At 69.3% G+C, this 54,023-nt stretch carries 49 protein-coding genes and 1 pseudogene (1 of these 50 cut by a window edge); 17 read left to right on the top strand and 33 right to left on the bottom strand.

Features of this window, described 5'->3' with window-relative positions:
• Positions 1-101, top strand: a pseudogene (locus ACWPOC_RS20455) (NrdH-redoxin); the annotation flags it as partial.
• Between the two features lie 78 nt (positions 102-179).
• Here the strand turns inward: ACWPOC_RS20455 and nudC are convergent.
• Positions 180-1,079, bottom strand: coding sequence for an NAD(+) diphosphatase (gene nudC / locus ACWPOC_RS20450; RefSeq protein ID WP_120279827.1), 900 nt, complete (start codon positions 1,077-1,079; stop codon positions 180-182).
• 9 nt (positions 1,080-1,088) lie between these two features.
• Complete coding sequence (locus ACWPOC_RS20445; protein ID WP_120279828.1) at positions 1,089-2,177, bottom strand: potassium channel family protein; 1,089 nt, start codon at positions 2,175-2,177, stop codon at positions 1,089-1,091.
• Positions 2,178-2,298: 121 nt separating this feature from the next.
• Between ACWPOC_RS20445 and ACWPOC_RS20440 the strand changes: the two genes are divergently transcribed.
• Both ACWPOC_RS20440 and ACWPOC_RS20435 read left to right on the top strand, forming a co-directional pair.
• Positions 2,299-2,688 (top strand): DoxX family protein, encoded by a 390-nt coding sequence (locus ACWPOC_RS20440; RefSeq protein WP_120279829.1) that lies wholly within the window; start codon positions 2,299-2,301, stop codon positions 2,686-2,688.
• A 49-nt stretch (positions 2,689-2,737) separates the two neighbouring features.
• Entirely contained in the window at positions 2,738-3,802 is a 1,065-nt protein-coding gene (locus ACWPOC_RS20435; protein WP_120279830.1) for an NAD-dependent epimerase/dehydratase family protein, read from the top strand.
• Between the two features lie 7 nt (positions 3,803-3,809).
• Here the strand turns inward: ACWPOC_RS20435 and ACWPOC_RS20430 are convergent, their stop codons facing one another.
• Complete coding sequence (locus ACWPOC_RS20430) at positions 3,810-7,166, bottom strand: ATP-dependent helicase (RefSeq protein WP_455409238.1); 3,357 nt, start codon at positions 7,164-7,166, stop codon at positions 3,810-3,812.
• The gene (locus tag ACWPOC_RS20425) at positions 7,163-10,489 is read right to left on the bottom strand and encodes an ATP-dependent helicase (RefSeq protein ID WP_455409242.1); all 3,327 of its coding nucleotides are present in this window, start codon (positions 10,487-10,489) and stop codon (positions 7,163-7,165) included. Before ACWPOC_RS20425 ends, ACWPOC_RS20430 begins: the two co-directional genes overlap by 4 nt.
• 155 nt (positions 10,490-10,644) lie before the next feature.
• Between ACWPOC_RS20425 and ACWPOC_RS20420 the strand changes: the two genes are divergently transcribed.
• The 3 genes from ACWPOC_RS20420 to ACWPOC_RS20410 are packed head-to-tail and all read left to right on the top strand — an operon-like array spanning position 10,645 to position 13,511.
• Positions 10,645-11,430, top strand: a complete 786-nt coding sequence (locus ACWPOC_RS20420; RefSeq protein WP_174247010.1) for an alpha/beta fold hydrolase — start codon at positions 10,645-10,647, stop codon at positions 11,428-11,430.
• A 3-nt stretch (positions 11,431-11,433) separates the two neighbouring features.
• A complete protein-coding gene (locus ACWPOC_RS20415; protein WP_120279834.1) occupies positions 11,434-11,760 on the top strand; it encodes an MGMT family protein in 327 nt (108 codons plus the stop codon).
• A 14-nt stretch (positions 11,761-11,774) separates the two neighbouring features.
• Positions 11,775-13,511, top strand: a complete 1,737-nt coding sequence (locus tag ACWPOC_RS20410; protein WP_120279835.1) for an NTP transferase domain-containing protein — start codon at positions 11,775-11,777, stop codon at positions 13,509-13,511.
• A 1-nt stretch (position 13,512) separates the two neighbouring features.
• On the opposite strand, the gene ACWPOC_RS20405 is transcribed toward ACWPOC_RS20410, so the two are convergent.
• The 8 genes from ACWPOC_RS20405 to ACWPOC_RS20370 form a co-directional block, all read right to left on the bottom strand.
• On the bottom strand, positions 13,513-14,241 hold the full coding sequence (locus ACWPOC_RS20405; RefSeq protein WP_455409237.1) for a sirohydrochlorin chelatase: 729 nt from the start codon (positions 14,239-14,241) through the stop codon (positions 13,513-13,515).
• Positions 14,238-15,377, bottom strand: a complete 1,140-nt coding sequence (locus ACWPOC_RS20400) for a uroporphyrinogen-III synthase (protein WP_120279837.1) — start codon at positions 15,375-15,377, stop codon at positions 14,238-14,240. The genes ACWPOC_RS20405 and ACWPOC_RS20400 overlap by 4 nt, the downstream gene beginning before the upstream one ends.
• Entirely contained in the window at positions 15,374-15,808 is a 435-nt protein-coding gene (nirD, locus tag ACWPOC_RS20395; RefSeq protein WP_060651360.1) for a nitrite reductase small subunit NirD, read from the bottom strand. The genes ACWPOC_RS20400 and nirD overlap by 4 nt, the downstream gene beginning before the upstream one ends.
• A gap of 89 nt (positions 15,809-15,897) precedes the next feature.
• A complete protein-coding gene (nirB, locus tag ACWPOC_RS20390; protein WP_120279838.1) occupies positions 15,898-18,414 on the bottom strand; it encodes a nitrite reductase large subunit NirB in 2,517 nt (838 codons plus the stop codon).
• 30 nt (positions 18,415-18,444) lie between these two features.
• Positions 18,445-19,899, bottom strand: coding sequence for a nitrate/nitrite transporter (locus ACWPOC_RS20385; protein WP_120279839.1), 1,455 nt, complete (start codon positions 19,897-19,899; stop codon positions 18,445-18,447).
• 122 nt (positions 19,900-20,021) lie between these two features.
• Entirely contained in the window at positions 20,022-20,876 is an 855-nt protein-coding gene (locus ACWPOC_RS20380) for a TIGR02569 family protein (protein WP_026061392.1), read from the bottom strand.
• Between the two features lie 75 nt (positions 20,877-20,951).
• Complete coding sequence (moeZ, locus tag ACWPOC_RS20375) at positions 20,952-22,184, bottom strand: adenylyltransferase/sulfurtransferase MoeZ (protein ID WP_455409236.1); 1,233 nt, start codon at positions 22,182-22,184, stop codon at positions 20,952-20,954.
• 77 nt (positions 22,185-22,261) lie between these two features.
• Positions 22,262-23,248 (bottom strand): DUF3152 domain-containing protein, encoded by a 987-nt coding sequence (locus tag ACWPOC_RS20370; RefSeq protein ID WP_455409241.1) that lies wholly within the window; start codon positions 23,246-23,248, stop codon positions 22,262-22,264.
• Positions 23,249-23,513: 265 nt separating this feature from the next.
• Between ACWPOC_RS20370 and ACWPOC_RS20365 the strand changes: the two genes are divergently transcribed.
• Positions 23,514-24,170, top strand: a complete 657-nt coding sequence (locus tag ACWPOC_RS20365; protein ID WP_120279840.1) for a TetR/AcrR family transcriptional regulator — start codon at positions 23,514-23,516, stop codon at positions 24,168-24,170.
• Positions 24,171-24,288: 118 nt separating this feature from the next.
• Here ACWPOC_RS20365 and ACWPOC_RS20360 read toward each other — a convergent pair whose 3' ends face one another.
• Positions 24,289-24,519, bottom strand: a complete 231-nt coding sequence (locus ACWPOC_RS20360; protein WP_006550244.1) for a DUF3107 domain-containing protein — start codon at positions 24,517-24,519, stop codon at positions 24,289-24,291.
• Positions 24,520-24,576: 57 nt separating this feature from the next.
• On the bottom strand, positions 24,577-25,281 hold the full coding sequence (locus ACWPOC_RS20355) for a ferritin-like fold-containing protein (RefSeq protein ID WP_060651355.1): 705 nt from the start codon (positions 25,279-25,281) through the stop codon (positions 24,577-24,579).
• Between the two features lie 206 nt (positions 25,282-25,487).
• Between ACWPOC_RS20355 and ACWPOC_RS20350 the strand changes: the two genes are divergently transcribed.
• Entirely contained in the window at positions 25,488-27,152 is a 1,665-nt protein-coding gene (locus ACWPOC_RS20350; protein WP_455409235.1) for a DEAD/DEAH box helicase, read from the top strand.
• Between the two features lie 4 nt (positions 27,153-27,156).
• The gene (locus tag ACWPOC_RS20345) at positions 27,157-28,362 is read left to right on the top strand and encodes an Rv3212 family protein (RefSeq protein ID WP_455409234.1); all 1,206 of its coding nucleotides are present in this window, start codon (positions 27,157-27,159) and stop codon (positions 28,360-28,362) included.
• Positions 28,363-28,366: 4 nt separating this feature from the next.
• Here ACWPOC_RS20345 and ACWPOC_RS20340 read toward each other — a convergent pair whose 3' ends face one another.
• Complete coding sequence (locus tag ACWPOC_RS20340) at positions 28,367-29,167, bottom strand: ParA family protein (RefSeq protein WP_455409233.1); 801 nt, start codon at positions 29,165-29,167, stop codon at positions 28,367-28,369.
• Positions 29,168-29,241: 74 nt separating this feature from the next.
• Here ACWPOC_RS20340 and ACWPOC_RS20335 point away from each other — a divergent pair, with 74 nt between their 5' ends.
• On the top strand, positions 29,242-29,727 hold the full coding sequence (locus tag ACWPOC_RS20335; RefSeq protein WP_455409232.1) for an N-acetyltransferase family protein: 486 nt from the start codon (positions 29,242-29,244) through the stop codon (positions 29,725-29,727).
• A gap of 7 nt (positions 29,728-29,734) precedes the next feature.
• On the opposite strand, the gene ACWPOC_RS20330 is transcribed toward ACWPOC_RS20335, so the two are convergent.
• Entirely contained in the window at positions 29,735-30,157 is a 423-nt protein-coding gene (locus ACWPOC_RS20330; protein WP_372473337.1) for a hypothetical protein, read from the bottom strand.
• Positions 30,158-30,204: 47 nt separating this feature from the next.
• Between ACWPOC_RS20330 and ACWPOC_RS20325 the strand changes: the two genes are divergently transcribed.
• Positions 30,205-31,143, top strand: a complete 939-nt coding sequence (locus ACWPOC_RS20325) for a diacylglycerol/lipid kinase family protein (RefSeq protein WP_455409231.1) — start codon at positions 30,205-30,207, stop codon at positions 31,141-31,143.
• A 272-nt stretch (positions 31,144-31,415) separates the two neighbouring features.
• Positions 31,416-31,670, top strand: a complete 255-nt coding sequence (locus ACWPOC_RS20320; RefSeq protein WP_006550236.1) for a WhiB family transcriptional regulator — start codon at positions 31,416-31,418, stop codon at positions 31,668-31,670.
• A gap of 75 nt (positions 31,671-31,745) precedes the next feature.
• Here ACWPOC_RS20320 and ACWPOC_RS20315 read toward each other — a convergent pair whose 3' ends face one another.
• Both ACWPOC_RS20315 and ACWPOC_RS20310 read right to left on the bottom strand, forming a co-directional pair.
• Complete coding sequence (locus tag ACWPOC_RS20315) at positions 31,746-33,221, bottom strand: sensor histidine kinase (protein WP_120279845.1); 1,476 nt, start codon at positions 33,219-33,221, stop codon at positions 31,746-31,748.
• 34 nt (positions 33,222-33,255) lie between these two features.
• Positions 33,256-33,471 (bottom strand): biotin/lipoyl-binding carrier protein, encoded by a 216-nt coding sequence (locus ACWPOC_RS20310; RefSeq protein ID WP_006550234.1) that lies wholly within the window; start codon positions 33,469-33,471, stop codon positions 33,256-33,258.
• Between the two features lie 95 nt (positions 33,472-33,566).
• On the opposite strand from ACWPOC_RS20310, the gene ACWPOC_RS20305 reads away from it, so the two are divergent.
• Entirely contained in the window at positions 33,567-33,641 is a 75-nt protein-coding gene (locus tag ACWPOC_RS20305) for a 50S ribosomal protein bL37 (protein WP_022597109.1), read from the top strand.
• Between the two features lie 142 nt (positions 33,642-33,783).
• Here ACWPOC_RS20305 and rsrA read toward each other — a convergent pair whose 3' ends face one another.
• Positions 33,784-34,065, bottom strand: coding sequence for a mycothiol system anti-sigma-R factor (gene rsrA, locus ACWPOC_RS20300; RefSeq protein ID WP_088897715.1), 282 nt, complete (start codon positions 34,063-34,065; stop codon positions 33,784-33,786).
• Positions 34,062-34,706, bottom strand: coding sequence for a sigma-70 family RNA polymerase sigma factor (locus tag ACWPOC_RS20295; protein WP_413767195.1), 645 nt, complete (start codon positions 34,704-34,706; stop codon positions 34,062-34,064). The genes rsrA and ACWPOC_RS20295 overlap by 4 nt, the downstream gene beginning before the upstream one ends.
• Before the next feature lie 204 nt (positions 34,707-34,910).
• Here ACWPOC_RS20295 and ybaK point away from each other — a divergent pair, with 204 nt between their 5' ends.
• Entirely contained in the window at positions 34,911-35,408 is a 498-nt protein-coding gene (ybaK, locus tag ACWPOC_RS20290) for a Cys-tRNA(Pro) deacylase (RefSeq protein ID WP_120279846.1), read from the top strand.
• A 10-nt stretch (positions 35,409-35,418) separates the two neighbouring features.
• Here the strand turns inward: ybaK and ACWPOC_RS20285 are convergent, their stop codons facing one another.
• Positions 35,419-36,180: an SOS response-associated peptidase gene (locus tag ACWPOC_RS20285; protein ID WP_120279847.1), complete on the bottom strand. Its 762-nt coding sequence runs from the start codon at positions 36,178-36,180 to the stop codon at positions 35,419-35,421.
• A gap of 80 nt (positions 36,181-36,260) precedes the next feature.
• On the opposite strand from ACWPOC_RS20285, the gene aroA reads away from it, so the two are divergent.
• A complete protein-coding gene (gene aroA, locus ACWPOC_RS20280) occupies positions 36,261-37,547 on the top strand; it encodes a 3-phosphoshikimate 1-carboxyvinyltransferase (RefSeq protein WP_183070746.1) in 1,287 nt (428 codons plus the stop codon).
• Entirely contained in the window at positions 37,514-38,533 is a 1,020-nt protein-coding gene (gene rsgA / locus ACWPOC_RS20275) for a ribosome small subunit-dependent GTPase A (protein WP_120279849.1), read from the top strand. The genes aroA and rsgA overlap by 34 nt, the downstream gene beginning before the upstream one ends.
• A 74-nt stretch (positions 38,534-38,607) precedes the next feature.
• Here the strand turns inward: rsgA and ACWPOC_RS20270 are convergent, their stop codons facing one another.
• The 6 genes from ACWPOC_RS20270 to ACWPOC_RS20245 form a co-directional block, all read right to left on the bottom strand.
• Positions 38,608-39,843 carry a fatty acid desaturase family protein gene (locus ACWPOC_RS20270; RefSeq protein WP_059382247.1) on the bottom strand — a complete coding sequence of 412 codons (1,236 nt, stop codon included), beginning with the start codon at positions 39,841-39,843 and terminating at the stop codon, positions 38,608-38,610.
• A gap of 63 nt (positions 39,844-39,906) precedes the next feature.
• A complete protein-coding gene (locus ACWPOC_RS20265) occupies positions 39,907-41,193 on the bottom strand; it encodes a fatty acid desaturase family protein (RefSeq protein ID WP_120279850.1) in 1,287 nt (428 codons plus the stop codon).
• 31 nt (positions 41,194-41,224) lie between these two features.
• Complete coding sequence (locus tag ACWPOC_RS20260; protein WP_120279851.1) at positions 41,225-42,355, bottom strand: ferredoxin reductase; 1,131 nt, start codon at positions 42,353-42,355, stop codon at positions 41,225-41,227.
• Positions 42,356-42,465: 110 nt separating this feature from the next.
• Positions 42,466-42,975, bottom strand: coding sequence for a DUF6912 family protein (locus tag ACWPOC_RS20255; RefSeq protein WP_120279852.1), 510 nt, complete (start codon positions 42,973-42,975; stop codon positions 42,466-42,468).
• Positions 42,976-42,978: 3 nt separating this feature from the next.
• On the bottom strand, positions 42,979-44,388 hold the full coding sequence (locus ACWPOC_RS20250; RefSeq protein ID WP_120279853.1) for a WS/DGAT/MGAT family O-acyltransferase: 1,410 nt from the start codon (positions 44,386-44,388) through the stop codon (positions 42,979-42,981).
• The gene (locus ACWPOC_RS20245) at positions 44,385-44,873 is read right to left on the bottom strand and encodes an HAD-IA family hydrolase (RefSeq protein ID WP_268655767.1); all 489 of its coding nucleotides are present in this window, start codon (positions 44,871-44,873) and stop codon (positions 44,385-44,387) included. The genes ACWPOC_RS20250 and ACWPOC_RS20245 overlap by 4 nt, the downstream gene beginning before the upstream one ends.
• 173 nt (positions 44,874-45,046) lie before the next feature.
• Between ACWPOC_RS20245 and ACWPOC_RS20240 the strand changes: the two genes are divergently transcribed.
• The gene (locus ACWPOC_RS20240) at positions 45,047-45,598 is read left to right on the top strand and encodes an Rv3235 family protein (protein WP_455409230.1); all 552 of its coding nucleotides are present in this window, start codon (positions 45,047-45,049) and stop codon (positions 45,596-45,598) included.
• 92 nt (positions 45,599-45,690) lie between these two features.
• Here the strand turns inward: ACWPOC_RS20240 and secA are convergent, their stop codons facing one another.
• The 6 genes from secA to mtrA form a co-directional block, all read right to left on the bottom strand.
• Entirely contained in the window at positions 45,691-48,495 is a 2,805-nt protein-coding gene (secA, locus tag ACWPOC_RS20235) for a preprotein translocase subunit SecA (RefSeq protein WP_455409240.1), read from the bottom strand.
• Positions 48,496-48,679: 184 nt separating this feature from the next.
• A complete protein-coding gene (gene hpf, locus ACWPOC_RS20230) occupies positions 48,680-49,348 on the bottom strand; it encodes a ribosome hibernation-promoting factor, HPF/YfiA family (protein WP_060651341.1) in 669 nt (222 codons plus the stop codon).
• Positions 49,349-49,583: 235 nt separating this feature from the next.
• Positions 49,584-50,228, bottom strand: a complete 645-nt coding sequence (locus ACWPOC_RS20225) for a ComF family protein (RefSeq protein ID WP_120279856.1) — start codon at positions 50,226-50,228, stop codon at positions 49,584-49,586.
• 130 nt (positions 50,229-50,358) lie between these two features.
• On the bottom strand, positions 50,359-52,143 hold the full coding sequence (gene lpqB / locus ACWPOC_RS20220; RefSeq protein WP_120279857.1) for an MtrAB system accessory lipoprotein LpqB: 1,785 nt from the start codon (positions 52,141-52,143) through the stop codon (positions 50,359-50,361).
• Positions 52,140-53,789, bottom strand: coding sequence for an MtrAB system histidine kinase MtrB (mtrB, locus tag ACWPOC_RS20215; RefSeq protein ID WP_225623585.1), 1,650 nt, complete (start codon positions 53,787-53,789; stop codon positions 52,140-52,142). The genes lpqB and mtrB overlap by 4 nt, the downstream gene beginning before the upstream one ends.
• Positions 53,790-53,857: 68 nt before the next feature.
• Positions 53,858-54,023 carry the 3' end of an MtrAB system response regulator MtrA gene (mtrA, locus tag ACWPOC_RS20210; protein WP_455409229.1) on the bottom strand. Its footprint extends 512 nt past the window's final position, so only the last 166 of its 678 coding nucleotides appear in the window; its start codon lies beyond the right edge, outside the window — the gene reads right to left on this strand; its stop codon occupies positions 53,858-53,860.

The following is a 54,023-nucleotide window of genomic DNA, read 5'->3' as shown; positions in this document are numbered from 1 at the left end:
TCAACAACGGCAACCACGTGGTGCCCACCGTCAAGTTCGCCGACGGCAGCACCGCCACCAACCCGTCGCTCGCCGAGGTCCAGCGCGCTCTGGGTCTGTAGTTCCTGCTCGTTCGGAAAGGCCGGTCGCGTCCGCCGCGGCCGGCCTCTCTCGTGCCCGGACCCTCGATTTCGGGCCTTCTAGTCCTTGGCCCAGCCCTCGAGCATCCCGCGCGCGATGGAGATCGAGCCGGGCAGCAGCAGCGGGGCGTCCTCGGCGGAGGCCCAGTCGCCCGTCGCCAGCGCCGCACGGACCTCCTCGCGGGTGAACCACCGCGCCTCGGTGATCTCCCCGTCGCGGAAGTCCAGCGCCTGCTCGGGATCGGCAATCGCCGCGAATCCCAGCATGAGCGACCGGGGGAACGGCCAGGGCTGACTGCCGAGATACCGCACGTCGCGCACCTCGACACCGACTTCCTCGCGGATCTCCCGCACCACGCACGATTCGAGCGACTCACCGGCTTCGACGAAGCCCGCGAGAACGGAGAAGCGCCGCTCGGGCCACACCGGCTGCCGGGCGAGCAGGACCCGATCGTGTCCGTCGTGCACGAGACAGATGATCGCCGGGTCGGTGCGCGGGAACTCCTCGTGCCCGGTCTCGGTGCTGATCCGCGACCAGCCGGACATCGTCGGGCGGGTGGGCGAGCCGTCGACCGCGCTGTAGCCGGCGTTGTCGTGCCAGTTCAGCAATGCGACCGCGCTGACCATCAGGTCGGCGTCGGCATCGTCGAGACGCTCGCCGACGCGTCGCAGATCGGCCACCGTGCCCGTCTGCGCCAGGACGCGGGTCGCCCAGACGTGATGTCCGTCGCGGACACCCAGGAAGATCGCGCCCTCGACCGGTTCGGGACCGAGTTCCGACGCCTCACCGAGCACGAGCGCGCTGTCGGAGACGCGGACCTGGTTGCGTCGATCGACCCGCAGGAGTTTCGCGTCGGCCCAGCCGGCGCGCAGGGCGTCCTCGTCCGAACGCAGCTCCTCCGCCCGGTCGACGACGGTACGTGAGAGCAGCGGGGTACCCGACAGAGCGAAACCGGTCACATCAGCACCCTAGCCACGCATGGCGCCCGGCGGCGAACCCACCAGCCGGATGTAGAGCAGTTTGTCGCTCGCCTCGAGTGCGTCGACCTCGGGCGAACCGATCCGCCACATCCGCCCGTCGCGGACGACGGCGAGGACGATGTCCTTCAGATGCCGGGGAGATCCCCCGACCTCGCCGGGCTCGACGTCGCGTTCGGTGATGGCGAATCCGGCTTCCGGTGTGAGCAGGTCCTCGATCATCTCGACGACGTTCGGAGTGGTCGTGGCGATGCCGAGCAGGCGCCCCGCCGTCTCCGACGAGATGACCACCGAGTCGGCACCGGACTGACGCAGCAGGTGGGTGTTCTCCGACTCGCGGATGGCAGCGACGATCTTCGCGCGCGGGGCGATCTCGCGGGCGCTGAGGGTCACGAGCACCGCGGTGTCGTCGCGGTTCGCGGCGACGATCACCGCCGACGCGTGCTGCACCCCGGCGAGCCTGAGCACATCGGACTTCGTCGCCGAACCCTGAACCGTCACGAGGCCCTGGCCGGCCGCGGACTCGAGAACCACCGGATCGGTGTCGACCACGACGATCTCGGACGGGGGTACCCCGTCGCCGAGCATCGCGTCGACTGCGGTACGGCCCTTGGTGCCGTAACCGATGACGACGGTGTGATTACGCACGCGGCGCCTCCAACGCTGGATCTTGAATGCTTGCCGGGAACTCTCGGTCAGTGCCGACAGAGTGGTACCGACGAGCACGATGAGGAAGAACACCCGGAGCGGGGTGATCAGCAGGATGTTGATCAGGCGCGCTTCGGGTGTGAACGGGGTGATGTCGCCGTAGCCGGTGGTCGAGAGCGAGACCGTGGCGTAGTAGACGCAGTCCAGCAGCGACAGTTCGTCGCCCTGGGCGTCGCGGTATCCATCGCGATCGAGGTAGACCACGACGACCGCGAGGAACAGCGCAGCGAACGCGTAGCCGATGCGACGCGCGATCGCGAGTCCGGGACTCGTCTGTTCCTGGGGGACGCGCAGCACACCGACGAGCGCGAAGTCGGGGCGCTCGGTGAGCTGATCGGAGCGGCTGAACCGCGCACGCAACCTCCCGGGCATCGCGGTGTCCCACCTTCCTGCTGTCGGCCTCCACTGGCGGCCACCCTCGGTCGTCGCGGTACCGAACGGACTGCGCCCGATACCGGATCGCAGCGTACCGCCGCGCGTTAGTGTGGCACGCATGTCCACGAAAGCGGCACAGCGCTCTGCGATCCGGCTGTCAGGTCTTCTTCTCGGCGTCGGAATCCTGCACTTCGTGCGACCGGAACCCTTCGACGGCATCGTGCCGCGCGCCCTGCCGGGTGATGCCCGCACCTACACCTACGCCTCGGGGGTCGCGGAGATCGCCGTCGCCGGCGCGCTCGCCGTGCCCCGCACCCGGCGCCTCGGCGGTTCCCTGGCCGCGGCGCTGTTCCTGGCGGTCTTCCCCGCCAACGTGCAGATGGCCGTGACGTGGCTGCGCAGCCCGAAACTCTCCCCCGCCGCCAAGGCGGTGTCGCTCGCCCGGCTCCCGCTGCAGATCCCGCTCGTCACCGAGGCACTGAAGGTCCGCCGCACATCCTCCCGCTGAGCTACCCACACGCGGTGATTGAGGTCACAGCGAGCGGGTATGCGTCGGTATGGACACCGGACGTGGTCTGAAGGTGGTCGTCGTCGGCGCGACCGGCAATCTGGGAACCGGGATCGTCGAGGCGCTCGGACGCGAACCCGACGTCGCCGAGATCGTCGGCGTCGCGCGACGACCGACGGAGTGGACGTCCCCCAAGGCGACCTTCACGGTCGCCGACACCACCACCGACGACTTCCGCCCGATCGTGCGGGGCGCCGACGCGGTGATCCACCTGTCCTGGCTGTTCCAGCCAACTCACCGTCCTGAGGTGACCTGGAAGAACAATGTGCTCGGCGCGATCTCTGTCTTCGAGGCGGCTGCCGCGGAGAAGGTTCCCGCCCTGATCTACTCGTCGTCGGTCGCGGCCTATTCGCCCGGAAGCTCGACGGATCGCGTCACCGAGGACTGGCCCACACACGGGTGGCCGGGTGCCGCCTATCCCCGCGAGAAGTCGTATCTGGAACGTTTTCTCGACACCCTCGAATTACGGGCGCCGGAGATGCGCATCGTGCGGATGCGGCCCTACTTCATCTTCAAGCGCGAATCGGCGACCTCGCAGCGACGCCTGTTCGTCGGCCCCCTGCTCCCGGGAAACCTGCTGCGCAGCGGACTGCTCCCCGTGATGCCGTTGGTCGAGGATCTGCGTGCCCAGGTACTGCACACGAGCGACGTGGCCGACGCCTTCGTCCGTGCGACCGTCCGGCCCGTCCGCGGCGCGTTCAACCTCGCCACGGAACCACCCGTGGACGGCGCGTTCCTGGCAGAGATGTTCTCCGCCAGGAAGATCCCCGTACCGCGTGCAGCACTCCGCGAGGCCGTGAGGGCGGCGTGGCACGCGCATCTCGTTCCTGCCTCCCCCGGCCTGCTCGACACCGTTCTGCAACTTCCGCTGCTCGACAGCACGCGCGCCCGCACAGAACTGGGCTGGGAACCGCAGTATTCGCCGCCCGAGATCCTCGAGGAATTCCTGTCGGGACTGCGGGAGGGAGCCGGGATGCCCACCGCTCCCCTGGCACCCGACACCGCCGGGCGCCGGGCACACGAAGTGGCCACCGGTATCGGGCAGCGCCCCTGAGTCGGTGTCACTCGCCGTCGGCACGCCCTCGCAGATTCCCCGCCTCGAGCACGAGGCGTTCGAGCATCGCCGCATTCGGCAGTTCCTCGGGTGCGACGGTGCGTCCGGTGCGGACGTAGTGGAAAGCCGCTCGAACCTTGTGTAGCGGTAGTTCGGCCGGCCGGCCGGTGAGCCGCTCGGTCCGCGCCGCCATCAACTGCGCCCAGGCGAGACGGTAGGCGGCGAGCTGCACACCCACCGCGGCGAGCTTCTCGCCTTCCGGTTCGGCGCCGGTCTTCCAGTCGATGACCGTCCAGCCCCCGTCCGGATCCTCGAAGACGGCGTCGATGCGTCCACGGATCACGGTGCCGCCCAGTGCCGTTTCGAACGGCACCTCGACCTCGACGGGGTTGCGCGACGCCCACTTCGACCGCAGGAACGCCTCCTGGAGCCGGTCGAAGTGCGAATCGTCGCCGTCCTCGTCGTCGGCACCGGGAAGCTCGTCGAGGTCGAGCAGACGTGTCGCGCCGAATCTGCGCTCGAGCCACGCATGGAAGGCGGTGCCGCGACGCGCGAGCGGATTGGGCCGGAACGGCAACGGACGACGCAGACGGGCAGCGAGGGCGTCGGGATCGGTGGCGAGATCGACGAGCTGACTGACGGACAGCTGTGCGGGCAGCACCACCTCGGCGCTCTGCTCGGCGCGCTGTTCGCGTTCGGCCAGGAGCGCATCGACGTCGGTGGCCCACTCGTCGGGATCGTCGTCGTACTCGGTCGGGAGGTCGGTCCGGTCGAACTCGGCAAGAACCAGTGCCGCGCCGCGTTCGACCTCGGTGCGCCGGGCACCGAGCGGGTCGCGCGGCCACAGTGCGCTGCGGGGTGAGGCCGTGAGCGGATTCTCCTCCTCCGGTTCGGGTTCCGGAGCCCAGTGGTCGACCGCACCGAGTCCGGGCCGGGCCGTGACGATCTCGTGCAGTTCCCGGAGGAACGGCGAGGGCCCCTTCGGTTCGGATCCGGTGTCGGCCCAGTGGTGGGCGGAGACGAACAGTGCCCGCTCGGTGCGGGTGAGAGCGACGTAGAACAACCGGCGGTCCTCGTCGAGCTTGCGGCGCTTGAGCGCGTCCTTGTGGGCGTCGATGGCCCGCTCGAGCATCTTGCGATCGGAGACGTCGTCGAGGTCGAGCACGGGCACACCGTCGGTGCTGCCCGGATCGTCGTCGGGCAGCACCCGGTCGCCCCGCAGATGCGGAGGCAGTTCGGTCGTCGAACCGAGCCAGTTCGCGGCGGCCGTGGACGACGGGAAGACCCCGGCGGCCACGTGCGGCACTGCGACGACCTCCCATTCGAGGCCCTTCGCCGAGTGGACGGTGAGGACCTGCACGCGGTCGGGGTCGACCTCCACCTCACCGGGTGCGAGTCCCTGCTCGATCTCCTCCGCCGCCGCGAGGTAGGACAGCAGACCGGGAAGCGTCGCGTTGGTGCGTCCCGCGTAGGACGCGACGACGGAGGCGAAGGCGTCGAGATGCTCGCGGCCGGCGACACCGCGCCTGCTGCCCACGCGGGCCTCGGTCTCGATGCCGATACCGAGCACACGCTCGACCTCGGCGACGAGTTCGGTGAGCGGCTGACCGAGCCGCTCACGCAGGGAGGTCAGCTCGCGGCCCAGCGCGACGATGCGCGCGTAGCCGAACTCGGAATAGCGGCTGCTGTCGCCGGGATCGGAGATCGCGTCCGCGAGACCGGCCTGATCGGCGTACTCACCGGGCAGCGCCGAATCGAGGGCGTCCTCGAGCGCATCGGGATCGGTCACCGCGCCGGCGACACCCCAGCGTCCCGCGATGGCCAGTTCCTGGGCGCGTTCCCACAACGCCTTCAGGTCGGCGGCACCGAGCTGCCAGCGGGCACCGGTGAGCACCCGCACGGCCGCGCTTCCGGCCAGCGGATCCGCCGCGAGACGCAGCATCGCGAGCACGTCGGCGACCTCCGGCGTGTGCAGCAACCCACCGATGCCCACGACCTCGACCGGAAGGTCGCGGGCGCGCAGCGCTTCGGCGATCGGCGCGGCGTCGGCGTTGCGCCGGACGAGGACCGCAGCGGTCGGCGGTGTGCGTCCGGCCTCGCGGGCGGCGGCGTACTCGGCGGCGATCCGGTCGGCGACCCAGTCGCGTTCGACCGCGACGTCGGAGTGCAGTGCAAGGCGGACGTCGCCGGCGGTCGCGTCGGGGCGGGGACGCAACCGGCTGACCGACACCCCGCGATCGCGCAGGGGCTCGGACGAGACGTTCGCCAGTTCGAGGGCCTGCGGCGGATTGCGCCAGCTGGTGAGCAGTTCGCGGGTGGGTGCCGGCTCGCCGTCGGCCGCCGGGAAGTCGGTCGCGAACCGCGGCAGGTTGGCGGCCGACGCACCGCGCCAGCCGTAGATGGACTGCATGGGATCGCCGACCGCGGTGACCGCGAGACCGGGATCGGCGCCACCGCCGAACAGGGCAGCGAGCAACACGCGCTGGGCGTGCCCGGTGTCCTGGTACTCGTCGAGCAGCACAGCCCGGAATCGTTCCCGCTCACCGGCTCCCACCTCGCGGTGATCGCGGGCGACCCGCGCGGCGAGCGACATCTGGCTGCCGAAGTCGAGGGCGCCTTCGCGGCGCAGTGTCTCGGACAGCCGTTCGACGAGCGGAAGCAACTGCAACCGCGCGTGCTGGGTCTCGAGGTAGCCGAGCAGCGTCTTCGACGGTGCTCCGCGCTGCCCCGGACCGGGCGGGAGGGTGTGCACGAGCTGTTCGAGTTCGACGTGGGCGTCGCGCAGCAGATCCGGCTCGACGAGGTGCTCGGCGAGCTGGCCGGACAGGGCGAGCACGGCCTCGGTCACCGATGCAGGATTGCGGTCGGTGTCGAGTTCGCCGTCCCACGAGCTGACCACGCGGTGCGCGACCTGCCACAGCTCGGTCTCGGACAGCAGGGTCGCCGACGGTTCGATGGGCAGCAACAGACCGTGCTCGGTGAGCAGGCGACCGGCGTACGCGTGGTACGTGCTCACTTCGGGTTCGCTGCCGAGGATCCGCGCGCGCAACCCACCGCTCGGGTCGAGGTCGCGCAGGAGCGCCGATCCGGCGAGCTTGGCCAGGCGCGCCCGGATACGGGCCGTGAGCTGCTGCGCGGCCTTACGCGTGAAGGTCAGGCCCAGCACCTGCTCTGGTTCGACGAGACCGTTGGCGACGAGCCACACCACCCGCGCAGCCATGGTCTCGGTCTTGCCGGCACCGGCTCCGGCGACGACCAGCATCGGGCCGGGCGGGGCCTCGATGACGGCGGCCTGCTCGGTCGTCGGCGGCAACTGTCCCAGTGCCTCCGCGAGGCGCTTCGCGCTCACCCGTGGAGCACTCATTCCCCTGTCACCTGCCTGCCTTCGTCGTGTGCCGGGCAGCTCGACAGCACCGGGCAGTGCCGGCACCCGTCGTTGACCCTCGCGACGAAACGGGGGCCGCGGGTCGCGGCCGCTGCGTCGTGGATGATCTCCCGCCACTGGGCGAGACCGTCCTCGTCGAGGGGCGGCTGCACGCGCTGCGTCGCGCCTTCCTTGTTGTGGGGTTTGGCCACGAAGACCAGGCGCGCGCCACCGGGCTCCGAGGCCGGTTCACCCTCGATCGCGCCGGCCGCCGCGGCGACCTGGTAGGCGGCGAGCTGGGCATGATCGCGCGCGGCGTCCTTCGACACCGGGTTCTTCGCGGTCTTGACGTCGATGACGACCGGGCGGCCCTCGGCGTCGCGTTCGAGCCGATCGATGCGACCGCGGAGCCGCACGCGGGGCTTGTCGTCGGAATCGGGTTCGAGGATGCCGTCGACCTTGATCTCGACGCCGATCTCGGTGAGCTCTCCGCGCGTGCCCTGCAGCCACGTCGAGAAGGTGTCGAGCATGCGACGGGTGCGTTCGAGCTCGCGGCGGGCATACCATTCGGCGCCCAGATCGACCGAGTCCCATGCCTTCTCGAGGGCCTGATCGATGCGGTCGGGCGGGATCCGTCCGGCGAGCGCCTGGACGAGGGTATGGACGAGCGTGCCGGTGACGGCGTGGCTGTTCTCGCCGTCGGAACCGCCGTGCCGCTCGAACATCCACCGCAGCGGGCAGGTCGTGAGCTGCTCGACCGTGGACGGCGACAACCGCACCGCGTCGTCGTCGGGATCCCACAGCGGGTCGGCCGTGCTGGGATCGGCCGTGCCGTACCAGTCGTCGGGGTGGGCGCCGCGGACCCCGGCCCGCGCGAGCCGCGCGAGTTGCTGAGCGGCGCGCTGCTGTCGTTCGGGTTCGGTCTCGGCGATCTCCGGATCGCACACCACGCTGCGCAGTTCGGCGACGAGCGCGGGCAGGGCCAGCACGCGGGTGCGCACCTCGTCGGGCACGGGTTCGGCGAGGAGATCGTCGGACGCATCGAGCTCGTCGGTGTCGACACCGCGCAGTTCGTCGACGAAACGGGAACGGACCAGTTCGCTGTCGCCGCTCACCGAGTCGACGGCCGTCACCAGGAGGTGGGTGCGGGCGCGACTGCACGCCACGAGGAACAGGCGCCGCTCCTCGGCGAGCAGCGGTGCGGTGCGCGAGAGCCGCGCACCGGCCTCGTCACCGCCGTCGGCGCCGGAGACGGCATCGATCAGAGCTTCGATGCCGAGCAGGGTGCCGCGTGCTCGCAGGCTCGGCCACAGGCCCTCCTGGACACCGGCGACCACCACGACGTCCCATTCGCGACCGGCGGCGGAGTGCGCGCTGACGACCGTGACCGCTTCGGATTCGGCGGCGACGCGAGTGCGGGCCGTGGCGGGGATCTCCTGCTCGGTGAGGTAGTCGACGAACCCGGCGATGTGTGCGCGGGGCAGACGGTCGACGTAGTCGGCTGCGGCGTCGAACAGGGCCACGACGCCATCGAGATCGCGGTCGGCCTGCGCACCGATCGGCCCACCCCAGGCCGACGCGGCGGCCCATCGCCGTTCGAGTCCGGTGGCCTGCCATGCCTCCCACAGCACATCCTCGAGACCGCCCCCGCGCAGCGCCGCCGAGCGGGCCTTGCGCAGCACACCGAGCACCTTCTTCAGCGGGGCGGCCTCGACGTCGGTCAGTCCACGGATCAGGTGCGCGTTCTCGGTGGTGTCGTCACCCTCGGTGAGCAGGATGCGCAGCAGTTCGGCGGAGTCGCGGTCGTTGCCCGACGCGAGTTCGACCCGTCGCAGGCCACGCCGCACTCTGCGCAGCGCGACCGGTTCGGCACCGCCGATGGGCCCGGACAGCAGGGCGAGCGCTTCGTCGCCGCCGAAGCCGCTGTCGGACACCGCGCGCAGCACGAGCAGCAGTCCCGCGACGCTGTGCTGACGGGCCAGCGGGAGTTCGGAGGCGGCGGTCGTCATCGGGACGCCCGCCGCGAGCAGCGCGCGGCGCAGCGGAGCGAGCACCCGCGGCACGGACCGGACCACGATCGCCATGCGCGACCACGGCACACCGTCGACGAGGTGGGACCGGCGCAGGGTGTCGGCGACCAGTGCCGCCTCCTTGGCCTGCGACGAGCACACCGCCACGCGGACCCGCCCGGGATCGTTTTCCTCGACGCTGTGCCCGGCCATACCGCGGTGCGGCGGCAGGCCCGGCAGTCTGCGAGCGATCCCGTCGGCGAGCGACGCCACCTCGGGAGCGGCACGATGATTGACACCCAATACGACCCGGCGCGATCCGTCGGCCTCGCCGAGGCTCTCCAGGAAGGAAGTGTCGGCGCCGCGGAAACCGAAGACGGCCTGATCGGGGTCGCCGGCGATCGTGCTCGTGCGAGTGCCGGTACCGATCACGCGGACCAGGTCGGCGGCCTGCGGATCGAGATGCTGGGCGTCGTCGACGAGCAGGTGGCGGATCCGGCCGCGCTCGGCGGCCAGCAGATCGGGATCGGTCGCGAACGCCGCGAGCGCCGCACCGACCAGTTCGGCCGCGTCGAGTGCCGGAGCGGTGGCCTCCGGAGCTTCGAGACCGACGGCACCTCGCAGCAGCATCACCTGCTCGTAGCGCTCCGCGAAACGCCCGGCCGCGACCCACTCCGGTCGATTGCGGCGCTCCCCGAGTGCCACCAGATCCTCCGGACCGAGACCGCGCTCGTTCGCGCGCAGCATCAGGTCGCGCAGTTCGACGGCGAAGCCCGTCATGCCCAGTGCCGGACGCAACCGCTCGGGCCACATCCCGGCGCCGTCGTCGATGTCGCCGCGCAGCAGTTCGCGCAGCACGGCGTCCTGTTCGGCGCCGGTGATCAGGCGCGGCGGCGGATTACCGTGCGCCGAGGCCTGCAACCGCAGCACCGCGAAGGCGTAGGAGTGGACGGTACGGACGAGCGGCTCGCGCGTCGCGCGGGGCACGGCGCCGTCGCCGAGCGCGATCAGACCGGCCGTGATCGCCTCGCGCACGGCGGTGGCGGCCCGCCGCGAATGCGTGAGGATCAGCACCGACTCGGGATCGGCGCCGCGTGCGATGCGGTGGACCGCGAGATCGACCAGCAGGGACGTCTTGCCCGTGCCGGGACCGCCGAGGACCTGCCACGGCCGCCAGCGGAGGGAAGGCGGGGCGTCGTCGAACAGCACGCGCACGTCGTCGGGCCACTCGCGGGCCACCGGCGCCTCGGCGGACCTGCGTACCAGGCGCGCGGCCGGGCGACGGACGCGATCGGGGATCTGCGGTTCGGACATGCGCGAGACGGTGGCAGGCAGGTCGGTGACCTGCGCCCGTGGTGGGTGCAGGTGGGGGGTGCCGGTATCGACGTCGAGCATGACCCCATCCCACCAGACGGGTACGACAGCGTCCGGGAGCACACCGCGTGGTCCCGACTGGGATAGTGGTCGGCGTGAGTGCCACGGAGCTTCTGCACACCCATCTGTTCGGGCCGGACGACGGGCCGGAGGTCCTCGCCCTGCACGGACTCACCGGTCACGGTCGACGCTGGCGGAACCTCGCCGAACGGCACCTGCCCCACCTGCGGTTCGTCGCTCCGGACCTGCGGGGACACGGCCGGTCGCCGTGGACTCCCCCGTGGTCGTTCGAGGCGCACGTCGCCGATCTGACGGCGGTGCTGGACGCGCACACCACCGGTCCCGTCACCGTGGTGGGCCATTCCTTCGGGGGTGCCCTCGCGCTGCATCTCGCCGCCGCGGTGCCCGACCGGGTGCGGGCGCTGGTGCTCCTCGATCCGGCGATCGGTCTCCCGGCCGACCGGATGCTCGAGATCGCCGACCTCACCCTCCACAATCCCGACTACACGGACGAGGCCGAGGCCCGGGCCGAGAAGGTCCACGGCGACTGGGGCGAGGTGGCACCCGAACTGCTCGACGAGGAGATCGCCGAGCACCTCGTCGAACTCGACTCGGGGCGCGTCAACTGGCGGATCTGCGTACCGGCGCTGGTGACCTCGTGGGGCGAACTGGCCCGCGGACCCGTCCTGCCGCCGGCCGGTATCCCGACGATCTTCGTACGGGCCGGGAAGGTACAGCCCCCGTACACCACGGCGAATTTCCGTCGCGACCTCGCGGAACGACTCGGCGACGACCTGACCCTGCTCGAATTCGACTGCGACCACATGATCGACCAGGCGCGTCCCGCCGAGACCGCCGAACTCGTGGCCCGGATGGTGTAGCCGGTGGTCACCACGGACGAGCAGATCGAGCGGGTCCGCGAACTCGTGGCCTCCGTGCCCGCGGGCCGAGTCGTGACCTACGGCGACATCGCCGGCGCCGCGGGCCTGTCGAGTGCACGCACCGTCGGCTGGATCATGCGGACCGATTCCGCGGACCTGCCGTGGCACCGCGTGGTCCCCGCCTCCGGGCGACCGGCCGCGCACCTCGCACGCCGGCAACTCGCACGCCTCGAACTCGAAGGTGTCCCGATCTCCGGCGACCGGATCGATCTCACCCGGGCACGGCACCGGTTCCCGCCGGACTCAGGCGATCACGAGCGGAGCGGATGAGGCAGCATGAAGACATGAGCACGCTCACCCACGTCGAAGCCGTGATCGTCGCGGGAGGCCGCGCGACCCGCATGGGAGGCGTCGACAAGCCCGCTCTGACCGTCGGCGGCCGCACGATGCTGGACACCGCCCTCGACGCGGTCGAGGGGTGCGCGCGGGTGACGGTGGTGGGTCCGCACCGCGACGATCTCGACCCCCACGTGCTGCAGATCCAGGAGACACCGCCCGGCGCGGGTCCGGTCGCGGCACTGGCAGCGGCGGATCCGGTCGCCGATCTCGTGGTCACTCTCGCCGCCGACCTTCCGTTCGTCACCCCGAAGACCGTCGCGGCCCTGTTGGAGTCCCTGAACGAGGATGTGGCGGCCGAGGCCGCCTTCGCGGTGGACGACACCGGACGGGTGCAGTTCCTGCTCGCCGCGTGGCGGACACCGGCGCTGGCCGCGCGTCTGGACTCACTCGGTGGAGACGTCGCGAACCGGCCCATGAAAGCGTTGTTGCCCGAGCGGTACGTCACCGTCCCGGTCTCCGAAGCGACCGACTGCGACACCCCCGCCGATCTGGAGGCGGCGCGCGCCGGATCCGCGACCGCCCGTGTGGCCCCCGACCCCGACCACGCGCGGAGAATCCTACGAGAAGCATTGTCACCGTTGCCTTCCCGCACCGTTCCGGTCGAGGAGGCGCAAGGCGCCACGTTGGCGGCACCGCTCGTCGCGGCGGAGGCGCTGCCTCGCGTCCGGACCTCGGCCATGGACGGTTACGCGGTGGCGGGCGACGGACCGTGGTTGCTGCGCAACGAGATCCGCTACGCCGGTGACGGGGGCTCGCTCACGCTCGGCGACGGAGAGGCCGCCCGGATCGCGACGGGCGCCCACCTGCCGGCCGGCGCGACCGCTGTCGTGCGCGACGAGTTCGTCCGTGTGGAGGGCGGTTTCGTCACCCGTCTGCCCGATGCACCCGTGCGCGACGACGCGCGTCGCCGCGGGGAGGACTGGGAGTCGGGGACGGTCCTTGCCGAGGCCGGCACCGCCGTGAGCCCGGCGGTCGTCTCCGCAGCCGCCAGCGGTGAGGTCACCGAGCTTCGGGTGCGCGGTCCGCTGCGTGTGCACATCGCGCTTACCGGCGACGAGATCCGTCGCACCGGTCCTCTCCGCGAGGGGCAGACGCGCGACTCGCTGGGTCCGATACTTCCCGACTTCGTCCGCTGGTGCGGCGCTACGGTGGTCGGCGAAGGACATCTCCGTGACACCGCGGACGGATTCGACGCGTTGTTCACGGGCACCGACGCCGATGCGATCGTCATCGTCGGCGCGACGGGTGGTGGCGCCGCCGACCAGTTGCGCGGTGCGCTGGCGCGGGCCCGCGCGCAGGTGGTCGTCGAACGCGTCCGGTGCAAGCCCGGCGGATCGCAGGTCGCGGCGACGCTGCCGGACGGCCGTGCAGTGCTGGGACTGCCCGGGAATCCGGTGGCGGCGGTGGCGACGCTGCTGGTGATGCTGCCTGCGATCGCCGACGGCCGCACCCTCCGTACCCCGGCGACTCCTGTGACCGCTCCACTGGCGAATGCCTCGGAGGTCGTCGGCGACATCACGCGGTTGCTGCCCGCCCGTCAGGACGGGCAGGGACGATGGTTGTGCGACAACACGATTCGCACGGCGCATCTCGCCGGTCTCATCGGACGCAGCGCGATCGCCGTGGTGCCGCCGGGAGCGGTGGACGGCGATCGCGTCGAATTGTTGCCGCTCCCCCGCTGATTCAGTCGCAGTGGCGAGCCGCTCCCACAGGAGCGAGGCGCAACGCGTCGACTGCGGAGCGGTAGCGCCGGGCCACGAGGTCGACGACGGGTTCGGCGACACCGATCGGCGCGGCGACGCCGTCGGCGCCGACCTCCGACAGGCGACGGTGGAAAAGGCCGTCGGCGAGAAGATAGGACGCGACGAACACCCGACGCGCGCCGCCGGCACGGACCTCGTCCACGACTGTCGCGACCCGCGGTTCGCCGGTGGCGATCCACCCGACCCGCACCGGGGTCCGCACGAGCGACGAAACCATGCGGGCCGTCACGTGGACGTCGCGGCGGGCGCGAGGGTCGGAGGAGCCGGCTGCCGCAAGCACGACGTCGTCGCCCTCGACCCAGCCTGCCTGCCGCAACCGCTCGACGAGAACACGGGCGAGAGCAGGGTCGGGACCGAGCGCGGGGGTGATCGTCACCGCGTCGTTCCCACCGGCCGCGACCTCGCGCGGAACGTCGGTGTGCACGTGATAGCCGGAGGCGAGGAAGGCGGGGACGAGCACGGTCGGACGGTCGGTGTCGCGCAGGACCTCCGAGGGCGACGGGCCGAGGACGTCGACGAAGGCGACACGGGTGGGGCCGATGCGGGAGGAGACGGCATCGGCGAGCGCCGCGATCATGTCGACACCGCGCGGATTGCGGGTGCCGTGCGCGACGAGCAGCAATGCCGGGTCGGTGTGTGTACCGGTCATGGATGCATTCCTTCCGGGTCGACGGCGAGGCGGTAGCCACGCTTGACGACGGTCTGCACGATCGCCGGTGCGCCGAGAGCCGAGCGCACCCGGGCGACCGCGGTTTCGACGGCGTGGGTGTCGCCACCCCCACCGGGCAGGGCAGCGAGGAGTTCCTCGCGGGAGACGACGAGACCGGCGCGCGCGACGAGCGTGCGCATCAGGGCCATCCCGGCAGGGGGAAGGCACCGCACGGTGCCGTCGACGATCACGCAGCGCCCTCGCGGGCTGAGCACGTGACCGCCGGCCTCGATGCGCACGGCCCGCCGGGGAAGTTCCTCGGCGATGTGCCGGGCGAGCGAACCCAACCGGGATCGGTGGGGCATGCTGACGGGCACGTCGAGTTCGGTGAGCGGTGCCGCGGTGACGGGACCGACGCACACGGCGGTGACGCCGGTGCGCAGCGACCGCAGCATCGGCTCGAGCCAGCCGGTCTCCTTGGCCCGCATGAGCATCGACGCGACGGCCGGTGCGCTGGTGAAGCTCACGGCGTCGAGTCCGCGTTCGACGATCTGCTCGATCATCCGGTCGAGCGCGGTGAGATCCTCGGGGGGCGTCCACCGGTAGACCGGGACGGGCACGACGTCGGCGCCCGCAGCGCGCAGCGCCTCGCACACGTCGGTCCCGGGTTCCCATTCGGTGCGCTCACCGTGCAGCTGCACCGCGATGCGGCGGCCGGCGACACCCTCGTTCAGCAGGAGTTCGAGCACCTCGGCGGACGATTCCGAGGAAGGGGACCACTCCTCGCGGAGTTCGGCGGCCCGGATCGCGCCTGTGACCTTCGGGCCACGGGCGAGGATCCGGCTCGCGCCGAGTGCCTGTGCGAGGTCGTCGGCGAGTCCCCAGCCTTCCGCTGCGCCCATCCACCCACGGAACCCGATCGCTGTGGTGGCGATCGTGATGTCCGGGGGCTGCGCGACGATGCAGCGGGTGACACGCTCGAGTTCGTCGTCGTCGGACAGCGGGATGATGCGGATGGCAGGGGCGTGCACGACCTCGGCCCCACGCCTGGTGAGGAGCGTGGCGAACTCGTCGGCACGCCGAGCTGCCGTCACGCCGATGGTGAATCCCCGCAGCGGCACGTTGTCGTCGCTCACGAACCCTCTCCGGTCGCATCCTCGTGCCGCCGGTCGCGCGGGACGAGGCTGTGGATCTGGACGACTCCCGCCCACACACGCACCTCATAGACGGGCAGACGCACCGACGGATCGTCGAGGCACCGGCCGTCGTCGAGGGAGAAGACCTGCTTGAGCAGCGGCGAGGCCACGGTGGGCTCTCCGCCCCGGTCGCCCACGATGCCGCGGGACATCACCGCGGCGCGGCCGAACGGATCGAAGTTGCCCACTGCGCGCAGGGTTCCGTCGTCGAGCAGGAACAGGGCCACCTGCTCGCCGCCGCGCAGCAGCACGGCCACGCCGCGGCCCGGAATGAGATGGCTGAGCGGACAGGCCGAGGTCCATTCCAGCCGCCCGTCGAACACGCTGTCGCGCGTCGATCCCCCTACGGTATGCGTCTCGATGACGGTCATCGCTGTCCTCCTTGAAACTGCTGTCCTGAAGTTTGGGTGCCCGGTGTTTCGGGCGCGTTACCCGCTCGTTCCCTCGGGGTAAGCGGTCGTCACGCCCCGGTTCCGGGTCCGATGCCCGGCATACCCACGAGGACGGGGACCTTGCGGGGGCCGCTGTCGTCGAAGCGGACGGTGGGGTCGGGCTGCTCGGGCGCGTTGACGAACGAGACGAACCGCGCCAGCTTCTCCGGATCCTCGAGGACGCCGGCCCACTCGTCCTTGTAGCCGTCGACGTGCTTGGCCATCGCAGCCTCGAGATCGTCGGCGATACCGAGGGCATCGTCGCACACGACCTCCTTGAGGTGCTCGAGACCACCCTCGAGTGCGTCGAGCCACGGAGCGGTGCGCTGGAGCCGGTCGGCGGTGCGGATGTAGAACATCAGGAACCGGTCGATGTACCGGACGAGGGTCTCGTCGTCGAGACCACCGGCGAGGAGCTGTGCGTGCTTGGGCGACTGGCCGCCGTTGCCGCACACGTACAGGTTCCAGCCGTTCTCCGTCGCGATGACACCGACATCCTTGCCGCGTGCCTCGGCGCACTCACGGGCGCATCCCGACACCCCCATCTTGAGCTTGTGGGGTGATCGCAGTCCGCGGTAACGCAATTCGAGAGCGACGGCCATCCCGACCGAGTCCTGCACGCCGTAGCGGCACCAGGTGGAACCGACACAGCTCTTGACGGTGCGCAGCGACTTGCCGTACGCCTGCCCGGATTCCATGCCGGCGTCGACGAGACGCTTCCAGATCTGCGGGAGCTGTTCGACGCGGGCACCGAACAGGTCGATGCGTTGACCGCCGGTCATCTTCACGTAGAGACCGAAATCGCGTGCCACCTCACCGATCACGATGAGCTGCTCGGGGGTGCACTCGCCAGCGGGCATGCGCGGCACGACCGAGTAGGTGCCGTTCTTCTGGATGTTGGCGAGGAAGTGGTCGTTCGTGTCCTGCAGACCGGCCTGCTTGGGGTGCAGGATGTGGTCGGAGTCGGTGGACGCGAGAATCGAGGCCACCACCGGCTTGCAGATGTCGCAGCCGTGTCCGGTGCCGTACTGGGCGATGAGCGCGGAGAAGGTGCGGATGCCGGTGGCCTGGACGATCTCGAACAGCTCGGCGCGCGACTGCTCGAAGTGCTCGCACAGGGCCTTCGACATCTGCACACCCGACTGGGCGAGCAGCTGCTTGATGCTCGGGAGACAACCGCCGCAGGTGGTGCCGGCGCTCGTGCACGACTTGACCTGCGCGATGTCGCAGGCACCTTCGGAGATCGCGCCGCAGATCGCGCCCTTGGTGACACCGTTGCACGAGCACACCTCGGCGTCGTCGGGTAGCGCACCGGCGCCCGGCTTCTCCCCCACCGGGGAGATCAGCGTGGCCGGATCCCCTGGCAGTTCGCGGCCCACGAGCGGTCGCAGGTTGCCGTAGGCGGAGGCGTCGCCGACGAGGATGCCGCCGAGCAGGGTCCTGGCGTCGTCGGAGACGACGAGCTTGGCGTAGGTGCCCTTCGCGGAGTCGGAGAGCACGACCTCGAGGGCGCCGGGCGTCGTCGCGTGGGCGTCACCGAAGCTCGCGACGTCCACGCCGAGCAGCTTGAGCTTCGTCGACAGGTCGGCGCCGGGGAACTCGGCGGTACCGCCGACGAGCCGGTCGGCGACGACCTCGGCGGTGCTGTAACCGGGGGCGACGAGTCCGTAGCAGGTGCCCTCGACGGCGGCGCATTCGCCGATGGCGTAGACGGCCTCGTCCGAGGTGCTCCGGCAGGTACGGTCGGTGAGCACACCGCCGCGGCCGCCGAGTTCGAGTCCGGCCTCCCGGGCGAGCTCGTCCTGGGGACGGACGCCGGCGGAGAAGATCACGAGTCCGGCCTCGAGGACGGTCCCGTCGGACAGGGTCACCTGCAGCGCCTCCGGTCCGGACTCGATCTTCTCGGTGCCCACCCCGGTGTGGGTGACGAGACCGAGGTCGGTGACGAGACGCTCGAGGACACGGCCGCCGCCCTCGTCGACCTGAGCGGGCATGAGCCGGTTGTTGTACTCGATGACGTGCGGCGTCACTCCCAGCAGGCGCAGCGCGTTGGCGGCCTCGAGTCCGAGCAGGCCGCCACCGATGACGATGCCCGCGAGGCCGGCGGCCTTGGTGCGTTCGGCGGCGGCGCGGATGCCGTCGAGATCGTCGAGCGTGCGGTAGACGAAGCAGCCGGGCAGATCGTGGCCGGGCACCGGCGGCACGAAGGGGTACGAGCCGGTCGCGAGGACGAGGCTGTCGTAGGGCAGAACGTCGCCGCCGGCGGTGGTGACGGTGCGGGCCGCGCGGTCGATTCCCACCGCGCGGGTGCCGACACGCAGGTCGACGAGATCGTCTGCCGCGTAGTCGTTCCCGGCGAGGGCGAGTTCCTTGCGGTCCCAGGCTCCGACGTAGGACGACAGTCCCACGCGATCGTAGGCGGCGTCGGTCTCCTCGCCGAGCACGGTCACCGACCAGCTGTTCTGCTCGTCGCGGACGCGCAGGGCTTCGACGAAGCGGTGGGCGACCATTCCGTGTCCGACGACGACGACGTTCTTGCGGCTCATGATGTTCTCTTTCTTCGTGCCGGGGATCGGTCAGACTGCGACGCGGGCCGGGGCGGAAGCCTCGGTGGACGGTTCGCTCGCGGGGGTGGTGTTCGGGCGGCGGAGGAAGACGAACCAGGTCACCGCGATGCACACGAGGTAGAAGATCGCGAAGACCCAGAAGGCCATCGTCGCGGACTGCGCCTCGCCGCCGTAGGAGGCGCGGAAGACCAGGTTGATGCCGACACCACCGAGTCCGCCGATGGCACCGGCGAAGCCGATGAGGGCACCGGACATGCTCCGCGACCAGGCGGCCTTCTCGTCGCGATCCAGTTCGTCGAGGTCCTGCGCACGGGCCTCGAAGATGGACGGGATCATCTTGTAGACCGAGCCGTTGCCGAGCCCGGAGAGCAGGAACAGGGCGATGAAGCCGAGCACCATGGCGGTCAGTACACCGCCGGTCGCGGCGCCGGTGGTGCGGTCGTCGAGGCTGCCGGCGACGATGAGCACCGCGGCGGCCAGGGCCATCGCGACGAAGGTGTAGAGAGTGATCTTCCCGCCGCCGATGCGGTCGGCGAGCTTTCCGCCGAGCGGACGGGAGATGGATCCGAGGAGCGGGCCGATGAAGGCGATCTGCGCGGCGTGCAGCGCGGCCTCGGCGGGGGTGTCGCCGCCGGCGAGGAAGTTGATCTGCAAGACCTGACCGAAGGCGAAGCTGAAGCCGATGAACGAACCGAAGGTGCCGATGTAGAGAAAGGAGATGATCCACGAGTCGCGGAATTTCAGTGCGGCGCCCATGGCCCGCAGGTCGGCCTTCTGATCACTGAGGTTGTCCATGAACAGGGCGGCGCCGAGCGCGGCGACGGCGCACAGGACCAGGTAGACCGCACACACGATCCAGGGCTCGGTGTTGCCGATGGTGGCGATGACGAGCAGGCCGATCAGCTGGACCGCCGGGACACCGATGTTCCCGCCGCCGGCGTTGAGTCCGAGGGCCCAGCCCTTCAGGCGCTGGGGGTAGAAGGCATTGATGTTGGTCATCGACGAGGCGAAGTTGCCGCCGCCGACACCGGCCAGTGCCGCGACCAGCATGAACGTGGTGTAGGAGTGGCCCGGGTTCAGCATCAGGTACAGCGCCCCGAGGGTGGGGATCAGCAGTACGAGGGCACTGAAGATGGTCCAGTTGCGGCCACCGAAGCGGGCGGTGGCGACGGTATAGGGGATACGGAGGATCGCGCCGACGAGCGTGGGGACGGCGACCAGGAAGAACTTGCCGGCGGCGTCGATGCCGTACACCTCGGTGGGCATGAACAACACCATGACCGACCAGATCGACCAGACGGAGAAGCCGACGTGCTCGGCGATCACCGACCAGATCAGGTTGCGCTTGGCGACCTGCTTGCCGCCGGCCTCCCACGCCTCCACATCCTCGGCGTCCCACCGCTCGATCTTGTGACTGCGTGCGAATTTGTCTCTGAGACTTTCATTTTCGATGAAGGTCGTCATCGCCGTTCCTCCTCGGGTCCGTGTTGACCCCAAAGGTAGGAAACGGGTGTTGCTACGGTGCTGCCCGCGGTGACCGTCGCGTCAAGAGTTGCTCACCCCGACCCCGGCCGCCCTGTGAGGTGTTACAGGAGGAACCGCACGAGGTCGGCGGTGTGCGCCAGGCCGGGGAAGGCGTCCTCGGTCGAGCGCGGGTGCAGCGCGTGCACGGCCAGCCGGAAGATGACCGCGCGCAGCAGCATCTGCGGCCATTCCGGCAGGTCCTCCCAGCGGCCGATGAGTCCTTCGTCGGCACCGCCCCACGACAGTGCGTCGACGACGGCGACGGCGGCCGCCCACGAGGCCGGACGCCAGTAGGGGGTGATGTCGGTCAGCCCGGGTGCAGCGCGCCCGGCGAAAAGGACGGTGCCGAACAGGTCTCCGTGGACGAGCTGGTCGGGCAGGTGCACGGGCTTGCGGAAGGTCGCGAGCTGGTTGATCAGGTCGAGGCTCTTACGGCCGTCGGGGGTCACCGTCTCGGGCGCACCCGCCGCACGGGCGCTGCGCAGGGGTACGGTCTCCCAGGCCGCGCGGTCGGCGGCGACGAAGACGTCGACGTCCTCCCAGGGTGCGACGGGTGGCTGCATGAGGAAACGGGGACGTTCGAGCTGCGCGGTGGCGGTGTGCAGCCGTAGCGACAGCGAGACCACTTCGTCGTGCCGGGGCTCGGACGTGCCGACGATGTAGGTGTCGGCGCGCCATCCGGAGACCACGTAGCGACCATCGGTGGACCGCACCGGGCGGGCCAGCCGCACGCCGTCGACGGTCAGGGTCTCCCGCACTTTGGCGGACCAGGCCGCGCGAGCATGATCGGCGACTCGGGACAGCACGACGTCCCCACACCGGAAACCTCCGTCCCAGTCGGGCCCGAGCGGGACCGGTTCGACATCGCGGAGACCGAATGTGGAGCACACGTGCTGAGGCGGTTCGGGTGAGCTCACGACGCTCAACCTACCTTCGCAGACCGCCCGGATCGGGAAGGCACTCCGCTGTTTCAGGTCACAACGAGGTCACCGTCAGTAGACCGGCAGCGAGGTGTCGACCTGCTGCGCCCACGCGATCACGCCACCGTGCAGATGTGTCGCATCCGAGAAACCCGCTCGCGCAAGGACTTCGAGCGCTTCGGCCGAGCGGATACCGGTCTTGCAGTACAGCACGATCGGGGTGTTCTGCGGCAGGTCGGCGAGGGCCTCGCCGGAGAGGATGCGGTCCTTCGGCACGAGCCGTGCACCGTCGATACGGACGATCTCCCACTCGACGGGTTCGCGCACGTCGATCAGCGCGAGGTCGCGGCCCTCGTCGAGCATGCGGCGCAGTTCGGTGGGGGTGACTGCCGATCGCGCCGACGCAGCGGCGTCGGGAACGATCCCGCAGAAGGCCTCGTAGTCGACGAGTTCGGTGACCGGCACCCGTCCCGGATCGCGGCGCAGGGTCACCGTGCGGAACGACATCGCGAGCGCGTCGTAGATCATGAGCCGGCCGAGCAAGGGCTCACCGATCCCCGTGATGAGCTTGATCGCCTCGGTGGCCATGACGGTGCCGATCGTGCCGGGCAGGACACCGAGCACACCGCCCTCGGCGCACGAGGGAACCATGCCCGGCGGCGGCGCCTCGGGGTAGAGGTCGCGGTAGTTCAGGCCGCGCCCGTCGGGAGCGTCCTCCCAGAACACCGACACCTGACCTTCGAACCGGAAGATCGAGCCCCACACGTACGGCCTGCCGGCGAGGACAGCGGCGTCGTTGACGAGATAGCGGGTCGCGAAGTTGTCGGTGCCGTCGAGGATCAGGTCGTACTGCTCGAACAACTGCACGGCGTTGCTCGACTCCAGCCTCGTCTCGTGCAGACGCACGGTGACACCGTCGTTGATCGCCAGGATGCTGTCGCGGGCGCTCTCCCCCTTGGGCCGTCCGACGTCGGAGCGGCCGTGGATCACCTGCCGCTGCAGGTTCGACGTCTCCACGTCGTCGAACTCGACGATGCCGATCGTGCCGACGCCCGCCGCCGCGAGATACAGCAGCGCGGGCGAACCGAGTCCGCCGGCGCCGATGCACAGCACCCGCGCGTTCTTCAACCGTCGCTGACCGGTGACCCCGACGTTCGGGATGATCAGGTGACGGCTGTACCGGGCGACCTCCTCGCGACCGAGCTCCGGGCCGGGTTCCACCAGCGGCGGAAGGGATCGGCGCGTCGACGGTGTCGTTGCGGTCACGGGTTCTCCTGTCGCGATGCGTCCTGCGTCACCGTCCATGGTGCCATTCGGTGCTGCAACCCCACCCCGCCCCGCCCGTCGACCCCGCCCGGCCCGGCGACGACCGTGCTCGGCGTCTACGCCCGCGGGTACGGCCAGGGGTTGAACCGGCAGCGCAGCCCGTCGGCGGGGACCGCGCCGTCCGGGTCCAGGCGCGCGATGTCGTCGTTGGCGGTGCCGAAGGTCTGCTGCATCATGATCGGTGCGAGACCGCCGTCGGTGGTGCAGGCGTCGTGTTGCGCCAGGCCGATGGCGTGGCCGACCTCGTGGTTGACGACGTACTGGCGATACGACCCGATGTCGCCCTGGAAGGCGACGGCCCCGCGCACCCACCGCGCTTCGTTGAGGAACACCCGCTCCATCGAGGGGTTGAAGCACGATCCCTCGAGCGGGATGTCGTAGCCGCATCCTTCGCGGATGGTCATCTGCGAGGTGAGGGAGATCCGGAAGTCCGGCTCGCCGGTGTCGATGCGGCGGAAGGCGACCGCCTGGTCGCCGATCCAGCTCCGCGGATCGGCGAGGGTGCGGTCCACCATCGTCGCGAAGGCCGCGTCGCCGCCGTAACCGGTGGTGTCGATGCCCTCCTCGAGTTCCACCGTGTAGGTGAACACGCGGGTCTGCCCCGCACCGACCTGCCCGGTGGTGCCGGGCACGACCCGCCACTGCCGCGCACCGACTTCCGTGAACGGCCCGCCCTCCGGCAGGGCACCGGACTCGAGCGACTCGGGGAAGACCCCATCGGGCTGCGGGGCCTCGACGATGATCTCGGTGACCTCGCTCGCGACGACCGGATCGGCGGGCTCCTCCGCTCCTCCCCCACGCGCGGCGTCCCACAGCACGACCAGGGTCACGACGGCGAGGATCGGGACGGCATAGGCGCGCCAGCCGTAGGTGGCGACGAATCTGCCCACGCGGGTCTGCTTGCGGACGTCGCGTTCGGGTCGCGGTCGGCGAGGCGGCCGGTCCGGCCGTCCCACCGGGTCCCACACGGCACGTAGAGGCTGGTGCGACCGGCGACCCGGCTCGGATCGTTCCGTTCCTCGCGACCGGGACGAACCGGACAACGTCGGGGAAGGATCTGTCTGCGAGGAGCCCTGCGGCCCCCTGCTCTCGCGCACTCCTCCACGCTCGATCACGGATGTCAGGATGTCATATCGAGACCATTTCGATATCCGAAGCGTCGAAGGCGTGCCCCCATCCGTGCGCCGGGAACGGATACTGGTCGGTAGGCCGGTCCGTTCGATACGCAGGTTCACCTGTAACCTGCAAAGACGAGGAGCGCCGAGGTGGCACACGCCACTATCGGAGTAGTGCAGATTGGGAGCAAGCATGACCGACGTCACCGAACGAGCATCCGGCCGGGGTAACAACGGCAAACGGGGCGCCCGGATGCCGCGTGACGAACGTCGTGCACAGCTGCTCGAGGCTGCCAGTGAGGTCTTCGTCACACGCGGTTACCACTCGGCCGGCATGGACGAGATCGCCGAATGCGCCGGAGTGAGCAAGCCGGTGCTGTACCAGCACTTCCCCGGCAAGCTCGAGCTCTACTGCGCCGTGCTGCAGAACTATGTGGACACCCTCATCAACGGCGTCCGCCAGGCCCTGCGGTCCACGACCGACAACCGTCAGCGTGTGCGTGCCGCGGTGCAGGCCTTCTTCGATTTCGTCGACAACGACAGCCAGGGATTCCGTCTCGTCTTCGAATCGGACCTCATGGGCGAGCCGCAGGTGTCGCGGCGGGTCGAGCAGGCCACCGAGGCGTGCGTCGACGCCGTCTTCGACCTCGTGAGCCACGATTCGGGCCTCGATCCGTACCGGGCCCGCATCCTCGCGGTCGGCCTGGTGGGAACGAGCCAGTTCACGGCTCGTTACTGGCTCGACGCCGCGCGCCCCATCCCCAAGGAGGACGCCGTGGACACCACGGTCGCGCTGGCCTGGGGCGGTCTGAAGCACGTGCCGCTGCAGCCGGAGCTCCGTCGTCGCTGACGACACAGGAGCTCCGTCGTCGCTGACGACACAGGGGCGCCGTCGTCGCTGACGACACATACCGAGAACGACGAACGGGCCGGGGCGACATGCCCCGGCCCGTTCTCGTCGGTCGCTCTCAGTTGGCGGCGAAGCCGACCTTGCCCAGCGTGGCAGGACCGATGTCCACGTAGCTGATCTTGGCGGCCTGCACGAGAACCTTGCGGCCCTTCTCGTCGACAAGTGCGAGCACCCCGTCGTCGGCGCCGTTCAACGCGGCCCGGACGAGCTTCTCCACCTCGTCGGGCGTCTGGTCGCTGACGACGACAACTTCGCGCGGGCTGTCCGCGACGCCGATCTTGACCTCCACGGTGGACCTCCGATTCTCATGCGTTGAAACCGAGCTGGTACTGCTGTCAGCCCCAGGCTAATGCAGTCCGAGCACCGACATCCGCTCGGCGTGCTCGACCTGCATGCGATCGAACAGTGCGGCGATGTTCGTCAGGTCGCCGGACGCGAGAATCACCAGCTCGGCGAGTTCCTCGTTCTGCGCGAGGACGTACTGTGCCTGGGTGATGGCCTCGCCGAGCAGTCGGCGTCCCCACAGCATCAGGCGGTCCTTCTGCAGCGGGCTGCGCTCGACGACCTCGCGGACCTCCTGCACCACGAACTCCGAGTGGCCGGTCTCGGCGAGGACCTCCCGGACCACTGTGGAGACCTCGGGAGCGAGCATGTCGGCGATCTCACAGTAGAAATCTGCGGCGATCCCGTCACCCACGTAGGCCTTGACGAGGACCTCGAGCCAGGTCGAGGGAGCGGTCGAGGCGTGGTAGGCGTCGAGCGCCTTGCGATAGGGCTCCATCGCCGCGTAGATCTCGACGCCGCGATCGGTGAGCGCGGTTCGGAGCGTCTCGAAATGGCTCATCTCCGCAGCTGCCATGCTTGCGAGCGCGACCCGCCCGCGCAGGGACGGGGAGAACCGGGCGTCCTCGGCGAGACGGTAGAACGCCGAGATCTCGCCGTACGCGAGCACTGCGAAGAGCTCTGCGACACCGGGGTGATCGGCGGGGACTGCGGGTCCGCCCGGCGTCGCGCCGGACTCGGAGGTGGACTGCGGCGTATCGGCTCCCATGACGACGAAGCGTAGTACTACCTCGTGGAATGCGCCGGAACCGGTACAATGGATCGGGAAGCCCGCGCTTCGAGCCGCCGACCGTGGCCCGCGAGCTTCCCAGATAATGTGCGCGCACCCGAACTGCGGATCGCTGCCGCGCTTCGCCGAGCCTGGTGGATACCGCTCGCGCTGAGGTGCAGGCCGGTCGCCTTTCCCCCTCGTGCGTGCGTGCCGAGACCAGGAAGGCCGGACCCCTGAGCAAGATCACCATCGACCACGAAGACGACGCGAGCGAAACGACCGTCTCCGCACAACTCGATTCCACCCACGTACCCCCCACCTTCGGCGAACTCGGTGTCCGCGACGAGATCGTCCGCGCCCTCGCCGAGGTCGGCATCGAACGCACCTTCGCGATCCAGGAACTCACCCTGCCGCTCGCCCTCGCCGGCGACGACCTCATCGGTCAGGCCCGTACGGGTATGGGCAAGACCTTCGGCTTCGGCGTTCCGCTCCTGCACCGCATCGCCACCGAGGGTTCCGGCACGACCACGCTCGACGGCACTCCGCGTGCCCTCGTGATCGTCCCGACCCGCGAACTGTGCATCCAGGTCACCAACGACCTCGTGAACGCCTCCAAGTACCTGCCCGGCAGCCGCAAGTCGGGCCTCGAGGTCCTGTCGATCTACGGTGGCCGCCCCTACGAGCAGCAGATCGACGAACTGAAGAAGGGTGTCGACGTCGTCGTCGGTACTCCCGGTCGTCTGCTCGACCTCGCCAACCAGGGTCATCTGATCCTCGGCAAGATCGGCGTGCTCGTCATGGACGAGGCCGACGAGATGCTCGACCTCGGCTTCCTGCCCGACATCGAGCGCATCCTCACGATGGTCCCCGACCGTCGTCAGACGATGCTCTTCTCGGCCACGATGCCCGGCCCGATCATCACTCTCGCCCGCACGTTCCTGAATCGCCCGACGCACATCCGCGCCGAGGAAGCCGAATCGTCGGCCGTGCACGAGCGCACCCAGCAGTTCGTCTACCGGGCGCACGCGCTCGACAAGGCCGAGCTCGTCGCCCGCGTGCTGCAGGCCGAGGGACGTGGCGCCACCATGATCTTCACCCGCACCAAGCGCACGGCGCAGAAGGTGGCCGACGACCTCGTCGAGCGCGGTTTCGCGTGCGGCGCGGTGCACGGCGACCTCGGTCAGATCGCACGCGAGAAGGCACTCGACAAGTTCCGCAGCGGCAAGATCGACGTCCTCGTCGCGACGGACGTCGCCGCCCGCGGCATCGACATCGACGACGTCACCCACGTCATCAACTACCAGTGCCCCGAGGACGAGAAGACCTACGTCCACCGCATCGGCCGTACCGGTCGCGCCGGACGCACCGGTATCGCGATCACCCTCGTCGACTGGGACGACGTGCCGCGCTGGCAGCTCATCGACAAGGCTCTCGATCTCGGTATCCCGGATCCGATCGAGACCTACTCGAGCTCCCCGCACCTGTTCGAGGAGCTGAACATCCCGGCCGACGCCACCGGACGCGTCCGCAAGACCGCTCCCGCCGCCCCCGAGAACGGTGAGAAGCGCGAGCGCGTCGAGCGCGAAGGCGGATCCCGACCGAAGCGCAACCGGGTCCGCCGCCGCACCGTCCGCGGAAAGTCGGCCGACGGCTCCGCAACGGATGCCGCCGCGACCGGTTCGGACGACTCGGCGAAGGCCGAGAACGGGCCTGCCGCACCGGAGACGGGTGAGGACACCGGGGCGGCCGCTCCGGCACGTCGTCGCCGTCGTCGCCGTCGCACCCGCTCGGGCGAGGGCCCGGCCGGCCGCGCAGAGCAGCAGGACACGTCGAACGTGGAAGCGGTCTCGACGTCGTCTGCCCGATAGCCACGTGCTCGCGCCCGAGCGCCGCACCCGCACCGACCTTCTCGTCGCAGCCGCACTCGTCGTCACCGCTCTGGTGGCGGCGAGTGTCGTCTGGCTGAACTCGGATGCGCGGGGCACCACGTCGACCACCTGGGACGGACCCGTCCCCACTCCTGCTGCCGCGCAGGCGCTTCCGCGCACTCTCGCCGAACTGTGGCGTGCTCCGAGTACGGCGACGACCGCGCCGGTGGTGTCCGGGGGCACGATCGCCACGGCCGACAGTGGTGCGGTGGTCGGCCGCGACCCGCAGTCGGGCGAGGAACGCTGGCGGTACGACCGCGACCGGGCGTTGTGCGCGGTCACCGAGGCCTGGGGCGACGTGGTCTCGGCCTACCGCGGCCCGCGGGGATGCGGTCAGGTCACCGCGCTCGACTCCGGCAGTGGCGCTCGCGGCGCGCAACGGTCGAGCGACGCCGACGATCCGATCCGGCTCGTCGACGCCGGTTCGCACCTGATCGCCTTCGGCGAGTCGCGTCTCGAGATGTGGCGCTCCGATCTGGTGCGCACGGTCGAGTACGGGCGCGTCGACGCACCGGTGAACCCGAACGCCCAGCCCCGATCGGGTTGCGAACTGCGCTCGGCGGATTCGGGCGCCGAAGTGCTGGCAGTGCTCGAGCAGTGCGCGAACGAGCCGACCAATCGGCTCACCCTTCTCGATCCCACCCCCGACGACAGCACGAAGCCCGAGGAGTTCGCCTCGTCGGTGCTGCCGGAAGCGGGCGGGGACTCCCGCATCGTCGCGGTGGTCGGCGACCGCACGGCGGTCTACCTGGCCCCGGACGACAACGACGGGCCACGTATCGAGGTCTTCGACAGCGAGGGCGTCCTCGTCGACACGCACACCCTGCCGCGTCCTGCCGGCGAATCGGACGACCCCGCCCTCGAGCGCGGCGGCGTGCTCGTGTGGTGGACGGGCCGCGACACCGTCGCACTGTCCACCACCGATTTCGCTCCGCAGTGGACCGTCGAGGACACCCTCGGCAACGGCGACATCATGGCCGGTTCGCTGCTCCTTCCCGTCGAGGACGCCCTCGTGGGAGTCGACTCACGGACCGGCGAACCCGGCCCGCGCATCGACGTCGAGCGCGGGACGGTCTCCACGGTGAACGTCGCCGTCGCCGGGGACGTCGTGGTCGAGCAACGCGACGACGAACTCGTGGTGTTGGGCTGACGTCTCAGTCCGCGACGGCGGTTTCGAAGGTCTCGAGTTCCGCCTCCCCCGACCAGTAGCGCAGCAGGTTCTCGGAGAGCGCCCGGTACGCCTCGGCGCCCTTGTTCTTGCGTCCCGCCAGCACCGTCGCGCCCGAGGCGGAAGCCTCCGCGAAGCGGACCGTGCGGGGTACGGGCGGGGCCAGCACCGGCAGGTCGTACCGGTCCGAGACATCGGCGAGCACGTCGCGACTGTGTGTGGTCCGCGAGTCGTACAGGGTCGGCAGCGCGCCGAGCAGCTCGAGATCCGGATTGGTGATCTGCCTGACCTCGTCGACGGTGCGCAACAACTGCCCCACTCCACGGTGGGCGAGCGTCTCGCACTGCAGTGGAACGAGCACCGACCGCGCCGCGGTGAGGCCGTTGAGCGTGAGAACGCCGAGGGAGGGCGGGCAGTCGATCACGACGACGTCGTAGTCGTCCTCGACCGACGCCAGGGCCCGCTTGAGGGTGTATTCGCGTCCCGGCTTCATGAGCAGCATCGCCTCCGCACCCGCGAGATCGATGGTCGCCGGCAGCAGCGACATCCCCTCCGCGGTGTCGAGCAGGATGTCCTTCGTCTCGACACCGCCCACGAGCACGTCGTGCACGGATTGTTCGAGCTTGTCGGGGTTGTGCCCGAGGGAGAAGGTCAGGCACCCCTGGGGGTCGAGATCGACGACGAGCACCCGCCGGCCCAGCGCCGACAGCGCGGCCCCCAACGACGCGACGGTGGTCGTCTTGGCGACGCCACCCTTCTGATTTGCCACTGCAAGTACCGTTGCCACGACCCCGATCCTCGCGCACTCGGCGGCGCAGCGCGAGGTGAATCCGCCCACGAGACCGCAGGAGGCAGCCCGTCGTGATCCGCAGAGCCACACCCGAGGACGTCCCCGCGATCACCGGACTGATCTACGACCTCGCCGAATACGAGAAGGCCCGGCACGAGTGCACCGTGGTGCCCGCGCAGATCCACGAGGCTCTGTTCGGGCCGCAACCCTCGGTGTACGCGCACGTCGCCGAGGAATTTGGTGAGGACGGAGCCGCAGGGCAGGTCGTCGGGGTGGCGCTGTGGTTCCGGAACTTCTCCACCTGGGACGGCGTGCACGGCATCTACCTCGAGGATCTGTTCGTCCGTCCCGAACACCGTGGCAAGGGACACGGACGCGCACTGCTCGCGGCGCTCGCCCACGAATGCGTGGAGCGCGGTTACACCCGCCTGAGTTGGTCGGTGCTGGACTGGAACGAGCCGTCCATCGGTTTCTACCGCTCGCTCGGCGCCGTCGCGCAGGACGAGTGGACGACCTTCAGGCTCAGCGGCCCCGCGCTGCAGGCTCTCGGCAGCTGAGCCCGGATCACTCGTCGACGTCGGGCGCGTACTCGTGCGCAAGCCACCGCGTCGTGGGCGGGCTGAACAGCAGCACGAGCGTGGGGACCACGACGAGCCCCAGCACGGTACCGATGGCCGGCTGGTGCGAGTCGGTCAGCAGCGACCACACCACGGGCAGCAACAGCAACTGCGCCAGTACCGCCACGGCACGTCCCCAGCGCACCCCGCGCACGAGCGCGATCCCACCGGCCAGTACCCCGCCGAACAGGACGAACAGCCACAGCGCGAAGCCGTAGCCGTTGGTGACCGACTGATCGTGTTCGCCCGAGGCTGCGCGGATGATCGAGTACACCGCGAACCCCATCGCGACGACACCCTCGAGGACGACGAGCCAGCCGGCGGCACGCACGGTCGACGGAACGCTGCTGCGAGGTGTTTCGAGAGGCACCCGTCCAGCGTAGTGGACCCGCCGGGCACCACTTAGGCTGATGTTCCGTGCGCGCCCTGCTGATCGTGAATCCGAATGCGACGACGACCACCCCGGCCGGTCGCGACCGCCTCGCTCACGCCCTGAGAGGCCGGCTCGCACTGACCGTCGCGCACACCACCCACCGCGGGCACGCCGCAGAACTCGCGCGTTCGGCGCACGCCGACGGGATGGACGTCGTCGTCGCGCACGGGGGCGACGGCACCGTCAACGAGATCGTCAACGGTCTGCTCGGCCCCTCCCCCGACCGATCCGCCGATCCGTCACTCCCGCGACTCGCGGTGGTGCCCGGCGGCTCGGCGAACGTCTTCGCGCGGTCCCTGGGGTTGTCCGCCGATCCGCTCGAGGCCACCGAGCAGGTGCTCGAGTCGTTGCAGGAGGGCAGGACCAGCCGGATCGGCCTCGGCCACTGCGACGGACGGTGGTTCACCTTCAACGCGGGCCTCGGCCTCGACGCCCAGGTGTGCGAGGCCATCGACCTGAGCCGCGCCGAGGGCAAGAAGGTGACGACGGCGCGCTACGTGCGGCATGCGGTGGCCCGGTTCTTCGCGTCGAAGCGGGACGAGCCGACGCTCACGCTCGAGATGCCCGGATCCGAACCCGTATCGGGGGTGCACTACGCGTTCGTGTCGAACTCGAGTCCCTGGACCTATCTCGAGTCCCGGCCGGTGCACACGAATCCCGGCACATCGTTCGACACCGGGTTGGGTGTGTTTGCCATGACGACGACCCGGGTATTTCCGAGCTTGCGGGTGGTGAGGCAACTCCTGGCCGCCCGTGGCGAGCCGGCGTCGCCGCATCTGGTGCGTGCAGACGATGTCGCGCACGTGCGCGCCCGGGCCTCGCGCCCGATCGGACTTCAGGTCGACGGCGACTATCTCGGACTCCGCACCGAGGTCGAGTTCGTGGCCGTGCCGTCGATCCTCGATGTCGTCGCGCCCCGCTGACGATCCCCTCTAGCGGGACAGCGACAGAAAGAAAAGCACGAATTCTGTGATTACCACTACCTTCTCGGCCCGAGTGGAGTAGAAAGAGGGATTGGCGAACTCGTAGCTCACAACAGCGTGAGCTTCCCCACGATCGTGGTCGATTCTATTGACTCCACGCTCGTTCGTGAAAGCATTCACAAGTAACCGCGCGGAAACACTCCGTGCCACAGGCGTGAACACGCATTGACCGATCAGCCGGTGCACACGCACCATCGAAGGAGAGTAGAAGCATGGACTGGCGCCACAAGGCCATCTGCCGCGACGAGGATCCGGAACTGTTCTTCCCCGTGGGGAACAGCGGCCCGGCTCTCGCGCAGATCGCGGATGCCAAGCTCGTGTGCAACCGTTGCCCCGTCACCGCCGAATGCCTCTCCTGGGCGCTCGAGTCCGGCCAGGATGCCGGCGTCTGGGGCGGTATGAGCGAGGACGAGCGCCGCGCTCTCAAGCGTCGCAACGCCCGCACCCGCGCTCGCACGGCGGTCTGAGCAGCTCCGACAGACGTTCGAAGGCCCGGCCCCCTCGCGGAGGCCGGGCCTTCTTACGTGCACAGGCCGAAACGGTCAGGCGACCGGTACCTTGCCCAGCGGTAATTGCAGGCGCGCATCGGTCCCGCCGGTCTCGTTGGAGGTCAGTTCCAGCGATCCGCCGAGTTCGGCGGCCACGAGGGTCCGGACGATCTGCAGACCGAGCCGGTTCGACGCCTCGAGGCTGAATCCGTCGGGAAGGCCTTTCCCCTCGTCGCGAACCACGACGTCGAGCATGCGGGCCGAACGCTGTGCCCTCACAGTGACCGTGCCGTTGACGCCCGGATCGAAGGCGTGCTCGACGGCGTTCTGGACGAGCTCGGTCAGCACCATGACCAGGGGCGTCGCGCGATCTGCGGGGAACACACCGAGGTTCCCCTCTCGCAGCACACGGATCTGACTGCCCACCGTCGACACGTCGACGACGATGGGGATCAGCTGGTCGAAGACACCGTCGAGATCGACCTCCTCGTCCACGGACATCGACAGCGCCTCGTGCACCAGGGCGATGGACGTCACCCGGCGAACCGCTTCGCCGAGGGCCTGCTGGGCTTCGGTGTTCCCGGTTCGGCGCGCCTGTAGTCGCAGCAGTGCGGCGACCGTCTGCAGATTGTTCTTGACGCGATGGTGGATCTCGCGGATCGTCGCGTCCTTGCTCAGCAGTGCGCGGTCGCGTCGTTTGACCTCGGTGACGTCGCGGACGATCACCGCGGCGCCCCTGATCTTGCCTCCCGGATTCAGGACCAACGCACGGATCAGAACCGTGGCACCGCGTGCCTCGATCTCCATGCGCTGCCCCAGACGGCCCTCCACGGCCCCGCGGAGGTAGTCGGTGACGTCGCGGCTCTCGAAGGGATCGGTGACCAGTGCGCGGGTCGTCTCCACGAGATCCTGACCGATCAGGTCGGAGTTCAGACCCATCCGGTGATAGGCCGACAGCGCGTTCGGGCTGGCGTAGACGACCTTGCCCTTCCGGTCGAGCCGGATGAATCCGTCGCCCGCACGCGGACTCGACTTGGTGTCCGAGCGCGCCTCGGGTGTGGGGAAGGTGCCCTCGCTGATCATCCGGTAGAGGTCGTCGGCGCATTCGAGATAGGCGGTCTCGAGCGCGCTGGCCGACCGTCGCGACACGCGGGCGGCGTCGCGGCTGAGCACCGCGACGACCCGACCGTCCGAGCGCACCGGCACGGCCTGACGGATGTTGATCCCGGCGCCCGGGGACGACTTGACGTCGACGATCTCTCCGGTTTCGAAAGCCTCACGGACGTAAGGATGTTCGTTGTCGGAGACGAGCATGCCGACGGCGTCCTCGGGAATCACGGTCGAGGCGGTGGTGGGCCGGCACTGTGCGACGCACACGATTCCGGACGGCGCCGCGTCGACCCACAGGAGGACGTCGGCGAACGACAGGTCGGCGAGCAACTGCCACTCGCCCACGACACGTTGGAGGTGATCGACGGCCGCGCCCGGAAGATCCGTGTACCTTGCGAGCAACGAACTGAGTGTGGACACGGGAACCGCTTTCGTACTCAGGAGATATCCGCCGTCAGGAGATCACGGCGATGAGGTCGCCCTGCTGGATGACATCCCCCACCGAGACTCCGACGGAGGTCACGGTGCCCGCCGACTCGGCGAGCACGGGAATCTCCATCTTCATCGACTCGAGGATCACCAGCGTGTCGCCCTCGGCCACCACGTCACCCTCTCGCACGACGACCTCGAACACGGTCGATACCATCTCCGCGCGTACGTCTTCCGCCATCGAACACCTCGTTTCACGCTCCGGCGGCGGACCTGCCGACAGGACCACTCGACCGCACGTGAAACACTGTAATGAACGAGAAAGGAGATCCCACCATGGGTAAGCGAGGTCGCAAGAAGCGCAGCCGCAAGGGTAACGCCGCCAACCACGGCAAGCGTCCCAACGCCTGAGACGCGGACAGGGGCCGGAAAGCAGCAGCTTTCCGGCCCCTGTCACGTTCGGGGTGTCTCGTCTACGACTCGGTACGAGTGAACTCGTCTACGACTCGGCGTGAGTGGAACTCGCCTACGACTCGGCGTGAGTGGAACTCGCCTACGACTCGGTGCTGTCCGTCTCGGTGATCACCACGGTGCGGCGGATCTGCAGCATCAGCCGCTCCCGCAGGCCCTCGGGTGCGTGTTCCCCGCCGCACTTGCGGCTGAGCAGCGATTTGATCTTCTCCTCGATCCCGTAGGCCTCGAGGCAGGTGCCGCACTCGTCGAGGTGCCGCTGCAGCTTCTCGCGGGAACCGGCGTCGCACTCGGAATCGAGAAGCAGGTAGACGTCCGCGATGACCGCCGAGCAGTCGAGTCGATCGAAGTCGGGTTCGCTCACTGCGGTGCTCCCTTTCCGCTCTCGGGCCGATCCGATGTTCCGGTTGTCGCGTCCACGGCCTTCTCCCGCATGAAACCGCGATCGCGCGCCACGTCGGCCAACAGGCCCCGCAACTGCTTGCGACCCCGGTGCAGTCTCGACATCACGGTGCCGATCGGCGTCCCCATGATCTCGGCGATCTCCTTGTAGGGGAACCCTTCGACGTCGGCGTAGTAGACGGCCATGCGGAACTCCTCGGGAAGCTCCTGCAACGCCGCCTTGATGTCGTCGTCGGGAAGCGCGTCGAGTGCCTCGACCTCCGCGGACCGCAGACCGGTCGACGAATGCTCGGCCGTGGCGGCGAGCTGCCAGTCGGTGATCTCGTCGGTCGGGTACTGCGCGGGTTGCCGCTGACGCTTCCGGTACGAGTTGATGTAGGTGTTGGTGAGGATCCGGTACAGCCAGGCCTTGAGATTGGTGCCCTCGCGGAACGACCGGAAGGCGGAGAACGCCTTGATGTAGGTCTCCTGTACGAGGTCCTCGGCGTCGGAGGGATTGCGGGTCATCCGCAGCGCAGCGCCGTAGAGCTGATCGAGCAGGGGAAGTGCATCCCGCTCGAACCGCTCGGTCAGTTCTTCCACAGACTCCTCGATCACACCGATCCCTTCATCGACGCCTGTCGAGAAGGCTACCGGTCCGACGGCGTCCGGATCGGCGGGACGTCCGGCGGCGTCCGGTCGAGGCGGGCACAGCACTGCCACGAATTCTCCGATCGTCGGGTGTCGGGTGGCGGTGGATCCACCCGTCGGTGTGCAACGCCGTACCCACCGCGCTTGTTCCCCACCTCCGGTTTCTAGAGTGATCGGATGGCCTCGACATCCACTCCCGCGACGGTGTTGTTGAAGCGCGAGAAGGTCGCGCACCGGGTCCACGAGTACGCACACGACCCGAGGTCCACATCCTTCGGCTCCGAAGCCGTCGAGGAACTCGGTGCACGCCTCGGGGTCTCCCCCGCACAGATCTTCAAGACGCTGGTGGTGTTGCTGTCGGACGGCAAGCTCGCCGTCGCGGTGATCCCGGTCCCGGCGACGCTGTCGCTCAAGGCCGCAGCGGGGGCGCTGGGCGGCGGCAAGGCGGTGATGGCCGATCACACCGCCGCCGAACGCGCGACCGGATACGTCGTCGGCGGCATCTCCCCACTCGGTCAGCGCAAGCGTCTGCGCACCGTGATCGACGCCTCCGCCGAGCAGTGGGACCGGGTGCTGTGCAGCGCGGGCCGCCGCGGGCTCGAGATCGAACTGGATCCGCGCGATCTGATCCGGTCGACCGGCGCGGTCGTGGCATCGATCACGGCCGGCCCGTAGCGTCCGGCGTCTACAGCAGCACCATCTGATCGCCGGCACCGTCGTCGGGTTGCAGCAGTTCGGGGCCGTTGTTGCGGATGCTGTTGACCTTCGCGGACACGCGGCGGATCTCGATCGCCGAGATCGCCTCGACGCTCGGCACGATCAGATCCGGATGGCCGAGGCTGTCGGGGTCGAGCCACGCGTCCCACCGCTCCGGCGGGAGGATCAGCGGCATCCGCTCGTGCACGTTGCCGAGTTGCTCGACCGACTGCGCGGTGAGGATCGCCGTGCTCGACAGCGGCGGCGCCTTCGGGTTCCGCGGGTCGCGCCACTCCGCCCACACCCCGGCCATGCAGATCCGCGATCCGTCGGCCGGCGCCATGAAGTACGGCACCTTGCGGGGTTTGCCGTCCGGCGCGGGTTCGACCTGCCACTCGTACCAGCCGTCCATCGGGACCAGGCACCGCTTGTAGCGCAGCGACCGCGCGAAACTCGGCTTGGTGGCGACCGACTCGGATCGCGCGTTGATCAGCGGTGCGCTTCCGCCCACCTCTTCGGCGAAGGGCGGCACGAGTCCCCAGCGCATGCGTCGGATACGGCGGCGGACGGAACCGTCGGGATCCTCCTCGTCGTGCCGGGCGACGACGGTGAGCACCTCGGTCGTCGGCGCGACGTTGTAGTCGGGGCCGCGCCCGTCCGGGCCGCTGCTGCCGTCGCCGGTCTCGTCGAGTGCGTCGAGTTCGACGGCGAGCGTCGCCGGGTCGGCCGTGGAGACATACCTTCCGCACATGCCGTCGAGTGTGGCATCGCCGGGTGACGGAACCGACACCGGCGCGCACCGGGTGGGCGAGGGTGCCCGCACCGGTCCGGATGGGTGAAGATGGTCGGGTGAGTCTGTGGAGAGCACCCCGCGCCGTGTCCCCGGTTCGAGCGTCGGTGACGCTGCCGGGATCGAAGTCGATCACCAACCGTGCCCTGATCCTGGCCGCACTCGCCGACGGGCCGTCCACCCTGACCGGCGCGCTGCGCAGCCGCGACACCGATCTGATGATAGGGGCCCTGCGCACGCTCGGCTCGACCGTCACCGAGCGCGACGGCGGCACCACCCTCGACGTGACCCCCGGCCCCCTGCGCGGAGGCGAGGTCGCCTGCGGACTGGCCGGCACGGTCATGCGGTTCGTACCGCCGCTGGCCGCACTGGCCGACGGCGATGTGCGGTTCGACGGCGACGAGCAGGCCCGCGTCCGCCCGATGAGCACCGTGCTCGACGCCCTGCGCGCCCTCGGTGCCGACATCGACGGCGACCGGCTGCCCTTCACCGTGTACGGCCGCGGTGCGGTGCGCGGTGGTTCCGTCACCATCGACGCGTCCGCGTCCTCGCAGTTCGTCTCGGGTCTGCTGCTGTCCGGTGCCGCCTTCGACGAGGGCGTGGTGGTCCACCACGCCGGCGAACCGGTGCCCTCGATGCCGCACATCGAGATGACGGTCGAGATGCTCCGCACGGCCGGGGTCCCCGTCGACACCTCCGAGGCCGACACCTGGCGGGTGCCCCCCACGACCATCAAGGCCGTCGACGTCACCGTCGAGCCCGACCTGTCGAACGCAACCCCCTTCCTCGCGGCCGCGGCGGTCACCGGTGGTGTCGTCTCGGTGCCCCTGTGGCCGGAGTCGACCACCCAGGCCGGCGATGCGATCCGCGGCATCCTCGAGCAGATGGGCGCCGAGGTGACGTGGGCCGACGGGACGCTGACCGTGCGCGGCCCGGGCGAGCTGCGGGGTCTCGACGTGGACCTGCACGACGTCGGCGAGCTGGCGCCGACCGTCGCGGCCCTCGCTGCGGTCGCCGCCTCGCCCTCCGACCTGCGCGGTATCGCGCACCTGCGCGGTCACGAGACCGACCGGCTGGCGGCACTCGCCACCGAGATCGGTCGTCTCGGCGGTTCGATCACCGAGACCGAGGACGGGCTGCACATCGAGCCGGCTCCGCTGCACGGCGGCACCTGGCACTCCTACGCCGACCACCGGATGGCCACGGCCGGGGCGATCCTCGGGCTCGTCGTCGACGGGATCGAGGTCGAGGACATCGGCACCACCGCCAAGACGCTCCCCGACTTCGAGGGTCTGTGGGAGTCGCTACTGACGGGGAGCGACTCCTGAGGCGGCGGGAGTACGACGAGTCCGACGTCCGGGTTCGCCCCGGACGCGGCTCGCGGCCGCGCACGAAGGACCGCCCGGCCCATCTCGATGCCGAGGAGGGCATGGTCGTCTCCGTCGACCGAGGTCGGTGGGGTGTCGCGCTCGGCGGTGATCCCGATCGGATCGTGACGACGATGCGGGCACGCGAGCTCGGCCGGACCCCGATCGTGGTGGGCGATCAGGTGGGTGTCGTCGGCGATCTCTCCGGTCGCCCCGACACGCTCGCGCGCATCGTGCGGGTCGAGGACCGCAGCACCGTCCTGCGGCGCACGGCCGACGACACCGATCCGTTCGAGCGCATCGTCGTCGCCAATGCCGAACAGCTGCTCATCGTGGTCGCGCTCGCCGATCCCCCACCGCGGACCGGACTCGTCGAACGCGCACTCGTCGCGGCCTACGCCGGCGGTCTCGCTCCCCTGCTGGGACTGACCAAGAGCGACCTCGCCGATCCCGACGAGTTCGCCGCGCACTTCACGGATCTCGACATCCCGGTGCTGCTCGTCGGTCAGGACGACGATCTCACCGCCCTGCACGAGCGGATCGACGGTCGCGTGACCGCCCTGATCGGGCACTCGGGGGTCGGCAAGTCGACACTGGTGAACAGGCTCGTCCCCGACGCCGACCGCGCCACCGGTGAGGTCTCCGGGGTGGGCAAGGGACGGCACACCTCCACCCAGTCGGTGGCCCTGCACCTGCCCGAGGGCGGGTGGGTGGTCGACACCCCGGGCATCCGGTCGTTCGGGCTCGCGCACATCGGGCCCGACGACGTCGTCGCGGCGTTCGGGGACCTGGCCGAAGCGGTCGAGGACTGCCCGCGCGGGTGCACGCATCTCGGCCCGCCCGCCGATCCCGAATGCGCCTTCGACTCGTTGGAGGGCAAGTCGCACAACCGGGCGATGGCCGTGCGCGAACTGCTCACGGCGCTCGCGTCCAACGACCCTTGGTGAACCGACGAACCCCGGTTGAACGCACGAACCCCGGCACCTGTGGGTGCCGGGGTTCGTGCTCGTTCTCGTGACCGTCAGCGCATGCCGAGCGCGCGGCGGATGAATCCGCGCTTGCGGGTCTTCTCGATGGTGGTGGCCAGACCCACACGGCGGCCGGTGGCCGGATCGATCTCCGGCGCTCCGCCGAAGCCCCGCTCGGAGGCGGTCTCCGGGGCGGCGTCGCGGTCGTCCTTGAGGTACTTGTCGGGCAGCGACAGCTTCGCGATGGTGCGCCACGACTTCCAGTACTGCACCGCGAGCGGGCCGGTGGTGTACGGCAGGTCGTACTTCTCGCACAGCTCACGCACCCGCACCGCGATCTCCGCGTACCGGTTGGACGGCAGGTCGGGGTAGATGTGGTGCTCGATCTGGTAGCTCAGGTTGCCGGTCATGAAGTCCATGACCTTGCCGCCGGAGATGTTCGCGGAGCCGAGCATCTGACGCAGGTACCACTGGGCACGCGTCTCGGTCTCGATGTCCTGCTTCGTGAACTTCTCCGCACCGTCCGGGAAGTGACCGCAGAAGATCACCGCGTTGGTCCAGATGTTGCGCACGAAGTTGGCCGTGGCGTTGGCCTTCATCGTGGACTTCCACGACTTGCCGGTGAGCGCCGGATAGATCACGTAGTCCTTGAGGTGCTGCTTGCCGAGCTTGGCGAGCACCTCCTTGCCGCGTGCCTTGGTGAGCTCGCGGTCGTCGCGTCCCTGGATGACCTTGCCGAGCTCGAGCAGCTGGATGGCGATGCCGTACTGGAACAGCGCTGCGAGGATGGCGTTGTACGCGACGTTGCCGAGGTAGAACGGCTTCCATCGCTGGTCGCGGGTGACGCGCAGCAGTCCGTATCCCACATCGTCGTCCATACCGAGGATGTTGGTGTACTTGTGGTGCAGGTAGTTGTGGGTGATCTTCCAGTGCGCCGACGGGTCGACGTTGTCCCACTCCCAGTTGGCCGAGTGCACCTCGGGGTCGTTCATCCAGTCCCACTGCCCGTGCATCACGTTGTGCCCGAGCTCCATGTTCTCGATGATCTTCGACAGGGAGAGCATGCCCGTGCCCAGCAGCCACAGCGGACGCTTGTTCGAGCCGAGCAGCACGAGGCGCCCGCCGATCTCGAGGCCGCGCTGCAGCCGGATCGTGTTGCGGACGTATCGAGCGTCGCGCTCACCGCGGGACTCCTCGATATCGCGCCGGATGGCGTCGAGTTCGCGGCCGATGGCCTCGACGTCCGCCTCCGTCAGGTGCGCGTACTCCTTGACATCCGATATCGCCATGCGGGCTACTCTACCGTAGGTTACGGGCCCGTAGGTTAGCCGGATTCGGAGCTGTGGCGCGAATCACACAGTGACGGAAGGTCGCCGGTGACCCGATTCACCACGGCGACGACGACGCTCTGCTACCGCATGCTCCGCGTGGACCCGCAGCGCCGTGAGGAGACCCCGGCGACGTCCGGTGGACGTCTCGGTGACCACCGCGGGCGCGTCCGGGCGCCACCTGTCGAACTTGCGCTCGGAGGAGGTCTCGGGGGCGTCATCGGCCGTCGCCTTGAGGAACCGGTCGGGCAAGGCGAGCTTGTGGATCGTGCGCAGGGCGAGCCAGTACTGCCGGGCGAGCGAGCCGGTCGTGTACGGCAGGTCGTACTTGCCGCACAGCGCCCGCACACGGGCGGCGACCTCCGGGTAGCGGTTGCTCGGCAGGTCCGGGAACAGGTGATGCTCGATCTGGTAACTGAGATTCCCGGTGAGGAAATCCATCGCACGCCCACCGGAAATGTTTGCGCTGCCGAGCAACTGGCGCAGATACCACTCCCCGCGCGTCTCGTTCTCGTAGTGCTCGGTCGTGAACTTCTCTGCGCCGTCGGGGAAGTGGCCGCAGAAGATCACGAGATACGCCCAGATATTGCGGATCACGTTCGCGGTGAGGTTCGCCGACAACGTGCTGCGCCAGGCCGGGCCGGTGAGCGCCGGGAAGAACACCAGGTCCTTGACGACCTGCCGGCCGGCCTTCGCCGCGAATTCCTTGTTGGGCCCCGAATTCCACTGCGCGGGCGGGACGCCCTCGAGTTCCTTCTTCGCCGAGAGGTCGTGCAGCGCGATCCCCCACTCGAAGGTCAGCGCGAGGACGATGTTCGCGATCGGCTGCGCGAGATTGCGCGGACGCCACTTCTCGTCGCGCGTCATCCGCAGGATGCCGAATCCCACGTCTTCGTCCATGCCCACGATGTTCGTGTAGGTGTGGTGCGCGTAGTTGTGGGCGCGCTTCCAGTGCTCGGACGGACCGGTCTGATCCCATTCCCACGAGGTCGAGTGGATCTCGGGGTCGTTCATCCAGTCCCACTGCCCGTGCATCACGTTGTGCCCGAGTTCCATGTTCTCGATGATCTTCGCGAGCGACAGCGCCGCGGTACCGATGATCCAGCGCGACCGTCGACGCGAACCGAACAGCGCGCAGCGTCCGACCACCTCCAGCACACGCTGCGCACGGATGACGGAATGGATGTAGCGGGCGTCCCGCGGGCCGCGCGAATTCTCCACATCCCGTCGAATCGCGTCGAATTCGTTTGCGAGAGCAACAATGTCGTCTTCGGTCAGATGAGAGAACGCGCGGATGTCGGTGATGGCCAAGCGGGATCCTTCGGAGGTTTGCTGTCGGTGTCTACACGTCCAGTGTGCAGTCGCCGGCAGCGGCGGAGATGCAGGTCTGGACGCGTTCGCCCTCTGCGTGCTCCTTGCCGGATCGCAGATCGACGACGTGCCCCTTCTCGAGCGGCACAACACAAGTCTGACAGATTCCCATCCGACAACCGAAGGGCATCAGCGCACCGACGCTCTCACCGGCCTCGAGAATCGTCGTGGCGCCGTCCACGGTGACGGTTTTGCCGGACTTCGCGAACGTGATCGTTCCGCCCGAGCCCGAGGTGTCGGCACGGCTGACGGCGAAGCGCTCGAGGTGGACCTGATCCTCGATGTCCTCCGCGGCCCAGTGCGCGGTGATGTCGTCGAGCATCTGCTGGGGACCGCACGCCCAGGTCTGACGCTCGCGCCAGTCGGGGCACACCTCGTCCAGCTCCGAGAGCGCGAACTTGCCCTTCTCACGGGTGTGACGCACGTGCACGCGGAACCGATCGTGGGTGGCGTCGAAACGCTCGAGCTCGGACCGGAACATCACGTTCTCGGCCGTCGGCGCGGAGTGGATGTGCACGACGTCGGGCAGGTCGAGTTCGCGCTCGACCGCACGCCGGTCGAGCGTCCGCAGCATCGACATGATCGGCGTGATGCCACTGCCGGCCGTGAGGAAGAGGATCTTCGCCGGCGGCGGGTCGGGCAGGACGAAATCGCCCTTCGGGGCGGCGAGGCGCACGACGGTGCCCTCGGGGACACCGCCGACGAGGTGGCTGGACAGGAAGCCCTCGGGCATCGCCTTCACGGCGATGGAGATGACCTTGTCGTCCCAGGTGGGCGAGGAGGTCAGTGAGTAGGAGCGCCAGTGCCAGCGACCGTCGATGTGCAGACCGATGCCGATGTACTGGCCGGGTGCGTATCCGAAATCGAAACCCCAGCCGGGACGGATGACGATCGTCGCGGAATCGGGGGTCTCCTGGCGCACCGACACGATTCGCCCGCGCAGTTCACGGGCGGACCACAGCGGGTTGACCAGGTGCAGGTAGTCGTCGGGGAGCAGAGGGGTGGTCAGCCGGGCCACCGCGCCACGCAGGACGTTGGAGAGCGACTTCTCTCCTGGCGCGACGTGTGCCGCAGGCTTCTCGATCCATTCCTTCAGGCCCATCCGACCGTTTCTCCTCACTCCGGTTACGGCTCCGTAGGTTATCAGAGGTTACGGAAGCGTAGGTTGCGCGAGAGACGGTCGTCACACCGATGGCGTGGCGATATGCGAGGTCAGAGCAGTTCGAGCAGGAAGGGCAGTTCCTGGGCCGCGTACCACGCCAGTTCGTGGTCCTCCGCGTCGCCGAGGACGAACTCGGCCTCCTCGTCGCCCAGTTCTGCGGCATCGACGATCTCGCGTGCCCGCGCGACGTCGGCCTCCGCCTCCTGCAGGTCGATGTGCACCGACGCGACCGCACGCATCGTGATCGGCCCGGTGAGCTTGACGACCGCATCGTCGAGATCCGGTCGCGGCTTCACCTCGTCGACGTCGGCGGCGATCACCACCCGACGGGACACGAAGGACGGGTGATCGTTCGGCTCCTCCGATCCGAGCAACCGCAGCGACGCGCGTGCCGCCTCGGCCATCGCGACCTCGGCGAGCTCCTCGTCGTCGCCCGCCGTGTAGGCCTCGCGCAGAGCGGGGGTCACCGCGAAGGCCGTCCGGCCCACCGCGTCGACCTCACCGTCGGCGACGAGGCCCTGCAACATCGCGAGCGTTGCCGGTACATAGACACGCGTCACTTCTCACCTGCCGGCATCCGTCAACTCCTCGAGAGATTCCTGGATCAGCGTCGCTGCCACGTCCACATCGGGCATCGCATCACGATCCGCATTCAAACCGTAGTAGATCTTGCCGTCGTAGGACGTCAACGCGATGCTCAGGGCCTGATTCTTCAGCAGCGGCGAGACCGGGAAGATCTCGAGCAGCCGAGCTCCGGTGAGGTAGAGCGGGTGCTGCGGCCCCGGCGCGTTGGTGATCATGAGGTTGAACATCCGCTGCGAGAAACCCATCGCGACCCGGGCTCCCACCGCGTGCATCGTCGCCGGGGCGAAGCCCGACAAGCGGACCATCGTCTGCGCCGCCACGCGTCGCCGTTGCCGCGAATAGGCCTCGCCGGCGTGCGCGATGTGCGACAGACGGACCACCGCGTTCGGCTCCCCTACCGGCAGATCCAGCAGGAAGGACGACACCTCGCCCTGCGGGTGCACCTGGATCGTGTCGTTGTCGCCGCAGTCGTCCGGATCCTGGGTGTACACCGACATCGGAACCATCGCCCGCACCACCGTCGCCTCGGTGACCGGCTCCCCGCGGGAGAGCAGCCAGTACCGCAGCGCGCCGGCGAGGACCGCGAGCACCACGTCGTTGATCGTGCAGCCGTAGCGGGAGTGGATCTTGCGGTAGGGCTCCAGATCGGAGTGCACCACGGAGAACCGGCGGCTCCTCGAGATCTGCGTGTTCAGCGGCGTCTCGGGCGCCGACTGCGCAGCCGTACGTGCGATCCGGCCCACTGCGTCGACGGTCTCGGTGAGCGTCGCCGTGAGATCGCCCACGGCCGATCGCACGGCGGCGATCCCCTCCCCCGGGCGCGCGACGAGTTCGGCGAGCGCTCCGACGAGCAGAGCGGACTCCGACGGTTCGCGTTCGGGCATCCACAATTCCTCGGGGACCTCACGCGGCACCGGCTCCTTGTCGAAGAGCACCTGGACGATGTCGAGGGCTTCCTCGCCGTCGACGAGCGCCGAATGCGACTTCGTGAACAGCGCCACCCGATCGTTCGCGAGCCCCTCGACGAGATACATCTCCCAGAGCGGTCGCGTGCGGTCGAGCGGTCGCGAGACCAGACGCGCGACGAGGTCGTGCAGCTGTTCGTCGGAGCCCGGTTTCGGCAGCGCGGAGCGTCGCACGTGGTAGGTGATGTCGAAGTCGCGGTCGTCGACCCAGACGGGTCGCGAGAGCCCGAATGCGACCTCCCGCACCTTCTTCCGGTAACGGGGCACCTCGGGCAGTCGCTGCTCGACCAACCGCAGCACGCTCTCGTAGTCGAGACCGCCCTCGGGGGGTTCGAGGATCGCGAGCGACCCGACGTGCATCGGCGTGTTGCTCGTCTCCAGGTAGTAGTACGACGCGTCCTGCGCCGTCATCCGGCTCGTCATCGACCCCGTTCCCCCTCCTGCCCCGAACCTCCCGAGCGCCGCCACCACGACTCGGTGCCGTCCACGGCTCCGATCCCGATCTCCTCGGGATCGAGATCGAAGAGTACGGCCAGTTCGCCCGGCGCGTCGTGTGAACCATCATGGTGTACGCCGACCATCCCCGCAGCGGCGGCGCCTCGCACGTTGCCGACCGAATCGTCGACGAAGACGCACTCGCCGGGTTCGAGGTCCAGCAGCCGGGCGACCAGCAGGTAGCTCTCGGGGTCGGGTTTGGCGACACGTGTGTCACCCGAGAGCACCACGCGGTCGACGAACGGGCCCTCGAGATCGCGCAGCCACTGCGCGCCGGGCCCACCGGGATCGTTGCTCAGCAGGGCGGTCCGCACCCCACGCGCGCGCAGGACCGTCACGGCCGCGCCGAAGGTGTCGGGGTCGCTTCCCGGTCCGACCAGGACGCCACCGACATCGAGTACGAGTCCTCGCATCACGACACCACCGTAGGTCCCGGACGTCCTGCTCGCGCAGCGCATCCCGCGCGCGTCGAACCGGGACCGTCGCCCGGCGATGTGGCATCATGTGCGCGGTTCGTCCTCTCCCGAATCATCCGCCGTCACGGTGTCACCGTGACGATCCGTTCTCATGCCCTCCGGGAGAGTCCATGCCGCATCACACCGGGCGCTACGTGCGCCGCCTGACCCACCTCGAACCTCCTGCCGAGGAGACCTGCCACCGTCCCCGCAGCCACGTCGCCCGGCGGCCCACGCCGCACGACGGACGCTCGGGACGCGCCCCGCTCCGCCGCGACGGAACGGGACGTCCTGCCGACGGCCGGGGCACCGAAGGTCCGGCCACCGGACCGGGTGACCGGCCTGCGATCGTGCTCGATCCGGGTGTCGTGCGGGTCGCGGAGACGGCGGTGCGCCTGGTCCTCGAGGTCGTCGACGGCCGCCGTCCCGCGGTCCAGTCCACCACGGTCCTCGACCCACGTCTCGTCGCGACGATCACCGCGGCCCGGCCTCCGCGTGCCGGACGCAGCACCGCGGTGCTGCTGCGGACGCGGGTGCGTCCCGTCGACACCGACACCGTGGAACTGTTCGGCAGCTACGGCCGCGGGGACCGGGTGTTCGCCTTCGCCGGCCGGATGGTGCGCAAGCGTCCCCGTCCTCGTGCTCCGCACCGCTGGACGATCACGACCCTGTGGCTCGGGTGAGCCACAGGGTCGTGGGGTGATCGTGAGTCTTCGACTCAGCACCTATGTGAGTCTTCGACTCAGCACCTATGTGAGTCTTCGACTCAGCGCGTTCAGCGCCGCCGGTTGGTCTTCGCGTCCCGCCGGGCCGCGGCACGACGCTCCTTGCGGGTGCCCGCCTGCCGGGGCGCGGAGCCCGCGTCGGAACCGGCGGTCGTACGCGCGACGTGGGCGCGGCCGTCCTCGTCGGGACCGGTGTAGGTCAGGCGCCGCTCGGTCTCGTCGAGACCCTTGGCCCGCAGCGCGGCCGGTGCAGGCTCCGCCTGCGCCGGTTGTGCCTGTTGTGCCGTGGGGGCCGGCTGTGCCGGGCGGGCGGGAGCAGCCTTGGCGAGGCTCGGGGCCGCCTGCGCGGCGGCCGCCGCAGAGGCCGGCGTGACCGCCACACCTGCGGACTGCTGCTGTTGCGCGGCCTCGACCTGGAGGTTGAACAGGAATCCGACCGATTCCTCCTTCAGGCCCTCGAGCATCGCGGTGAACATGTCGAAGCCCTCGCGCTGGTACTCGACGAGCGGATCGCGCTGCGCCATGGCGCGCAGGCCGATGCCCTCCTTGAGGTAGTCCATCTCGTAGAGGTGCTCGCGCCACTTGCGGTCGAGGACCGACAACAGCACGCGACGCTCGAGTTCGCGCATCGCATTCTCACCGGCGATGGCCTCGAGTTCGGCCTCGCGACGTGTGTAGGCGGCGCGGGCGTCCTCGAGAAGGACCTCGAGCAGACCGTTGCGGTCGAGGTCCTCGTTCTCGGCGACGAGCGTCTTGTGGTCGACACCCACCGGGTAGAGGGTCTTGAGCGCCGTCCACAGCTGCTCGAGATCCCAGTCCTCGACGTAGCCCTCGGCAGTCGCACCGTCGACGTAGGCGGTGATCACGTCGGTGAGCATGTGCTCCACCTGACCCTCGAGGTCCTCGCCGCGCAGGATCCGGCGGCGCTCCTCGTAGATGACGGTGCGCTGCTGGTTCATCACCTCGTCGTACTTGAGGACGTTCTTGCGGATCTCGAAGTTCTGCTGCTCGACCTGCGTCTGCGCGCTCTTGATGGCCTTGGAGACCATCTTCGCCTCGATCGGCACGTCGTCGGGCAGGTTCAGCCGCGTCATGATCGACTCGAGCGCCGCACCGTTGAAGCGGCGCATCAACTCGTCGCCGAGCGAGAGGTAGAACCGCGACTCGCCCGGGTCGCCCTGACGACCGGAGCGACCACGGAGCTGGTTGTCGATACGACGCGACTCGTGCCGTTCGGTGCCGAGCACGTACAGGCCACCGGCGGCCCGCACCTTCTCGGCATCGGCCTTCGACTCGGCCTTGATCCGCTCGAGGATCTCGTCCCAGGCCGCCTCGTACTCCTCCGGCGTGTTGACCGGGTCGAGGCCGCGCTTGCGCAGCTCGATGTCGGCGAGGATGTCGGGGTTGCCGCCGAGCACGACGTCGGTACCGCGACCGGCCATGTTCGTCGCGACCGTCACCGCGCCGGACCGGCCGGCCTGCGCGATGATCTGCGCTTCCTGCTCGTGGAACTTCGCGTTGAGCACGCTGTGCGGAACACCGCGCTTGGTGAACTGCCGGGACAGGTATTCCGATCGCTCGACGCTCGTCGTACCGATGAGGACCGGCTGGCCCTTCTCGTGACGCTCGACGACGTCGTCGACGACGGCCGCGAACTTCGCTTCCTCGGTCTTGTAGATCAGGTCGCCCTGGTCGACGCGCACCATCGGGCGGTTGGTCGGGATCGGGATGACACCCAAGCTGTAGATCTGGTGAAGCTCGGCGGCCTCGGTCTCGGCCGTACCGGTCATGCCCGACAGCTTGTCGTACAGGCGGAAGTAGTTCTGCAGCGTGATCGTGGCGAGCGTCTGGTTCTCGGCCTTGATCTCGACGCCTTCCTTGGCCTCGATCGCCTGGTGCATGCCCTCGTTGTAGCGGCGGCCCGACAGGACGCGGCCGGTGAACTCGTCGACGATGACGACCTCGCCGTTGCGGACGATGTAGTCCTTGTCCTTGGCGTAGAGCTCCTTGGCCTTGATGGCGTTGTTGAGGTAGCTCACCAGCGGCGAGTTGGCCGCTTCGTACAGGTTGTCGATGCCGAGCTGGTCCTCGACGAACTCGACGCCGGCCTCGTGCACACCGACGGTCCGCTTGCGGATGTCGATCTCGTAGTGCACCTCCGGCTCGAGCAGCTTGGCGATGCGCGCGAACTCGGAGTACCACTTGCTCGACGCGTCGGCCGGACCCGAGATGATCAGCGGGGTCCGGGCCTCGTCGATGAGGATCGAGTCGACCTCGTCGACGATCGCGAAGTTGTGGCCACGCTGGACGAGGTCGTCGAGCGAGTGCGTCATGTTGTCGCGCAGGTAATCGAAGCCGAACTCGTTGTTGGTGCCGTAGGTGATGTCGGCGGAGTAGGCCGCGCGGCGCTGGGCCGGGGTCATTCCGGACAGGATCACGTCGGTCTCGAGTCCGAGGGAACGGTGCACGCGGCCCATCCACTCGGCGTCGCGCTTGGCGAGGTAGTCGTTGACCGTGACGACGTGGACGCCGTCGCCGGAGATCGCGTTGAGGTAGGCCGGCAGCACGCAGGTGAGGGTCTTGCCCTCACCGGTCTTCATCTCGGAGATGTTGCCGAAATGCAGCGCCGCGCCACCCATGATCTGGACGAGATAGTGCTTCTGGCCGAGCACACGGAAGGACGCCTCCCGCGCGGTCGCGAAGGCTTCCGGAAGCAGATCGTCGAGCGTCTCACCGTCCTGATAGCGGCTCCGGAACTCGTCCGTCTTGGCCCGGAGCTCGGCGTCGGTCAGGGCCTCGAAGTCCGGGGAGAGGGAATCGACATGCTCGGCGATGTGCTTGAGCCGCTTGACCATGCGACCTTCACCGATCCGGAGCAGCTTCGTCAGCGACAGCACTGGTGTGTTCGTCCTCAATCTCGGGTACCTGCACGGACAAGAAATCCGGCCGAGGCCTTGTCGGACCCCGGCCGGATTCCATGGTAGGCGCTGCGCGGGAGTGATCGCGATGGCGAGGTGCCTTCGGTCACTCCCGGCAGTGTCACACAAGCCTGATCAGACCGTAGTCGAAGGCGTGTCGCCGGTAGACCACGGACGGCTTGTCCGTCTCCTTGTCGTGGAACAGGTAGAAGTCGTGACCGACGAGTTCCATCTCGTAGAGGGCGTCGTCGACGGTCATCGGCTGAGCGTTGTGTTCCTTCGTCCGGACGATGCGACCGGGACCGTCCTGGGGTTCCTTCTCGCTGTCGCCGAGCGACAGGTCGGGCGAGATGGCGAGCTCGTCGTCCTGGGCGAGGGCCGCGGTGGCTTCCGCCACGGACACGGGCGTCTTCTCACCGTAGGAGACCTTGCGGCGCTCCTTCGTCCGTCGCAGGCGCGATTCGAGCTTGCTGATCACAGACTCGAAGGCAGCGTAGAAGCTGTCGGCACTGGCCTCGGCACGTACGACAGGTCCCTTTCCGCGGGCAGTGATCTCGACCCGCTGACAACTCTTCCTCTGACGCCTGTTGCGTTCGTGTTGCAACTCGACGTCGAAGATGAAGATCGTCGGATCGAAACGTTCGAGCCGAGCGAGTTTCTCGGAGACGTAGATCCGGAAGTGATCGGGGACCTCGACGTTGCGTCCTTTCACGACAACGTCGGCACGGGGGCCTTCCGTGGCGGCATCGGCCTCTGCAACGGAACCTCTGGACTTCGAAGGGGTCGTCACGCGTACCTCCCGAGTTACGGCCGGCGCAGCCCGCGCGCCGGCATGATGTATGAGCGCGAGAGCGCGCTCGCCCGGAATCGGAAGAACAGGCGTTTCCACCCGTCTACCTTGTTGTTTCCGGGTCTGATGGCGACGGTAGTACGTAACGCGGAGGTGTGCCACCGTTCCCGCGTGATTTCACATCGCGTCGCCTTCCGGTCACTCGGTGAGGTACTTTCCGGGCCCGTCCGCGGGCTCACGCGTGGGCGATCACGAGCACTCCGAGAGGGTCGAATCCGGCGCGTCGGAGTGCCTGCACCGACTCGCGCGCGGTGGTTCCGGTGGTGAGCACATCGTCGACGACGAGGACCGGGATCGTGCGCGGCAGACCGTCGGCGCGCACCCCGACACGGCCGGCGAGGTTGCGCTGCCGGTCGGCTGCCGAGAGCCCCACCGAATCACGCACCCCGGCCGCCACACTCAGGATCGGATGCACGTGGAGGCGACGGTCGTGGGTCGCGGCGGCCCGGGCGGCACGCGTGACGGGATCGCCTCCGCGTGCCCGCGCCGCACGCGCCCGGGTGGGGGCGGGCGTCACGATCAAGGGACCCTCGGGCAGCTCGCTCCATCGGCGCAGCCGCGCGATCGCGACGGCCCACGCGAGCCCGAGCGGCTCGGCGAGATCCCGACGGGCACGCTCCTTCGCGACGATCACCGCGCGGCGCCTGGGGCCGGTGTACGGGCCCAGACTCCACACCGGGATCCCGGGGTCGACGCGCGGCGCGACTGCCACGGGATGATCGGAGAGCTCGCGTGCGCACGCCCGGCACCAGCTGACTCCGGGAGCGGCACAACCACCGCACCGGGCGGGCAGGACGAGATCGAGAAGGGCGGTGAGCACACCGGGAGTGTGCCCGAAGTCACCGACGCCCGGGCGTCACCATCGGCACCGACGCCCGGGCGTCACCATCGGCACCGACGCCCGGGCGTCACCGTCGGCACCGACGCCCGGGACGTCACCGTCGGCGCGCTCAGCCCGGGAGGACGGGGATGGCCGCCATGCCGGCCAGTCCGGGTACCTCGCGCCAGTACCGGTCGCCCGCGGGATCGCGGTTGTTGAGTTGGAAGACCGTCCGGGAATCGGCGACGAACTCGCTGGCCGTCGACGCCTCCACGGCGACCACCGGAGGGGTGAGATTGCGGCTCGGGAGTGCGTCGATGCGCGAGCCGTCCACCGCGACCTGCACGACGGGCACGTCGGCCGACGCGCGGGAGACGACGATGGTGTCGGCTGTGCTCCAGTCCAGGGCGAGCGCGGGACCGCCGAGGCCGAAGCCGATCTCACGGGGATTGGTGAGCGAGTACTCGCCGGTCGTGGTCGGTACGACCGTCGCGACGAAGACCCGTCCGTCGATGATCAGGGCGGCGCGGACACCGTCGCGCGACAAACGTAGCTCGGTGATGCGGCCCCCGAGGGCGCGGATCGCACCCGCTTCGACGCCGACCACGGTGACCCGCCCGGTGCCGGGTTCGCGCACCGCGCGCACCACCGCGGTGCCGTTGACGACGGCCCACACCGAGTTGTTGTTCGGCGACCAGGACGGCCGGGTGATCGACTCGCCGTCGACCGCGGGTTCGGCGGCGCCTTCGCTGTAGGCACCGACCATCAGTTGCACGGCCGGCTCCGGTGCCGGTTTACCGGTGTTCTCGACCGCGGCGACGAGTTCCCCGTCCAGCGACAGGGCGACGGACTGCAGGTCGTCGGACATGCCGAAGAAGCTGCGGACCGGTGTCACGCCGGTCTCGGCGACGCTCACCAGCGTCCCGTCGAGCAGCGCGTGCAGACCCACCGTCACGCTCGACGCAGCGAGGGGGTTCATGGACGCCACGTCGGCGGTGGTCCAGCCGTTCGGGAACCGTTCGTCGAGGGGTTGGCCGTCGGCGAGGAGGTGGTACGGACCGCTGATGTCGGCGTTGGCGAGGGTCCAGATCACCTGCGCGGCGAGCAGTTCGCGATCCTGCCGGCCCATCGAGCCGACCCCCTGGAAGTCGATGCGGATGCCGCCGAGTCCGACGCCGACGTCGGTCGTGCGGCCGTCCGCCTTCGTCACCGAGCCGATGACGGTGACGTCCTCGAGGAGGTTCTTGACCGCGGGCGCGAGGACCTCCTTCGGCCCTTCGACGAGCAATCCGATCAGCTGCGAGGCCGTCTGTTCGGGTGTGCCCGTGATCCAGCGCGGGTCGGGGACGACGGCGTTGCCGGTCGGGTCGAGGAAGTACAGCGAGCGGCGTTGATAGGTGTTGAGGAAGCGGGGGCGGTCCATGATGACGCCGGCCGGCAACCGGTCGATGCGCCACTCCCCGTCGGCGCGGATGAGAGAGAAGCGTGCCTCGAACTCCCCGTCGGCGGGACGGTAGATGCCGCCCTCCTCGAGGTAGCCGACGGTGCTCGCCCGCACCACGTAGGTGGCGCTGTCGCCGTCGCGTTCCTCGACGAGGACGTCGACCTTGTCGACGATGGTCGCGCTCGCCGCGTCGTCCCAGGACTCGGACATCGTGGGGGTGAGGAACTGCCGGGCCGCGCGGTGGCGGTTGGTCGGATCCGTGCTCGCCTGCAGGAAGTCGCGCAGGAGCAGGTCGGGTTCGCGACCGGGTACGGGCGCGGCGACCTCGGTGGTCGCGGGGCCGCGTTCGAGGGTTCCGATGGCCTGCGGTGACGAGGAATCGGGCAGCGTGGCGCATCCCGACAGCACGAGTCCGGCCACGGTCAGGAGTACGACGAGCACGCCCGCTGCACGCGGAGTCGAGCGGCTCATGTACTGGCTCCTTCGGACGGTGTGCTCGCGGGGTCGGTCGGGGTCTCTCCCGTCGCCGGCCGCTCCGGGGTGTCGTCACCCGGCGGGGGCTTGCCCTGCACGGCCTTCGCGGCGCTGGGCACGAGAGGCAGGGGGCTGCGTCCCACCTTACGTCCGCGTTCGCGAGGGAGGGTCAGCCGGAAGCTGGCGCCTCGTCCCGGTTCGCCCCACGCTTCGAGCTTGCCGTTGTGCAGGTTGGCGTCCTCGACGCTGATGGCGAGACCGAGGCCGGTGCCGCCGGAGCGCCGGACCCGCGACGGGTCGGAGCGCCAGAACCGGTTGAAGACGAGCTTCTCCTCCCCGGGTCGCAGACCCACGCCCTGGTCGCGCACGACGAAGGCCGCGGCCGCGTCGTCGGCGCGCAAACGCAGCAGGATGGGCTTGCCCTCGCCGTGATCGATCGCGTTGGCGAGCAGGTTGCGCAGGATGCGTTCGACGCGGCGGGGATCGACGTCGGCCTCGACGGACTCGTCCGGCAGGTCGACGATCAGCTCGGTGGCGGTCTCGCGGGCGAGGTGCCGCACGGTCGAGACGGCGGCACGCGCGCACATCCGCAGATCGAGTCGTTCGGAGGCGAGTTCGGCGACGCCCGCGTCGTGCCGGCTGATCTCGAGCAGGTCGTTGAGGAGGCTCTCGAAGCGGTCGAGTTCGGCGACGAGCAGTTCGGAGGACCGCTTGAGGACGGGGTCGAGCTCGTCGCTGCCGTCGTGGATGAGGTCGGCGGCCATACGGACGGTCGTGAGCGGGGTGCGCAGTTCGTGGCTCACATCGGAGGTGAACCGTTTCTGCAGGTTGCCGTACTCCTCGAGCTGGGTGATCTGCCGAGACAGGCTCTCGGCCATCTCGTTGAACGACATCGCCAGGCGCGCCATGTCGTCCTCACCGCGGACCGGCATGCGTTCCTTGAGCCGTCCGTCGGCGAAGCGCACGGCGATCCGGGAGGCCGACCGGATGGGCAGCACGACCTGCCGCGCGACGATCATCGAGATCGCGGCCAGCAGTACGAGCAGGACCACGGCGCCGACGAGCAGTGTGCCGCGGACGAGGGCGAGGGTGCGTTCCTCACCGCCGAGCGGGAAGACGAGGTACAGCTCGAGTGTCGAGATGTCGGAGTCGGTGGGGCTGCCCATGATCAGGGCCGGCCCGGTGTAGCCGTCGGGATCGGCGACCGTCGCGAACTGGTACGCGATCTGCCCGTTCTGGACGAAGGCGCGCAGGTTCTGCGGGATCTGGTCGGCGGGTCCGCTCGAGGTGGGGGCCCGCGGACCGTCGCCGGGGACGATCAGGACGGGGTCGAAGGTTCCGGCGACGCCGGTGTCCTGTCCCCCGTCGCTGCCGCGGCTGGTGAGGATCGCCGCGGCACCGTCGAGGCGGACCGCGAGCGAGCCGGAGTCGTCGGCGCCCGCGAGTTGCCCCTCGACGAGTGCGCGCGAGCGATCCATCTCCTCGGTCGCCGCGTCGATCTTCACTTCGAGCAGTCGGTCGGTGATCTGGCTCGTGAGTACCACTCCGAGCACGAACATGACGATCAGCGACAGCGTGAGGGTCGAGGTCACGACCCGCAGCTGCAGCGATCGTCGCCAGGTGTGCGCGAGTCGGCTGCTCATCGACCGCGACCACCTCACCAGCGGCAGCGTCCTACGCGTGATACGCCGCCGAAGCCGGTAGGTTCGGATCACGGCGGTCCGGCCTTGTAGCCGACCCCCCGCACTGTGAGCACCGCCTCGGGATTCTCGGGATCCTTCTCGACCTTCGCGCGCAGACGCTGGACGTGGACGTTCACGAGCCGGGTGTCGGCGGCGTGCCGGTAGCCCCAGACCTGCTCGAGCAGGACCTCACGG

This window comes from Rhodococcus sp. 5G237 (assembly GCF_053764735.1).
The sequence above is the reverse complement of the archived record's forward strand: the minus strand, read 5'-3'. Positions and strand labels throughout refer to the sequence as shown.

Coding starts and splice junctions, on each gene's coding strand:
- mtrB (WP_225623585.1), bottom strand. CDS start 53,789: ATGAGCAGCCGACTCGCGCACACCTGGCGACGATCGCTGCAGCTGCGG.
- moeZ (WP_455409236.1), bottom strand. CDS start 22,184: ATGGACGGTGACGCAGGACGCATCGCGACAGGAGAACCCGTGACCGCA.
- ACWPOC_RS20435 (WP_120279830.1), top strand. CDS start 2,738: ATGGACACCGGACGTGGTCTGAAGGTGGTCGTCGTCGGCGCGACCGGC.
- secA (WP_455409240.1), bottom strand. CDS start 48,495: ATGGTCAAGCGGCTCAAGCACATCGCCGAGCATGTCGATTCCCTCTCC.
- ACWPOC_RS20245 (WP_268655767.1), bottom strand. CDS start 44,873: ATGCGAGGACTCGTACTCGATGTCGGTGGCGTCCTGGTCGGACCGGGA.
- ACWPOC_RS20355 (WP_060651355.1), bottom strand. CDS start 25,281: ATGGGAGCCGATACGCCGCAGTCCACCTCCGAGTCCGGCGCGACGCCG.
- ACWPOC_RS20240 (WP_455409230.1), top strand. CDS start 45,047: ATGCCGCATCACACCGGGCGCTACGTGCGCCGCCTGACCCACCTCGAA.
- ACWPOC_RS20250 (WP_120279853.1), bottom strand. CDS start 44,388: ATGACGAGCCGGATGACGGCGCAGGACGCGTCGTACTACTACCTGGAG.
- ACWPOC_RS20285 (WP_120279847.1), bottom strand. CDS start 36,180: ATGTGCGGAAGGTATGTCTCCACGGCCGACCCGGCGACGCTCGCCGTC.
- ACWPOC_RS20405 (WP_455409237.1), bottom strand. CDS start 14,241: ATGACCGGTACACACACCGACCCGGCATTGCTGCTCGTCGCGCACGGC.
- nirB (WP_120279838.1), bottom strand. CDS start 18,414: ATGAGCCGCAAGAACGTCGTCGTCGTCGGACACGGAATGGTCGCCCAC.
- ACWPOC_RS20430 (WP_455409238.1), bottom strand. CDS start 7,166: ATGAGTGCTCCACGGGTGAGCGCGAAGCGCCTCGCGGAGGCACTGGGA.
- ACWPOC_RS20310 (WP_006550234.1), bottom strand. CDS start 33,471: ATGGCGGAAGACGTACGCGCGGAGATGGTATCGACCGTGTTCGAGGTC.
- ACWPOC_RS20270 (WP_059382247.1), bottom strand. CDS start 39,843: ATGGCGATATCGGATGTCAAGGAGTACGCGCACCTGACGGAGGCGGAC.
- ACWPOC_RS20260 (WP_120279851.1), bottom strand. CDS start 42,355: ATGGGCCTGAAGGAATGGATCGAGAAGCCTGCGGCACACGTCGCGCCA.
- ACWPOC_RS20410 (WP_120279835.1), top strand. CDS start 11,775: ATGAGCACGCTCACCCACGTCGAAGCCGTGATCGTCGCGGGAGGCCGC.
- ybaK (WP_120279846.1), top strand. CDS start 34,911: ATGGCCTCGACATCCACTCCCGCGACGGTGTTGTTGAAGCGCGAGAAG.
- aroA (WP_183070746.1), top strand. CDS start 36,261: ATGGGTGAAGATGGTCGGGTGAGTCTGTGGAGAGCACCCCGCGCCGTG.
- ACWPOC_RS20445 (WP_120279828.1), bottom strand. CDS start 2,177: ATGCCCGGGAGGTTGCGTGCGCGGTTCAGCCGCTCCGATCAGCTCACC.
- ACWPOC_RS20320 (WP_006550236.1), top strand. CDS start 31,416: ATGGACTGGCGCCACAAGGCCATCTGCCGCGACGAGGATCCGGAACTG.
- lpqB (WP_120279857.1), bottom strand. CDS start 52,143: ATGAGCCGCTCGACTCCGCGTGCAGCGGGCGTGCTCGTCGTACTCCTG.
- nirD (WP_060651360.1), bottom strand. CDS start 15,808: ATGACCGTCATCGAGACGCATACCGTAGGGGGATCGACGCGCGACAGC.
- ACWPOC_RS20440 (WP_120279829.1), top strand. CDS start 2,299: ATGTCCACGAAAGCGGCACAGCGCTCTGCGATCCGGCTGTCAGGTCTT.
- ACWPOC_RS20365 (WP_120279840.1), top strand. CDS start 23,514: ATGACCGACGTCACCGAACGAGCATCCGGCCGGGGTAACAACGGCAAA.
- ACWPOC_RS20425 (WP_455409242.1), bottom strand. CDS start 10,489: ATGTCCGAACCGCAGATCCCCGATCGCGTCCGTCGCCCGGCCGCGCGC.
- ACWPOC_RS20385 (WP_120279839.1), bottom strand. CDS start 19,899: ATGACGACCTTCATCGAAAATGAAAGTCTCAGAGACAAATTCGCACGC.